Source organism: Psychrobacillus sp. NPDC096389 (genome assembly GCF_044762855.1).
GTDB lineage: Bacteria > Bacillota > Bacilli > Bacillales_A > Planococcaceae > Psychrobacillus.
This window is the reverse complement of record NZ_JBIWFB010000004.1, coordinates 173015-230427: the sequence shown is the minus strand read 5'-3', so window position 1 is coordinate 230427 and position 57413 is coordinate 173015. Positions and strand designations below refer to the sequence as shown.

The window sequence follows — 57413 nt, the reverse complement described above, 5'->3', positions numbered from 1 at the left end:
CAATGAAGTTTTTTAATTCTTCCGAACGGAGCATTAAATCTTCCATATCGAATACACCTTCAGCTAAGCGCTTGAAAAAACGGGGCATCCCATTTTCCAATACATTTCCGCGCACACTTAATATATTAGCCGCTCTGTCAATTTCTTTACCCAGTCCAACTAAATCATGCTCATTTCCACCTGTCCCGTGTAATAGCAATAAGGTTGGTTTGGACTGGTCATCGCCTTTATAAAAAACATGTTTCATGTTAAAACTCCCTTTCAAATATCTTGAATCTGAGATAATTATAACGTGAATCATTTTTTCGGTCAAATAAAGAGATTTCCATTCTTCGAAAGCAACTCTTTTAACTTTTCAGGCTCATCTACACGAATAGCAAATTCAGTCACACTTTTTTTCATTCCCATAAACATCACTGCTTCTACTGGTTCATGTAAGTGAATGATGGCTTGTGGCTCTACTTTTTCAAAGTCCTTGTATACAAATTGCAATGTATGCTTACTCGGCAAAGTGGCGCCCCACTCTACTTCCTTAATATTAGATAAAGATATAACCATTCGAGATGCCATTCCTTGTGTAATATATAGTTTCTCATTTCTTATTTCCATAGGATGAAGTCTTGTAATCTGAATATCAGCTACTATAAAAAATACAGAGTATATATTTAAGACCAGTAAAATTATCGACAGAACGAGTGATTTTTCATGTAGCCACCAGTGTAATCCAATTGTTTCAATTAAGATTGCATGGATAAGCATAATATTCATCGCAACTGCGCTCGTTTTTTTATGCATAGTCACTACACCTTCGTGACTAGGTGCATTCTTTTTCCATGTAAATAAAGCATAATAAAACATTAAAAATTCAGATATTATTATACGAATGAAAACATTTTTTGTTGCTACTTTTTCCACAGTTGGAAGCAAACTATAAATTGCATCCTCGCTCAATTCTTTCATTTCACTGCGAATCACCGAAGCTTTACGAATCACCATAAAAATGAGCGCAAGTTCTGCGAATACTAACAACGCTTCCAATCCAAGACCAACATACAGTATTCCTCTATACGGCGCATATAGCTCGGCAGGTATAAGAAACCTTGCTAATATAAGACCGAACACCATTAATCCAATTGTTTGTTTGAAAGATATTTTAAAAGCTACATAAACTAAAATAGGTGCCACAATCGCTAAATCAATAAGTGATCCTATAGCTACACCGCTTGTTAACGTAAGAGATAAAAAATCTGGAACCCCAGAGTGATACAGAAGAAAATTTGTCGTAACAAGTAGAAGAAGAAATGCTAGTGCTAGATTAGCATTACGGGTTTTGCGATACGCCATATAAATTCCTCCTTTTCTTTTATTATATCTTTCTTGCCGATAAAATCTTTCAGAAAAGCAGTACAATTTAATGACATTCCATAAGTAATTTCTAGTGAATGAATTACTTTGGTAGTAACCGGAAAACGGCTAAGAGCAACCAATACTTAAAATAGCACCTTTTAGAATTAGTTGCTTTCATCGGCAGTTTAGTTGCTCTCATGCTGATTTTAATTGCTTTCATACTTAAACTAGTTGCTTTCAATAGCTTTTTGATTGCCCTTAGCCATTCTTTGGAATTTTGCACAACGTTGTGAGAGCCTGCAAGAGCGTTAGCGACGTAGCGGCTCATCACTCACCCCACGGAAAGCGTCCGCCCTGCTGCGAAAATCCCTGCGGACACTTCATACAACTCACTAGGACGCACTTTCCCTAAACAGTGACATACCATCTACATATTAATCTCCTATAAAAAAGCTGCCCTGTAATTCACCATACAGGGCAGCTCTTCTTATGCTATATTCTTCGTTCCCTTCCACAAAATCGATCCTATCATAGTAAGAAGTAATACGATCAAGCCTAAAACAAAGGGATAAATAATATGCACATCATATAATAATCCTGCTAATAGTGGGCCAAGCACATTTCCGATACTCATATATGCATTGTTCATCCCCATTGCAAATCCTTGTTCCTGTCCCGCGAGCTTCGATATGAGCGTCGTAAGTACTGGACGTAAAATAGAAGTGGAAAGAAAAATAATCATTGTAATAACGAAGAAAAATGCATAATTGGACACGACAATCGAAAGGAAAAATCCTAAAGCAGCGATACCTAAAAACAACTTTAACACGTTCGCCTCTCCAAAACGACGAACAATCCAGTCAACGACTAATAACTGAACGATTACACTGACAATACCAGTAGCGGTTATCATCCATGCAATGTCTTGTGGGGAAGCTCCGAATTCATTGTCCACAAAGAGGCCTAAAACTGATTCGTATGCCATCAACCCAAAGCTCATCACGAGGGTAATAACAAGTGGGACGAAATATGGCTTCTTAACTGATTGTACGATTTCTTTCACCATAGGCTCAGGTTTCTGTTCAGGAACCGTACTGTCTTCCGGTTTACTCTCCTTTAATACGAACAAGGAAAAGACAACCGCTAAAACACCTACAATGGCAGAAACTAAAAGAGGCATTTTCAAACTAAAATCTGCTAGAAAACCACCTATCCCAGGTCCAATAACAATACCGAGCGACATTGCTGCAGAGATAAAACTATTCCCTTTCGCTCGCTGCTCCATAGTTGTAATATCTGCCACGTATGCAAAAATTGCCGGTACTAATAATGCTGCACCTATACCACCAATTACGCGCGACACATATAAAACACCTACAGAATCCGAAAAATAAAAGACGAACATAGATAATGCCAAGCCGCTTAAACCTGCAATAATCATAATTCGTCTACCATATTTGTCTGCCCATTTCCCAGCAATCGGCGACATGATTAGCTGTGCTCCGGCAAAAATCGCAATCATCAGTCCCGCCGCTGTTCCACCTTGTCCGATAGACTTCAAATACGCTGGCAAAATGGGAATAATAATACCAAAACTTCCTATTGCGATAAACATATTTATCATTAAAACTAATAATTTCTTTCGTTGATCTTTCGTCATTTGTTACCTACTTTCATTCAAAAATAATTGTACACCTGCAACAGAATACCATGGTATCGGGTACTATACAAGAAACTAATTTTTAACTTCATGTAAAATTTTACTCATAAAGAACTCACCTTTGCACAAAAAAAGCTACCCGGCTAACTCCGAGTAACTCTCTTCTATTTATTCATTCAATTTCTCAAGCGTTTTGGCTGTTCCTTGCATTGGATAAGACTCAGCTAAAGCATCATAACCAACTTTTACTTGGTCGTATAGTTCGAGCATATCACGTTGAGCCATTGTAATCGTAAACCATGTTGCATCTTTTCCGTTATCAATTGCTTCTTCCACAGATAGTTTTTCCGCTTCCTCAGCCGTCAAATCATCTACCACAAGAATACTTGTGTTGTTCATATCTACAATAATTCCGGTCATATATCCAGTAGGTTTAGATTGGGTTGGATTTTTTTCATAAAACTGCATGATGAAATAAAAGATTGCACCAATAGCTATGATCATTAGGACTAGCATAATTGCAACAGTAGATCTTCCTTTCACATGAAATCCCCCTTACTTAGAAGCCACTTTTCGGAAGCCTTCTTCTAATAAATATGCCTTGGCTTCTGCATAGGAACCGAAACTTTCTTCTAAGTTGTAACCATGATAAATATTCCACATTTCATCTTCTTGTAATAAGGTTAGCTTAGCGTTTTCTTTGTTTTTCCACTCTTCTTCTACTTCTTCCTCAGTAACCTCTTCTTCCTCTGTTGCTAAATAAGCAATCGAGTCTTTAATCGTTTGTCTTAATTCGTCTGCAGAAGCATCCCGTATATTCAAAAGTCCTTTGTCATTGGCTTCTTCATATTGTGGAAGATCTCCTACATAAACAAATCCATTGCCATTCGGATGGAGGTGATAAACGACCGTCGTCTTTTCATATAAGCTTTCTTCGTAATGGTAATTCACTCGTTTTAAAGATACTTCTTTTCGAGTGAGCTCGGGAAATTCTTGAATAATTGCTTCTTTTTCTTCAAATGTTAGCATGTGATTCCTCTTTCTTTTCTCTTTTCATTTGTCTAGTATAGCATACTCCTTAACCTCTACGCGTCCACCATTCCGCAATAATAATAAAACAAATCACTACTGCAATTGCGACTGCAAAAAACCAATCCGGTAAACTACCCAACTGCCTTATTCCTCCTTGCTAATCTGCCTAACAAATCGACCGAAGTTTTGTGATGTAAATCCTTGAACCTTTTCTGTTGTATAACTTTTCAATAAATAATCCACGAAACTTTGTGTTTTCGAAGCGTCTTCCAATCCATCTACAAATTCATTTATACCATCGAAGTCTGAGCCCAATCCTATTAGATGTTCTCCACCAAGTGATACAATATGATCCACATGATTTACCAAATTCGACATATCCACATTAATTTCAGAATTGTTAATAAATTGTGGATAATAGACAATATGAATAGGTGAATCCCTTTCGATTAACGCTTTTAGTTGCTGATCTGTTAAATTTCTATTAGAGTCACATATGGCCCGAGCATTAGAGTGGCTTGCCATAAGCCATTTTGCTTTTGGAAGTACATCCCAAAATGACTTTTCACTTAAATGAGACACGTCGATAATAATATTGTGCTCGTTTAATAAGGCTACAACTTCTTGCCCAAATGAGGTCACCCCTGTTCCAGATTCTTCAGCAGCACCATCTGCTACAGCGTTTGCACCATTCCATGTAAGACCAACTAATTTAACCCCATGAGACAATAGTAACTTTAGCTTTTCTATATCTCCACCAATCATATCCAATCCTTCTAGTGACAATACTGCTCCGATTTGTCCATCTTGTAGTGTTTCTAGTTGATCCCACTTATAAATCGCTACGACATTATCATGTTTTCCAACAATTTCGGTATGGAAAAATTCAATTTGTCGTATGGCCTCCATGAACTGTTTTTCTTTTGGAAATCCTTCCGAAACAAACACCGCAAATACTTGTAGAGCAACTTTACCTGCTTCTAATCGCTCTTTATTTGCTTGTAGTAAAGGTGAATCGGTAAAAGAAATCGGTGATTCTGCTTTGGCAAGTTTATATAGCACATCACAATGTAAATCGTATACTTTCATCTCTTTCCTCCTAAAAAAACCGGTACTCTTCTAAAAAGAGGTACCGGTCTAATTTTATAGTAATTCCGCACGAAGTTGTTCAGCAGATTTTGGTGAAAGCAGTCCGAATGGAATATCGAATGCCGTTTTTGCACCACTTTGACCCGTTTGTCCTAAACGATAAGCAGCTCTTGCATACGCAACTAACACACTTGATGTAAAATTAGGGTTGCTTTCTAGCTTCAATGAAAACTCCATTAATTGTTTTTCTTCTGCACCGCTTTCGCCACTTCGAATAACGAATCCACCATGTGGCATCCCACTGTGGTTTTGTTGTAATTCTTCTTCCGAGATAAAGTGCACCGTTGTATCATAATCAGCGAAGTAGTTTGGCATAGTGACAATTTGTTGCTCTACTTCTTCCTGATTTGCTCCCTCTTCTAATACAACATAACATTCTCTCGTATGTTTTTCACGTGTAGACAGTGTTGGATGTTCACCGCTACGAACGCGTTCTACCGCTTCTTTCACAGGCAGAGTGTATTGAACCCCATTTTTTACTCCTTCAATTCGGCGTACCGCATCGGAATGCCCTTGGCTCAATCCATCGCCCCAAAAAGTATATGTATTACCTACAGGAAGTACTACTTCTCCAAGCAATCTATTTAATGAAAATAAACCTGGATCCCATCCAACGGAAATAACACTTATTTTATTAGAAGCTTTCGCAACTTTATCCACTTTATCAAAGAATTCCGGGATTAATGCATGTGTATCAAAACTATCTACTGTGTGGAAAATTTGCGCTATTTCTGGTGATTGTTCAGGTAGATCCTTGGCAGAACCGCCACATAAAATCATAACATCGATTTTATCTTGAAAATTTACTGCTTCTTCTACTAAATATACACCTACAGAAGCATCATTTACTTGAACAGTCGATGGGTCCCGTCTAGTAAATACGCCAACTAACTCCATATCAGGATTTTGTTTTACCGCTAGTTGGACTCCTCTTCCTAAGTTTCCGTAACCGATAATACCAATTCTAATTTTGCTCATTTACTTTTCCCCCATAATCACGATTTTCTAATATTAAAAATACATGCATATTACTTAACAGTCAACGAATAATTATTCAGGTGCCTCATCAGAAAAGGCAAGCCATTCTTCTCTAGATGGACCGTACATTCCCGGTACAACCAATCCTGCTTGTCTCATTAACACCGTAATTTGACCTCTGTGATGTATTTGATGGGATATTAGCACTTGCAGTATAGTTGCAACAGTCCACGTTTCTCCGTACATGTCCTTCTCTTCTACAAGAGTACCATCTGACCATTGATCTTTAATCGCTTGTACCATTGCATCACTAGACTCTTTGTATGCTATTGCCATTTGTTTTGCCGTTCCTGGTTTAGGGGCATCGTGCGGAGTAGCTTTAAATTGTAATCCGGTTTTTCCAATCATTTCATCGATTGTCACGACGATATGCCAAGCAAGTGTTCCTAGCGTTCTGCCTTCATCATAAACTTTTTGGTTTAAAGATTCGTCTGATAAAGTATTGAATATTTTAAGTGTAGAATCAGATTCATGTTTCCAGGTTGTCAAGAAATCTTCTAAAGTTCTTATCATCTATATCCCTCCAAAACTGTCTATAAGCTATATTTCGATACACTAAAGGTAGATTCCTGCCTACTTGCCAATAGATATTACCGCTATGTTATGGTAGACTAAAGGACAGACAATAAGAGGACGTGAGCGAATTGATTAAAATAGAATTACCAAAACCAACCGTAACAATCACCCAGCGTGAACAAGTACGTAAAGAAGGCGAGCTTGAAATACCATCTATTTATGGATTTATCGACTTCCACCAACTTCCACGAGATAAAGGCGGCATTTTTATGTTTTATAACAAAAATGATGAGCTTCTATTCGTTGGAAAAGCACGTAAAATAAGACAACGTATTAAAAAGCATTTTGAAGACAATGTATCGCCTATGATTAAACACCGTGACGAAGTATATAAAATCAGCGTGTGTATAGTAGATGAAGCGATGGATCGTGAAATTTATGAAACATATGCTATTAACACGTTAAAATCGAAGTACAATATCGACAAAGCATTTTTTAGATAAGTGTTCTCAGATGAAACACAAAGACTAATCTAGTCTTTGTGTTTTTTTAGTTACTTCACAGTCTCAAAAATACTTGTGCTATGAAGTGGCTGAACACGTGATTTAGGATCGATATACGTTTTAATATGGCTAATTGCAATTGGTACTTCTCCAAATCCAACTGCGATTAGTTTTACTTTCCCGTCATGCGTGCATACATCACCTGCTGCATATATCCCCTCTATATTCGTCTCCATTTTTTCATTTACCACGACTGAATTTTTTTGCATATCTAGTCCCCAATTTTTTAATGGACCAAGTGATGCAACATTTCCATAATTTACAATAACGTGATCAACTGCAATTCGTTGTTCCGATTTATCTTTTCCAACGAGAACCACTTCCTGAATCGTTTGCCCGTCTCCCACTAATTCTTTAATAGTAAAGGGTGTTTTCACTTGAACCTTAGAATTTTGCAGTTGCTGAACAGTCATTTCATGTGCCGTGAATTGTTCTTTACGATGGCAGATCGTTACGTTCGAAGCAACATCCTCCAACATCAAAGACCAATCGAGTGCAGAGTCTCCTCCACCTAATACGAGTACATTTGAGTCTTTAAAATGATTGATATCTTTTACTTTGTAATGAAGGTTTTTTCCTTCATACCCCACCGCTTCTGGAACATTTAACTTCCGCGGTTGGAAAGAACCGATACCAGCAGTAAGCAATATTGTTTTCGAATAATGTACCGCTTTATCGGTTGTTAATGTAAAATAATCCGGTAATTTTTCAAGCGACATTGCCGTTTCTTCCAAACAAATTGTTGGATTACTATAGGCCGCCTGTTCTTCCAAATTGGCCACTAAATCTTTTGCTAAAATCTTAGGAAGTCCACCAATATCGTATATATATTTATCTGGATAAAGTTCCATCAACTGACCACCCAATTGCGGCAAGCTATCCACTATTTTCACTTTCAAATCGCGTAGTCCCGCATAAAATGATGCAAATAATCCTGTTGGACCACCACCAATAATAATTACATCGTACAATTCCTCGTCCATTCTTACATCCACCTCACCGTTTTTTCAAGAATGAAAATGATTCTCAACTAAAGCTTAACATAGATTGAAACGACATTACAGAAATCGGTTTCGTATATCTGGAGTTGGTATTGTACAGCTATCTTTCTTTCCAAACCATTTATATCTATTTTTCGCAATTATTTTGTATACACTATTTCTGAATGGCTTAGGAAGTACTCTCAGCAAATAGAATCCTTTCCATATTCCATTCAAATGTCTACAAATTGCAAGTGCTGCATCTGAGGAATCATATACTGTATTATTATCAATTACTATCACACTATCCATTTGGTCAACAATTAAATGCTTTTTCTTTAGATCCTCTCCAACATCACTTTGTAATGCTGCAAAGCGGAAATATCCATGAGGATCTCTTTTGATAATGAATTGAACGCTTGCATCACAGAAGTTACATTCTCCGTCAAACAAAATAATAGCAGTCATACGAAATCCCTCCTTTCTTACAGTATATCAGTTATAACAGAAAAAGCCCCAGTACATAGCTATACTGAGGCATTACATTTACTGTTTGTCAGAAGGTGTATCCGAAGAACCTACTTCTTCCAAAATTTCAAAGCTGTTTTCATAATCCCTTATTCGAGGATCTTCATCTTCTACCGGTTGATCAGTTGTAGAATTTAGTAGTGATTCCTCTAAAGGACGTATTTCCTCATTCACTTCCTGCTGTGCGTGCTCCACACAAGTAGTCGCCGTTGGAACAGCTTCTAGCCTTTCAAATGGAATTTCTATTCCACACTCCGTACATTTACCATAAGTACCTTCATCTATAGCTTCTAACGCTTCTTTTATATCGGCAATCTCATCTTCATAATGGTTCCGTAATGCTAGCCGTGTATGTTTATCTGTTAAATCTGTCGCATTATCAGCTGGATGATTATCGTAATTGGATAACTCCGTTGTTTCAAATTCTTCGTCATTATCTATACTATGCTCTAATTCGCCTAAACGCTTTTGTAACGTACTTTTTATCCCGTCATATTTTGCCATTTAAATTCCTCCTTCACTTCTTTTAAGGATTCCCATATTTCAGTGAAATAAAACAATTTCCTATCGTGATTGAAACATTACATTATTTTCAGCTAATGAAGTATGATAAATAGAAAGGAGTGATTTTTATGGGTATTCATAAGTTTTTTATGAGCATGAATGATTTAGAAAGAATTATTCGGGCTCCTGGACGATTTAAATTTGAAGAGCATAATGTTGCGGCACATTCATGGAAGGTTTCCCAATATGCAATGTTCTTTGCTACAATAGAAGAAAACAATGGGGCTAAGATCAATTGGAAATCCCTTTATGAGAAAACGATTAACCATGACTTCGCAGAAATTTTCATCGGCGACATAAAAACACCAGTCAAACACGCTTCACCAGAATTGAAACAAATGCTTTCTCACGTAGAAGAAAAAATGATGGAAAAGTTTATTTTAGATGAGATTCCACCTGAGTTTCAACCGGTGTTTTTCGACCGAATGAAAGAAGGTAAAGACGAAACAATCGAGGGACGATTATTAGAACTCGCAGACAAATTAGACCAAGTTTACGAAGCTTTTGCAGAGCTGCAACGCGGCAATACAGATGTTGAATTCCTAATAATGTACGAGACTGCTTTAGAAAAAATCCTTCATATTCCGTTGCCCCACAGTATCGCTTATTTTAAAGAAGTAATGCTTCAAGATATAATAGCAGAGAAATCTGTTATCGACATAAAAACGATGACTTTAAAAATACTGGGGAAATAAAAAATATTTCCCCAAAAATACAATATATCGTATAATATAGTGTATACTATTATTGAACTATTACGACAATTGGGAGGAGGGTGTTGAATGCCAATACCTGTAAATCACGCAAAACCTGTACGCACTACCGCTAAACTCCATGCTTTCAACCAATTACAGCAATGGATTATTGACGGAACGCTTCAACCACAAGAAAAATTAAATGATCTTGAACTTGCAAAAGCATTAGGTGTAAGTAGAACGCCAATCCGAGAATCATTGCAACTTTTAGAATCACAAGGTTTCGTATCCATGCAGCCGGGAAGAGCTACACAAGTTACGGCGGTGGAAACGGAGGATATAAATAATCTTCTACCACCACTGGCTGTCTTGCAAGCGCTTGCAGCGGAACTTGCTATCCCGAATATAGACGAAGCCACACTTCAACTATTGGAGGAAAAAAACAAGCAATTTGCAGAAGCACTCCATGCGAAAGAATTCACTACTGCCTTAAAAGTAGATGAAGAGTTTCACCAAATTATTGTAGATAGTGCGAATAATCCATACATACATTCTATGGTAGAAATGCTTCAAGCTCATGTGCGAAGACTATTCTATTATGAAAAGATTATTTTAAGAGAATATTCCATCGAACAACATGAAGAAATTATTAAACTTCTTCGAGAAAAAGATGCACAAAAATTAGCAGAAACAATGCGTTCAAATTGGATTTATACAATTGAAGAATTTTAAAAAAAGATTCATTCCCATTATTTAGTGGGAATGAATCTTTTATTTTTAAGCGGTTTCTGTTTGTTGGAATCTTGCAATGATTCCAGTAATAATCGTAACAACAATAACTGGAATCAGCCATCCTAAACCAACGTCATAAAACGGTAAACTATTCTCATAAAACGATACGATCGGCTTCAACCAACCGTAATATTCGATGTCCAAAGAGCCGCATAACGCTTTAAAACCATCAATAACACTTATTAAAAATGTAACAAACATAACTGTTCCATATACGATTCTTGCATGATTAAATAATGGAGATAGGAACGTCAACAAGATCAATACAATCGCTAAAGGATAAAGTAACATTAACACTGGAATAGAATACGTAATAATATTAGATAAACCAAAATTAGCAATAATACAAGTAAACACACTGAAGAAAATGACAAAAGCCTTATAACTAATTTTCGGTAATAACGTATGGAAGTACTCTCCACATGCAGTAGTTAAACCAATACTTGTAGTCAGACATGCTAAGAAGATTACTATAGATAAAAGAACCGCTCCAAAAGAACCGAAATAATGCTCTGCAGCACTATTTAACACTGGTCCCCCATTATCAAACAAGCCAAAAAGTTCTGTACTAGTCGCCCCTAAATAAGCAATTCCTGCATAAATAACACCTAAGAAGAAAATTGCAACACCACCAGCTTTCGCCGTTGCTCCAATAATTCCCTTCGTTGAAGTAACACCCATTGATCGAATGGCAGTGATTACAATAATACCAAATACTAACGATGCCAATGCATCCATTGTATTGTAGCCTTCTGTAAATCCAGTCATGAATGCTTTGTCCACATAACTTCCGTGAGGTTCTTCAAATCCACCCATCGGTTTAAAGACAACGAATAATAATAAAATTAATAAACCAATGATTATTCCCGGCGCTAAATACTTCCCTACATTGTCCACAATTTTAGATGGATTTAACGAAAATAACATCGTAATTCCAAAGAAAAATATCGTAAAGATCAGTAATCCAGTCTGCGCAAAATCTGCAGGGATAAAAGGTAAAATACCTATCTCATAGGAAACTGCCCCCGTTCTTGGAAGTGCAAAGAACGGTCCGATTGTTAAGTACAAGAGTGCAGTAAATATTACCGCAAATATTGGATGCACTCTGTTTGATAAATCTTGTAAATTTTTGCTTCCTGAAAAGCCCATTGCAAGTGTTCCTAAGAAAGGTAATCCTATTCCGGTTGCTAAAAAACCAAAAACTGCTGGCCATAGATTAGTACCAGCATTTTGTCCTAAACTTGCTGGAAATATTAAATTGCCTGCTCCGAAAAACAGTGCAAATAACATTACCCCGATAACAAGGTAATTGGAAAATGTTATTTTCTTGTCCATTCTTTCTTCCTCCTGTGATATAAGAAATAATCATTTCTTGTTGTTTGTAGAATGTTCTCTAAGATGAATGCTATACCAATGATTTTTCTACATCACTTCTGTATGCAATATATCAGATATGATAATACTATGGTTTAAGTCAGAATGCAATATATTAATCGAAATTAATAGAACATTTATTTTATTAGAATAACATTCTTTCTAAAAGCAATAATGGAATTTAAGTATGGCTTGTTTTCAGGTGATTCTAACTGGTGATAAACTTTGTAATATAGGGAAAGTGCGTCTGTGGCAATGGCTGCTAGTATTTCCCCTGAATGAGTGGGTAATCAATCATCAACACCACTTCACATACGAGGCATACCGTCTACTTTATAACCTCCCAAAGCAAAAAGAAGCGAACATCTTAAGATAAACTCTTAAAGTGCTCGCTTCTATTTTTATTACTATTTATCTTCCGGAAAGAGTACTTCCTTTAGTTCATCGTCGGAAGAGTTATCTGTGAGTTTCACTCTAGCCCGATAAGCTGCTCGTGTAATTAGATGCCCTGCAACAGGTGCTGTTAAAAACACAAAAACAATACCGAGAAGTAATCGTACACTGATAAAACCTTCATGTACCCAGAAGTAAACAAATGCACCCGATAGGGACAATAATACAGCTAATGTCGAACTTTTTGTTGCCGCATGGGATCTTGTGTATACATCAGGCAAGCGGATTATCCCAAGTGCACTAATTACACTCATAATACTACCAAGCAATATAAGCAAAGCTGCTCCCAACTCAATTGTCTGACTTGCGTTCAACGATAACCCCCCTCTCCACATATTTGGAAATAGCGATCGTACTGATGAAAGCAAGTATTCCTAAAATTAGAATCGCTTCTAAAAAAGCTTTCGTCTTTAACACAATAGAGATAACAGCAATCATAGAGATTAAATTCACACCAATCATATCTAGAGCAACTGCCCGGTCTGGCATAGATGGCCCTTTAAAAATTCGAATTAATGCGATTGCAATGGAAATAGCAAATAAAGTAAGTGCCACTAGAAGTATTTTCTCTACCATTAGCGCGTCACCTCCATAATTGCTTTTTCAAACTTAGTAATGGAACGCAGAACATCCGCTTTTGACTGCTCTATATCCATTGCATGAATATAAAACATATCTCCAGCCGGATTTACTTCCATGACGACGGATCCCGGTGTCAAAGTAAGTAACATCGCGAGGGTTGTTATTTCCCAATCCCCTTTAAGTTCCGTTTTATAAGTAAAAATCCCCGGTTTTATCTTTAACTGCGGACTTAGTATTTGCTTAATTATCAGTACACTAGACGCAGCCAATTCAGATATAAATATAAATATCAGTTTAATAATCGAGTACAATCTTCTTAAATAGAATTGCGTACCAAAAAAGCGGTGCATTAAGAAAAGAATAACGATACCAACGAGGAATCCAGCAAAAAAGGTTGTGATTTTTAGCTCGTCTTCATCCTGCAGGAGCATCCAGAGAAATGCTATAAATAAATTAAATAAAAACTGTGCTGGCACTTGTCGTCACCTCTCCCATTATTTATTTCCACCAAATACTGCTTCAATATAAACAGAAGGGTTGGCTAATGTATGTGCTGCATCACTTACATATCCCGATATAAATTCTGCTCCAAGACCAAGGGAAATCGTACCGATGGCAAGCAACACAATAGGGATAATCATTCCTTTTTTCAAAGGCACCTCATCTTCAAGACTAATTATTGTTTCTCCAAATATGGAATTCAAGAAAATTCGAAGAAGTGAATATAACACCACAATACTTGATAGAAACGCAAGTGCTAGTAAAATATAAGAACCCGACTCAATTGCGCCTTGTCCAACTAATATTTTCCCGACAAACCCACTAAGCGGCGGTATTCCAGCAAGCGAACAAGTAACAACAAACACCATCCAACCGAACAGAGGATAGTTTCTAATCAACCCACTTATTTCATTAATTTTCGTTTTTCCAGTTAAGGCAATCATCGTACCAGCTATTAAAAACAGCATCGCTTTTGCAATCATATCGTGCATGACATAATAGATGGAGCCTTCAAATGATACTTGCGTAGCAACTGCTAGCCCGATTAATATAAATCCAACTGCAATCACTACATTATAAGAGGCGATTAAACGAACATCCTTGTAGGCAATCGCACCTATACATCCTAAAATTAACGTCACTCCAGCCATAATTCCGATCAATGTATGTGTAATTGAAGGTTCATGGTAGAAAATGAGCGTGAAAGTACGAAATAGAGCATAAATACCGACCTTTGTTAATAATGCACCGAACAATGCTGCAATCGCTGTTGGAGGTGCGCTATATGAACCAGGTAACCAGAAGAACAATAACAATCCTGCTTTTAAACTAAAAACGATTAAAAATAGAATACTAATTGTTGTGAGCAATGGCCCCTGCCCGGCCTCTGCCACTCTTTCCGACAAATGAGCCATATTTAATGTACCTAGTGTGCCGTACAAATAAGCAAGTGCAACTAAGAAAAACCAAGAAGAAAGAATATTAATAACTACATACTTAATGGATTCTCTAAGCTGCGCTTTCTTCCCTCCTAAAGTGACTAACACGTAAGAAGCAAGAAGCATCACTTCGAAACAGACAAATAAGTTGAACAAATCACCAGTTAGAAAAGAGCCATTTACACCAGCGATCAAAAATAAAACAAATGGATAAAAGAACATTTTCTCATGACTTTCTCCAATGGAAGAAAAAGCATAGATCAGACAAATCGCCGTTACAATATTCGCCGTTAAGACAAACAACATGGCAAACGAGTCTGCTACAAAGAGAATACCAAACGGAGGCTCCCAGCCGCCAAAGTCTCCTCGGAGAATTCCCCCCGTTTGTATTTTGTTCAGTATATAGAGACTAATCCCGACCAAACCTAGCATCGTCACTAAACTAATTACACGCTGCGTTTTAACATATGGTCGCAGGAATACGAGTATAACCCCAATAATGATTGGGATTATTAAAGGTAGTACAATTATATTATTCATCATTTGTCCCTCTCAATGCATCTAGATCATCCGTCCCAATATCTTGATATGCGCGATACGCCAATACAAGTATGAATGCCGTTACTGCAAAACTAATAACAATTGCCGTTAATATTAATGCTTGTGGCAAAGCATCTGTATATGGAGGATCTGCTTCCGTTAATAATGGAACGTTTCCTGTTTTCAAACCACCCAACGTTAAAATGAGCATATGAACAGCATGAGAAAGCACTGCAGTGCCTAGAATTACCCGAATAATATTTCGAGAGAGGATTAAATACGTTGCAACGGCAACTAATATACCGATTAGTAATATTATCAACGTTTCCATAGTCTATTCCTCCTCACTAATACTTAAAATTATTGTTACAACTACACCAACTACTGCAAGTGCCACGCCAGCTTCAAAAATCGTTACAGTCGTTAGCTCCGTTTTACCGAATACAGGCAAGTCAAAATAAGCAAATGTTTGGGACATGAAAGGAACACCTAATAGCAAAGAACCAAATCCAGTACCAGTCGCCAGTAACACACCAAACGCTGCAACAAGTTTAAAATCGAGCGGCAGACTTTTTTGAACCGTTTCGATATCATGCGATAGATATAAAAGAACAATAGCAGACGCCAATACTAATCCACCGATAAATCCACCACCAGGGGTATTATGACCAGAGAGGAACAAATACACACCGAATGTTAAAATGATAAATACGACAATTTTTGTAACTGTGCGTAAGATAACATCATTTATTTTCAATATTTTCATCCCCCTTTTTCGCTCTTAGCTTAATCATGGTATAAACACCTAAGCCAGCTATAAAGAGAACGACTACTTCAAGCATCGTATCAAAACCACGGAAATCTCCTAAAATAGCATTAACGATATTTGCACCGCCTGCCAATTCATAAGCATCCTCGAAAAACGAGGAAATCGAATCAAATCGATCATAATTTAATACAGCTAAAGCCACTAATACAACAACCGCTCCAGTTCCCACTGAAATCATTGCATTTGTTGTCTTCGTTTTGGAAGAAACTTTTTCCATTTTCCAATCAGGCAAATGAGAGAAAGCTAAAAGGAACAATACAGTCGTAATCGATTCCACTACTAACTGCGTTAACGCTAAATCTGGTGCTCGGAAAACAACGAAAAAGATGGAAATCGAATATCCTAAAACCCCATTTAACAAGGTTGCCGTCATACGCGACTTGGCAAATAACATCGCCACTGCAGCCACTGCCATCACCCCAACCAAAACAACTTCATAAGATCTTATTCTTACATCCATTGAAAAGCTAGGTGAAAATGCTCCAGAATAAAAGAAGAACCCTCCTACCGTTAATATAAAGAATAGATAAATATAAACTAAATAGTCTCTTAATAAGCCTGTCATATACTTGTTCGTCAGAGCGGTGGATGTACTTTCTCCAAATGCTAAAAAGTTATTATAAAATGCATTAAACGTAAATCTAGAAGATAATAATCCATATACTGGCTTCCACTTTTTAAGCAATCGATATAGTAACACCCCAACTAAAATAACACCAATTGTCATGAGCAATTCAGGCTTAATCCCATGCCATGCAGAAATATGGGGTGTAAGATTTGCCGTATCCCCAAATGTCGGATAAATACTAGCCATTGCCGGCTTTAGTATATATGCTCCCAAAAGATTCGGGAAAAAGAAAATGCCTACAACGAACACACTTAAAATTATCGGAGACACAAGCATTCCCATTGGAGCTTCATGAATAGGCTTATCCAATTTCTCTGGTTGAACTGGTCCAAGAAATGTTTTAAAGATAATAATCATACAGTAGATGAATGTAAATACACTTGCTATCCATGCAATAACGGGGAAAATAATTCCTAATGATTGTAACGAAAATACATCTGCATTCATTATTTGAATAGTTGCTGCAAAAAACATTTCCTTACTCAAAAATCCATTAAACAACGGCAACCCAGCCATTGATAGACTTCCAATAACCCCTACAGTAAAAGTAAATGGCATATAAGTCATCAATCCACCTAATCGACGGATATCTCGAGTACCTAGCTCATGGTCGACAATCCCGACAACCATAAATAGAGCCCCTTTAAACGTAGAGTGATTAATAAGATGAAACAAAGCTGCGAATGTAGCCTGTGTATAAATAATAGAATCCTTCGAATAACCGTACTGCAAGGCAATAGAACCCAATCCAAGTAAACTCATAATAAGACCAAGCTGACTAACAGTAGAATACGCTAATAGCGCTTTTAAATCGGTTTGACGAACGGCATTAAACGATCCCCAAAATAATGTAACCATGCCGATACCACTTACAGTCCAAAACCAAATCTGATCCCCACCAAAAACTGGTGTAAAACGAGCGACCAAATAAATCCCCGCCTTCACCATCGTAGCGGAGTGTAAGTATGCGCTAACTGGGGTTGGTGCTTCCATTGCATCTGGCAACCAAATATGAAAAGGAAACTGTGCAGATTTAGTAAATGCCCCGAGCAATACTAAAATCATCGCTGGAATGAATAATGCATGATCTGTAAAGTCCCCTATGGTTGCAATAATTTCACGTATACTAAAGGAACCAGTCATTGTATGGAGCATGATGAACCCAACGAGCATCGCAATCCCACCACTTACCGTAATAAGCATTGCCTTCTGCGCGCCAAGTCTCGATGCCTTACGATGGTTCCAAAATGCAATTAATAGGAAAGAAGAAACACTCGTTAATTCCCAAAACACATATAATACCATTAAGTTATCGGAAAACACGACACCAAGCATGGCACCCATGAATAATAGAAGATAGCAATAAAAATGTTGGAGTGATTCTTTCGTTGAAAGATAAAAAATAGAATAGAGAATGACTAAACTTCCTACACCGGTAATAAGTAATCCTAATATCATACTTAGACCATCTAAATAAGTTGTGAAATTAATATTTAACGAGGGTATCCAATTGTAAGTGTGGATTAATGTTTCACCGCTCGCTACTGAGGGAATCAACCTAGCGAGCATAATAAATAGCGTTATAGGCACTAACATGACTAACCATCCGATATGTAATAGTTGGAAACGCCTATAGATGAATGGCACGAGTGCAGCTATTATAAATGGAATAATAATAGCGAAAGTAACTGAAAACAAATTGTAGCCTCCTATTTCCAAAACGTATTGTATGAATTTTTAGTTTTGAAAGATTTATTTCATTTGAAAGGGATACTTGACTATCCCAGAAACTAGTAGCATAATAGGAATCCATATGAGGTCCTTATAGTACTTCAGAAGAATTTGGGGTGTTTAACATTGCCTGTTTAAGCGAAAAGCAATAATAATGCTTTTCATATAAAAGATGAATACATGAATATACACTGTAGAATATATCAAGTTAAATTATACACGAAAGAACTACTCACTGCACTTGATGTGAATGTAGGCAGAACATTTTGAATAAAACATGCATGTAGATAGATGAAAACTAATTAATAAAAACGAGGTGTAGACAACCGTGAAACACAGAAAAGGTCGAATGGATGAAAGTATACTTGTCTGCGTATACTACGGCCCAAATGGAGAACGACTGATAAGAAGAGGACATAAGATGGCAAGCATGCTAGATTGCCCGCTTTACATTCTAACTGTTGACCCACTTCCATATGATGCGTTCGACGCTGAAAGATCTGGATATATTGAAGATTGGAAAAACCTGTCGGAGGAATTAGAAGTAGAAGAATTTATCATTCGTGATAATGAAAGACGTCCTTCTTCGAAAGTTATTAAAGAAGTTGCTCATCAACTAAATATTACACAAATTGTTATTGGACAAACTGCTCAAAGTAGATGGGAAGAAATCACAAAAGGTTCTTTTATGAACGTGCTATTAAGAGAAATCCCTTTTGTCGACTTCCATGTCGTTTCAGTCGAACGTTCTATTAAAGAGGAAGAAGAAGGCATATTTGAAAAAGGAGTCCGCGCCTATTTAGTTACTGACGGAGACTCCTACAAAGTTTCTTTTACTTGCGCCAAAAACATGTGCCAAGAAGGAATTTTCTTTAAAGAAATAGGAACAGATTTCGACAATGGAATTTTCAAGTTTATGCATAATAACAAAATGCATCAAGTCCATATACAAGATAATTTAGTTACAGATTCATCTCAAGTACCAGATGGCTGTAGTGTAAAATTATAAAAGGGAGACTCAAATGAGTTTCCCTTTTTTATTTTTGTGCTAGTGAAATTTTCCGATCTCTTGGTAGGGCAAATGCTACGAGTCCTATGATTGGCAATATAGAAACAATAATCATCGTTGTATAAACTCCCACATGGTCCATTAGAATACCAATGACTACAGCTCCTAGAGCTCCCATCCCAAACGCAAGTCCAACAGTCAGTCCTGCCATCGTCCCGATTTTACTCGGCACAAGCTCTTGCGCATACACAACAGTGACCGAAAAACTTAACATGATGAAGAAACCGATCAAAACCAATAAAATTACAACCATCAAAATCGGAACATACGGCAATACTAACGAAAGCGGAATTGGCACAAGTACCGAAAGCAAAATAACATTTTTTCTTCCTAGTCGATCTGCCCAAGGTCCTCCGAAAAACGTCCCTACTGCTCCAAGCGCTAGGAAGATAAATATAAACAACTGACCTTTCTGTATCGAAAAACCGTAGTTCTCCATTAAATGAAATATGTAGAAATTTGTCATATTCGTCACATAAAAAGATCGTGCAAAAATAATAATCATTAAAAGGCTTAATGCAATTCCTACTTGTTTTTTAGATAGTGCTGGTAGTGATGAAAGAAGTGTCTTTTTCTTCTTAGCTAAACTTTCTTCCTCCAGTTGCTTTTTATACCATGCTGAAATTTTTGATAAAATGAAAATCCCAACAGCTGCCACTACTAAAAAAAGTGCGGCTCCTTTTTGACCAAGTGGTACAAGGATAAATGCACTAATTAATGGAGCTAGTGCTTGTCCAGAGTTTCCCCCTACTTGATAAATCGACTGAGAAAGTCCTCTTTTAGAACCTGCTGCCATAAAAGAAACTCTAGACCCTTCTGGATGAAACACTGCAGAACCAAGCCCTAAAAAAATAACAGAAACTAAAATTAACCAATATTCAGGTGCAAACGCAAGTCCTGCCATTCCTATAAAGGAACTGGTCATACCTAATGGAAGTGCATAAGGCATAGGTTTTTTATCGCTTATAAAGCCTACAACGGGTTGTAAAATAGAGGCAACGATATTTAACATAAAAGAAATTAACCCCAACTGAGTAAAAGTTAAGCCAATTTCCTTTGCTAGCACTGGGAACATTGCCGGAATAACAGCTTGAAGCGAATCATTAAATAAGTGGCAAAGACCAATCGCAAACATAATTGGATAAACTGGTGTTCCTAATCTACTTGAAACAGTTCCGCTCGTCATTTTATATATCACACTCTTTCTACACTCGAAATATTAACTGTAAATTCATTATAGCGCAAACCTTTATAATATGATTGCATTTTTACATAATACGGATAGTTGCAAGCTTCACGGCAATACTAAAAAAAAGTTATCTTATAGAGGGGTTTGAATAGAAATATGGACACGTTTTTCGAATTGAACTTTTGGGAAATGATTTTAAGGACGACTATTTCCTTTTTTGCGTTATTAGTATTAGCAAGAGTTCTTGGTAAAAAACAACTTAGCCAGCTTACATTTTTTCACTACATTACTGGAATTTCATTTGGCTCCATTGCTGCAGAAATTGCTTCGCAAAAAGAAACTCCTTTTCTCGATGGCATGGTTTCATTAGTATGGTGGACTGTTCTTACATTGTTCATGAGCTACATTTCATTAAAATCTACAAAATTACGTGTGCTAGTTGACGATGAGCCAACAATTATTATTAAGGATGGGGAGATTTCCGTAAAATCTTTGAAGTCTTCACGCCTGCATATGGACGATGTGTTAATGATGTTAAGAGAACAATCCATCTTCTCCATTCAAGATGTACATTATGCCGTACTCGAAACAAATGGAGAGTTAAGTGTTTTTAAGAAAATGGCGCAACATGAAGCAACAAAATTAGACGTCAAAGCAGATGTATCGCTTCCTGCATTTATGCCTTCTGAAATTATTTCGGATGGGAAAATTGTTCAAAAAAACTTGAAGGAGCTCGATCTAACAGAGGATTGGGTAATGAAGAAACTTCGGAAACATGGAATTGATTCAGTCGCTGACGTTTTTTATGCCCAGCTTCAAACGAATGGCTCGTTGTATATCAGCTTAAAAGAGAATGGTATTTGAAAATTACTATAGTATTTACTTATTTAACGGACGAGCAACGAGCTCGCCCGTTTTATCTCACATAAATGCGATTACTTCTTCTACTAGCTGTTTTGGTGCTTCGTACATGCTCATATGACCTGCATCATGTAATAGTACTTGTTTTATATGGTTTCCGTTCGTTGTAAAGACCTTTTCAGAAGGTATTAGTTGATCTGCTTCCCCCGCAATTAATAATACTGGTAGATTTGTGGTTTCTATGATTTTTCGACGATCTATTCGATTCTTCATGGCAATCAGTGCATGTTTGGCACCTTCGGGAGAAGTGGAATAGCCGATTTTTTTCACTTTTTCTATTTCCTTTGAGTGACTTTCCAAATGCTTAGGTGAAAATAGTTTTGGAACTAATCCATTTATAAATACTTCCATTCCCTCTGTATCTATTTTATTCAAAGAAGCGTCCCTTCCTTCTTTTGCTTCCTGTGAATCTGGGTAACCAGTAGAATGGATTAATGAAAACCCCTTTAAACGATCACTATACTTTTCTGCAAAGGCAAGTGTAATATAACCTCCTAATGAATGACCAAACATCGTGACTTGATCAATTTTCAGTACGTCTATAAAATCTTTTATAAATGTAGCATATTGATCTATTTCTTTTATATTTCCCTGCACCGCTGACTCCCCATGACCAGGCAAATCTAATGCAATCACTCGGTTCGTTTGTGAGAGTTCTTCGAAAACATTATCCCAATAACCCGAACTCCCACAAAATCCATGAATGAGTAGGATGGGTTCCCCATTTCCTTCTTCTCTGTATGCTACATTTACTTGATTGACTTGAATGTTCATTTCGCTCATCTCCTTATTTAGTCGATAGTTGTTGCACAACTTCATTAAGCTGCTGGATGTTAACGGTTGTTACTTCTTTATTTGATAACTCATATTTTTCTTTTAGTGCAATAATGCGGCGCACGCTTTCGTTTATTCTTTCCTCTGTAATTTCTCCGTCATTTACCGATTTTTCAATTGCCTCTATCGCCATTAGAACATTGTCATAATCATGGGCGATTAACACAATATCATTTCCTGCTTTTACTGCTTGGACAGCCGCTTGACCAATTTCATAATGGTCGATGATTGCATTCATCGTCATATCATCCGTCATCACAACGCCGTCAAACTGAAACTGCTCTTTTAGTATTCGAGTAATAATTTCATGCGACATAGAAGATGGAAACGTATCATCAATCTTAGGCAATAAAATATGTGCAACCATCACAACATCGGCACCTTCTTCCATCGCACGTTGAAACGGAATCAATTCAAGCTTCTGCAAATCCTTTAAGCTTTTTTCGATAATCGGCAATTCCAAATGTGAATCCACTGCTGTATCACCATGCCCCGGAAAGTGCTTTACAACAGAAATAATGTTTTGACTTTGAATACCTTTCATCGTTTGAATACCAAGTTTACTAACGATATCCACATCATTTCCAAACGAACGGTCCCCAATCACCGGATTTTTTGGATTACTATTCACATCCAGCACTGGAGCAAAATCGAGATTAAATCCGAATGCTTTCATTTCTTCTCCTAAGTGGGTGCCTATTTTGTAAGAATAGGAAGGATCATTCAGTTTTCCGATTTCCTTATTAGTCGGTAACTTGTTCAGTCCCGGTAATCTTGAAATTCTGCCGCCTTCTTGATCGACTCCCAGAAAAGGTGGGAACTTTTCATTTTCACTTTCTTTTTTTATCGCATTTAATAATGTGGTTGTTTCGTTTACATCTTTTAAATTATTTGCATAAAAAATGAGACCACCTACTTTGTCAGTTGAAACTAATCGCTTTGTCTCTTGAGAGATGGTAGTTCCTTTCACTCCCGCAAAAATCATTTGACCAATCTTCTCTTTTAAAGTCATCTCATTTATTATCGGATTTTCTTGATCAACTGCTTCTGTAACAACAGATATATGATCGACTAATGGGTTTGGTTCACTTTCAGTTGGTTTCGGAATAATCCACTTTAGTTGATAACTCGGCTCTACTTCATAGACAAGTATTAGTAGTCCTGCCGTATCATATTTAATTTCATCTTCTTCTCCTTTTACCTTTTCAATATCTTTTAAACGTATTTGCTGGATAGCCTCAGAGTCCGTTCTAATATCGAAAACAACTTCAGACTGATGACCAATCGTCGCTTTTTTGGTTGGGTAATCTTCATATATAGCTGTGGCCAAATTACTTTTTTTTGCTGATTCTCCCCATAAATCATACACTTCCTGTATACCCGTTTTTCCAGCAACAAACGGTACATCTAATACTTGACCTCTTGAGGCAAGCTCAAAGACAAGTTCAACAAGTGATTCTGTCTCTGGCACTTCAACATTAGATTGTTTTTCTTGATCAATCGTTTCGTTCGTTTTATCTTTATCTTCCATCACCATCACAATAACCGAGATAATAATAAATAATAAGAAAATGAGTCCAACTTTTTTTGTCATTCAAGAACCCTCCTTCTTATTGGTTTTCCCTTCTTTCCCATTCTATAACCGTCGCCTTTATACCTTTATTTCTATAAGTATAGTTTTTATACTTGATATATTTTTTATACCATTTTATAATGAAATAGAAAAGAGGGATAAATCCGATGAAAATTTGTCCATATTTAGAATCATCTTTTGAAATACTTGGACGACGATGGAATGGTTTAATCGTTCATTACTTATTTAATTGTCCCAATTATTGCGCCCATTTCTCGGATATGAAAAAGGATTTAAACGACATCACGCCTCGTGCATTGTCACTTAAGTTAACGGAACTAGCGGAACACGGGCTAGTCGAGAAAAAAACGACAGTAGAGCCATCTGTCCAAATTTCTTACCATTTATCAGTTGCCGGACAAGAACTTGCAGAAGCACTTAAACCGGTACATGCATGGGCAAAACAACATATTACATTACAAAAGGGGAAATAACATGACGAATAATAATTCGATGATGTGTGATTTAGAAACAGGTATTTGTGGACCAGCAGGAGAAGGAAATTCTGAAATGGAGCTAATCGATTTAACTGCTCCAACTAAAAAAATCGATCTATATTATGTAACTGATCCAATTTGCTCGCATTGCTGGGCACTAGAACCGACATTACGTAAGTTTATGGAAGAGTACGGTCAGTATGTCAATCTGCATACATTAATGGGTGGATTACTTGAAAAATGGGACGGATTCGCCGATGTATCTAACGGAATTTCCGGACCTGGTGACGTAGCAGGGCACTGGCGAGAAGTAGGAGACCATACACGTATGCCAATCGACGGTAGCTTCTGGTTCGAGGATCCGGTTACTTCATCTTATATCCCATCCCGTGTATATAAAGTAGTGCAACAAAAAGATGCTAGCTTAGCTCCTGTGTTTTTGAGAAAAGCAAGAGAAGCCGTATTCCCGTTCAATAAAAATATTAGTAACGACCAATTACTAATCGAAATTGTTAACAGCATCGGGCTAAACGGAGAAGAGATTGTTAAAGAATCTCATCTTCCAGCTGCACAAGAACGTCTACAAGAAGATTTCATCATGGCAAGTAGACTAGGCGTACGCGGCTTCCCAACAATCATTTTCTTAAATGAAGAACAAAAAGGGGTAAAAGTTGTAGGAGCTCGCCCTTATGACAATTACGTGCAAGCATTAAAACAAGTATTGCCTGAAGAAAATATCCAACCAAAAACGGTCCATACATTACAAAAAGTATTGCAAAAAGAAGGGCTATTATTCTCTCGTGAAATCGAAGATCTTTATAATTTAGCTCAACAAGATGTCGCTGCTTTCGTGGAAAAAGAATTAGCTGCTAATAGCTATGTAGTAGAAGAAGTACTTGGTGAAAAATATATTAAACTGAATTAGTAGACGCAAAATGCCATTGGGGTACTGTTGTACTCCAATGGCATTTTAGAATTGAGTATTTATGCTAGTAGATAATTGCTTTTACAAGCATTTCTGTCCTATTATAAGTTCTCATAAGCCATCTTCCGAATAATTTGTTCATGATCCGGATATTTCTCTAATAATTCACTTTGCGTGAAGAGCTCAAAGTCTTCAAAATCAAAACCAGGGGATACCATACATCCTACAAGCGAAAATGCTCCATTATCCACAACCGATGAGCCAAAAATTGAATTTCGAGGAACAAGCACTTGGGGAGATTCCCCATTTGCGATATCTAGTCCTAGTTTATGCTCTACATAATTTCCTTCTTCATCAATCACATGTACGATTAGCGAACTTCCACCATGGAAGTACCATAATTCATCCGATTTCAGTCGGTGAAAATGCGATACATCGCCTTCTCCTAACAAAAAATAAATACTTGTGTACTGTTTTCGTGTCTTTCCAAAAGCATCGTATGTCTCTTTAGAAGCGTATGTGCTTTTATAATATCCACCTTCTGGATGTGCTTCTAAACCTAGATGTTGTATATAATAATCTGCGTCTTTATACATTACACTTCTTTCCTTTCTAAGTGCTTTATACAGTTAAATAGATGACATAAGTTTTTACCATCTTGAAGCTCTACTACAGTAACCGAGGTGTTGCCTATATCATTTTCAAAATCTCCATGGGGAATTAATACTTTCAGAAGCCTTCCGATAAACCCACCATGACTTACGACTAAAACTCGTTTACCAGGATGTGCTTCTTTCATATCTTCAATAAAGGACATCCCTCTAGAAATAATCGTTTCCTCTGGTTCAAAACCAATGTCTTGCTTCCTCCATTCTAGACCCCACTTCGCTACTCGTTCTGCTTCGGTAGTGCCCTCAATGATTCCCCCACCGATTTCACCTAAACGCTTATCTATATGAAATGGAAGTGTTGGCTGCTTTTCAGCAATAATTTCTGCCGTTCTTTTGGCACGAATTAAAGGACTTGTATAAATAACATCCCACTCTTCATGTACCATTCTATTAGCAATACGCTCAGCCATTTGGATGCCCTCTTCATCAAGCGGCACATCCGTATATCCTTGAGCTCGTCCTTCTTTATTCCACGCTGTTACACCATGCCTTATAAAACCGATTGTTGTCATATTCTAATCCCCTTTGCTTTTTCTTTAACTCTTTACTGAAATTTACTACGAAAACACACTTTCGGCAACATATTAAATAGATTGATTAAATCGTTCTTATTTTTAATTTCGACTTGACCTTCACGCAGCGTCAAGGTTTAGACTGTAGATATTAGGAGGTGAGGAAGTGGAATATACCGTACAAAAACTTGGTCAACTGGCTGGAATAAGCACACGCACGCTTCGCTACTATGATGAAATCGGCTTACTAAAACCTGCACGTATTAATTCATCAGGTTATCGTATTTATGGTTCTACGGAAGTAGATCGACTGCAGCAAATTTTGTTTTACCGGGAGCTGGGGGTGAATTTAGATAGCATAAAAGAAATAATGACTTCAGAAGACTTCGACGGGACAACTGCTTTAAAGGAACATCGGGAAAAATTGCTTGAAAAAAGAGCACAATTAGATTTATTAATCGAAAATGTGGATAAATCCATTCAATTAACAGAAAGGAAGATAATCATGACAGACAAAGAAAAATTTGAAGGCTTTAAACAAAAGCTTGTGGATGATAACGAACAAAAATACGGCAAAGAAATTCGCGAAAAATATGGCGAAGATGCTGTGAATAAATCGAATTCGAAAGTTAAAGGAATGACGCAAGCACAATATGAAGAAGTGACGAAGTTAGAAGAACAACTAGCTTTAAGTCTAAAAGCAGCTATGGCAACAGGTGATCCAGCTGGAGAACTTGCACAAAAGACAGCCGGCTTGCACCGACAATGGCTGAGCTTTTATTGGGATCAGTATACGAAAGAAGCTCATGCAGGTGTCGCACAAATGTATGTGGATGATGAACGCTTTACCGCTTATTACGATAAGATTCAGCCTGGTGCTGCAGTGTTTTTGAGAGATGCTGTGCATATTTACACAAAAAACTAAAAGGCGAGTTATGCCTTTTAGTTTTTTTGGTGTGTAACATTTTTCTCGATTAATCTTAGTTTATTAGAATCTGCAATCTGTTCAATGATTTCTTCCCATTCTCTCTTTTCCACAAAATTTTCTGCTAGTGCATTCGCCTTTTCTGTAATACTTTGTGGATAACCAAGTACTTCTAGAAGTTTAATGGCATTCCTTGTGTTGGAAGGACCGGGATGAATGGTGTAGTCAAATCGAACCTCACCGTTTTCGATGGATTCTCTAAAATGATAATTTGCATACACAGGACTGGCAATTTCCGTTAGTTCTATATCATGGGATGCAATAATATTCATTCCTTTATTGGACGAAAGCCATTCCATCATAGCTGCCGATGCTGCGATTCGTTCCACTGTATTCGTTCCTTTTAGTATTTCATCCACGAAGGATATACACGGTTTACCTTCCTCTATTAATCGCACAATTCGTTTAAGTGATTTAATTTCTGCGATAAAATAACTATCCCCATCTAACACATTGTCTTGAATGGCCATGGATGTCGCGATATAACTTGGTTTCATGATCCACATTTCTGCTAGTACCGTGTTAATGGTTTGTGCAAGAATGGCATTAATCGCGATTGCTTTAATGTAAGTGGATTTACCAGAAGCATTTGATCCAGTCACAAGCGTACTTTTACCAAGTGCCGATGTGTTTGTCACCGGCTTGTTGATAAGTGGATGTGCCATGTTCTTGAATAATAATTCTTCTTTGTCTACGAATTTAGGCGTGCAATATGTACCTACCGACTTCCGGTAAAATGCAACCGCTATTGCCGCATCTAGTTTACCGATAAGTTGCCATACTTCTCGATATTGCTTTTGATAGTCTGAAATTGTTTTGACAATTTTGTTGTAGGAAATAAAGTCGAGCAAAAATAATATTCGAATATACTCGAAAATAACATCAAACTCCCCTCCTCCTTTGTTACCAAGGGAAGAAATATTACTGAGAAACAAAATCTTTTTTAACGGTTTCATATTTTCTTTAAACCTATCTTCATATAAGTTAAACTCTGGCTGATTAACAGAAGAAAAACGTTTTCCTGTGTTAATGATGGAAGCAATATAGGTGACTGATAATAAATCATACTCCAACATACTTTTATTTCGGTAGTAAATGATTGTATTGATTAAAAAGGAGGCAAGCAAACAAAAAAGTCCCCATTTCAAGCTGAAAAACAACAAGACAATAGAAGCTATCGGCAAAAAAGCGAGGATATAATAAACAGTTGCATTCCTTACCTTCTTACTATTTGTGTCATAAAAAAAGGAGGTAGAATTAGTATAATCTCGTTTTCCAAGTCCAGAAAGTAGAAGAAGGATTTTTTCCCTTAATAATTGGTTGCTAGCAACTAAGGTGTAGAGTTGCTCATCTTCCTCTTTCTGCTCAAGTGTTGGATTAATTTCACGCAGCTGGTTAAATAAATATTCTGAGCCCACAGTCGTTTGTGTGTAATTGAGATTTTGAAAAACCTTATCCATCGATAAATCATTCCATGTTAATGCATCTACCCCATCGTAGCTTGCTTTGCTATTCTTTTTGTTTAACCAGTAGGATGAAATGGATTCTGTTGCTTCATTTTGTCTAATAAACGTCCCTGTTTCCCACTCTTCCCGAAACCTTTTTAGTCTTTTCTTATCTCTCGTTAGGAAATAATTAACCATAAAGAAAAACGCTAATACTAGAAAAATTATTAATAGATTTGACATTGAATCACCTCTTTACACTATACGGTTATAAGTAACTACTGGTTTCTTTTTTCGGGGGGCTGTGTTAAATATAATGGTTGATTTTGTATAGACAAAAGAGCATTTAGTGGAATTACATCTTTTCACATTACATCTAAATCCTATTTAACTTTAGAAATGTAAATAAGCCAATACTATGCAACTCTGTATAAAAAGCTACTTAATATCGGCTCTAAGGATTTTAAACGTTTTGGAAGATTGACTTTTCGTTACATTAACAGAACCTTTTTAATTAAAAATTATAGGAAAAGTAAATATAACGAGAGCTGCCCAAATTCCGTAGACCGGCAAATACTTAGTAACTGCATCTTGGATAGTTGCAGGTCCGGATTTGTTTTGTAGAAAGCTTATATAGGAGAACATAATCCAAATAAGATTTGCCCAGATAAGTATGTTTACTCCTAAAACAGCAAGTCTATTAGGCGTAATCCCATAAGAAGAAAGCCTGAACACGATGGCTGACAAAGCCACACTGTCAATGATAAGCGCAAGAACAATTAAGGCAAAACTTATATAATCTGAAATGTTCTTTTTCTCATCTGAATCGCTCTCGGTAATGGAAAAAATGGTAACGACCAATACACCAAGGAGTATTCCGTTGAAGGCTATCAGGAAATTGCGGTCCAAGAATGGATTTTTTCCGACCCATATAACCGTTATAAGATAGACTAACAATGTGACCAAGACAAGAGGACTAAAAATTTTAGCTATATATGGTGTAATATTCTTAGCAAGTTTAAGATTCATTGATACTAGGTATGCAGCCACAATAGCGAGAGCCGCAGCACCAAATAAAACGACATTGCTAAAATAAAATTCTTCTATATCCAAGCCAACAAAGCTAAATAACCTCATTGTTAATGCTGCTAGTACCATTCCACTAACTGCCATGCTGGCGTAGAGAATACAATATTCCAAATTAAATTTAATATAGGCTAATCTTGTATTGCTTTTTGAATATTCATTTCCTGTAAATGCAAGCCCTACCAATACCCATAAGAATATGGGTAGATGTAAATAAGCCAGGATAATACTGTCTTTATCATTTAATGGCAACATATTAAGATAAATCCCAGAAATCAGGAACAACACTACAAGGGAATAAATAACACTTTTTTTGGGAGTATTATTGTAAATAAAATAGGCTGCAATAAAGGGAATTATACCAAAGGCCAAGTTAATTGGAGCAATTGCTTCCTGCTCGATAAAATGGAAAATAATCCTGGTACTTATCCCGGCTAGAATGGCTAAAATGCCCATAAATAAGAAACCTTTTTGAAGCAAAGAAGATTTTTCTGTATTTGCCGTCTCCTTGAAATGCAATCTTTCATGCCAAATACCAAGAACCTGAGAATCAGGATTTTGTTCCCATGCGTGTGAGAATAACTTTTTAAAAGCTTTCGGGTCTTTTCTATACATTCTCTCCAGCTCATGAGGTTTGTCAATGTTTTCAATAATCAAATTGTTAACGTCCATAGTTATACCTCCCCTAATGATTGTTATATTAAGTTTCCTTCACATTGTTTAACTGCCCTCGTCACTTTTGTATTCTAAAATATCTCTAGCCTGCTATTCTAAAGCCTTACAAATTGCCTTTAAAGTAGATCAACGTTGTTACCTTTTCCATAAAAAACATCTAACTTATTTATTCTCATTTTGATTTTAATGTATATTTTATCGAATTACAATAAATTTTTATTAATATAAAAAACATTTTTATTGTATTCTTTGTTTTAAACAAAAATAAAAAGCATTCCTCAGTCAAAGAAATGCTCTATAACAATAAACCATTAAATTTTTAACTTGTATAGCTAACCTGTAGCGTAAGTTTAAGGGAAAACCTTCAATCTTGTATTTATTTTAACGTAAATATCTAGTGCCAAATTATATAGGAATCCTATTCTCCACAATCATTAACGATTAATCAACTTCTTTCTTTAACAGGGCTTTTTTAAAACTTGCTCAAGTATGTGGATATCTTCTGGATAAGCTAACGGAAGCATTGCAATTTCTTCTAACGACTTCCAAGCAATTTCATGAATAAACTCATCTGGATCTTGAAGCGATATTTCCCCGCTTACTATATCTACCCCAAAATATTCTACATGATAAGAAATTCCGTGTTCTCTAATGACACCACTTTTAGTATGTACTTTTTCAGTAGTCCGCACTGTAAAACCTGTTTCTTCCGAGAACTCTCGTATGCAGCATTGTTCAAATGTTTCCCCTTCTTCTAATGTCCCGGATGGAACGGTCCACTTTTTTTCTTCGTCTGGAGCTGCTTGAAGAACCATTAATATTTCCTTATTTTCATTTATACAAATACCTGCTGCACCTTGCCATTTGAACATTTTCTCTTCCTCTTTTCTTTCATCAGATTAAATCTACATCATTAATTTCAGGTACATATCTTGATTTTTTAAGATCCACAAGTCCATTGGAACGAAAGCAAACACCTTCTGCTTCTAGCATTGCACGCTGTGAGTAGGCTGATTCTTCATCTGGAATGGCGATTTCTCCTTTTATATTGATTACTCGATGCCATGGTAGGTTATGTTTTGCGCTCATCGTGTGGAGTATTCTAACGACCTGTCTTGCACCTCTAGGACTGCCAGCTTCTTTTGAAATTTGTCCATATGTCATGACTTTTCCTTGTGGTATCGCTTTTATTATTTCAATAACTCTTTCCGTAAAAGGGTTCATCACTTTTCATCCTTTCATTACTTCGATTATAACTGAAAAAGAATATTTTATACAGTACCTTGCATAGAATAATACTGTGTGATATATTGTTCTCAAAGGTACTATTCATTGAACAGTAGTGAAAGGAGTGAACTAGAAGTGAATATTCAATTTAAAAAAGGCGTACTGAATCTTTGTGTGCTTGTATTATTGGATAAACAGGATCGATATGGTTATGAGCTTGTCCAAAAAATATCGGACCAGATTTCCATTTCGGAAGGTTCCGTTTATCCGCTATTAAGACGCCTAACGAAGGAAGGATATTTTACCACTTATTTGCAGGAATCATCAGAAGGTCCGCCGCGTAAATATTACAAGTTGACGGAACTTGGTAGAACATATTTACATGAGCAGTTGAACGAATGGAAAAGCTTCACAAACGGAGTAAATAATCTAATCGAAGAGGGTGCAAAAAATGACTGAACAACAGTTTTTGAATGAATTAGAACTTGCATTAGCCGGACTTTCAGCAGAAGAACGAAACGATATCCTTTCTGATATAAAAGAGTATTTTATAAACGGTCGCGAGGATGGAAAAACGGATAGCGATATTGCCGCATCGCTCGGTTCTCCAAAAGAAATCGCACAAGAATTAGTGGAGTTTCCGATTCAAGAAAAAATAACGACTGAAAATAAAGTCATTAGAATTCCACAGTCCAACTTTTCCAATGTCATGATGAAAATTGACTATGGCTCTCTAAATGTGTTCCCTTCCGAAACAGACGAAACGATTATTGAGTTAATAGGAGAAAACGAAAAGCTTAAACTCACTGCAGAAGTCGTAAATGATACTTTATCCATTCAATTAAAATCGAAGAAATTCCAGTTTTTTAGCTTTATGTTCCTTATTAAAGAAATGAAAGTAAATGTAGCATTACCTAAAAAACTGTACACAACTATCATCATGAAAACAGATAATGGTCGTATCCGTGCGGAAAAACTGCTTGGTAAGGCGATTAAAGCAACTTCCGATAATGGCAGCATTGGCTTAAAAGAATTTGCCGCTACCGTTTTAGAAGTAGAAACTGATAATGGACGTATTGAAATTGATAAAGTCCAAGTCGATAAGCTTTCTACGCAAACAGATAATGGTCGCATTGAATTGCGAAATGTCGATGCTGAAAAAGTTATTACCGAAACAGATAATGGTCGAATCATCATGGATTATGTAAATGGGGATATCAGTGGGAAAACCGATAATGGTAGAATTACGCTTCTCACGTCAAGTCTCGATCGCATGATTCAATTAGAAACAGATAATGGCAGTATTTTAGTGGAAACAGAAACTGATCCAACGAACGTATCCATTTATACTAAAACGGATCACGGCAGAGTCAGTGTGTTTGGGGATAAAAATTCCCGTACAACATATGGTAATGGTTCTAATACTGTTCGCCTTTCCTCTGATAACGGGAAAATTACAGTTATGAAAAAAGGTGTAAGTTAAATTAGAGCCCTTTGCATTGGCAAAGGGCTCTAAATATTACTTCTAACTGATTTTTAAAAAACACCGCTTTTATTAAGAAATGACGCTTAACATTTTTTCTGATAAATACATCCAGTATTAACTAAACCATGGGTATCACCCTACTTTATGCAAGACCTCTTCCAATAAGGTTTGCGGATACTGGCTTTCTACCAAGTTCCCTTGCCCATATCGATAATTGGCCAATATGATGAATTTCGTGTGCAATTACATGGCGCATAACCTCACCCCATGTATCAGTATCAACCCTTCCATCGGGCATCGTTTCTTGAAACAAGCGATTTTCCATACTTTCATCCCATTCACGAACAAATTGCTCTACTTCTATTCGGAATTTAGCGTCTAAATCTCTAACCTTTTGTAAGCTTTGATAATCTCTGAAATTCTCTTGGAAATCTGGCTTTCCCTGAAGAATTTGTAACCAGCTCCATTCTACATCGATAATGTGGAAAAGTGTATGCAATATCCCACCTACTCCACCTGTTCTCTCGGCTAGGAGGTCTTCGTCGTCTAACTCTTCACACCATCGATACCAATCTTCCCTTACCATCCAGTTGTATCGAAACAACATTTGCAACATCATCGCCCCTTTGTTATTTGCTTTTTACTGTTCGAATCCCAAATGTACAGAATCTATCAATTTTTGATAGCCGATCTCTTGATAGATTTTGTTCGAAGTTGAGTTCAACATATCTGTGTAGAGAACGCAAAATTGAAATTCTTTTAGCAATTCCTTACTTCCGGCTGCTACCATTGTGCGAGCATATCCTTTTTTCCGCTCTTCTTTCGGCGTGAATACGAGTGAAACAGTGACGCCATTTGCTGTGGGTCTTGATTTTTTCATCATAGATACAATTTGACCTTGGTTTTCCCATAAGAATACTTCCTTTGCATCAAGCATCACTTTTACCCGTTTTTTAATTTCTGCTGGTGCAGTGTTTAGAAGTCCAGTGTCCTTCTCGAATTGGCTATACCATTTTTCAATAAGCGGTGCGTCGCCATGTGTAGCATACCGCCAAGATCCCGGGCTCTTTTCTAATGATTCGTCTACTTTGTCTAAACGATATAGTCCTTGATCCATTAAAACGGAAAAGCTTTGTCCCGTTTTTTCTTGCCACCTATGTGCAAATGCGTATGCCCACTCTTTTACACTAATAATGGAGTTGATAGAAATAGATTGCTGGATTAGTTCATTAATACTAAGTTCAATGCACTCTTCCATCCGATTTTCATTTACGAAAATGATATTGAGTGGATGTGGTGGGGTCATTTGAAACAGGGCTAGCAATTCACCCTCTTCTTCAATTGTCGCCATGTATGGATCTTCGTATTTCCCATCATTTATTGCTTGCAGTACCCCTAGGAACAAACTAAACTTATCTTCGTTTTTCTCTAAAAAAGGGGTGGCTATTGTTGCAAAATCTTTTGCATTTTTGTATCTCTGAAATTTCAACTTATTCTCCTCCTCTTTACCTTTGTATGTTAATATAACGTAAAATACGATTGAAGGGGAGTCAATTTTATGAAAATTGTTTCTATTCGAGATATTCATATTGGAGAAGGTGTTCCGAAAATTATTATTCCTCTTATGGGGAAAAACGTAGAGCAGCTTCTTGAAGAAATTAAAACAATTAAGCAAGCAGCCCCGGATATTGTGGAATGGCGTGCAGATGTACTAAAAGGAATTGAAAACTTAGAAATAGTAAAAGAGGCACTTTCCACCATTCGCGATGCCTTATTCCCTATCCCACTTCTTTTCACTTTTAGAAGTCACCGGGAAGGTGGAAATAAAATTATAGAAGATACTTATTATAAAGAACTTCTTGAAAATGTTATCGGGACAAAAGCAATCGACCTAGTGGATGTGGAACTATTTTCTGCAAATGTAAGCGAAATCGTGGAAACGGCCTCTGCTCATGGCGTATATGTAGTAATGTCCAATCATGATTTTGAAAAGACACCTGTCAAAGAAGAAATTGTATGGCGCCTACGAAGAATGCAAGAACTTGGAGCGCATATTCCGAAAATCGCCGTAATGCCTAAAATTCCAACCGATGTACTGATTTTACTTGATGCGACCTACACAATGAGCAATCTTTACGCGGATCGACCAATTATTACGATGTCCATGGCTGCTACTGGAGCAATTAGCCGAATTACTGGACAAGTTTTTGGATCTGCTGCCACATTTGGTTCTGGAGTAGAAGCATCTGCTCCGGGGCAAATACCTGCTGAAGAGTTAAGAAAAACATTAAATCTTTTACGTACGATTTAAAAAGCAAAATAACGAAACTCTTTATATTTATAATGGAGAAATAAGGAGTTGTGGAAAGTTGATATGTGATATGGAAAGCAATCAAATTATTTTACCCATCCCACCAGATTTTAGTTTCATCCAAAATCTAGGTTATTTGCAAAGATCGACGAATGAATGTATGTTCCAAATTCAAGACAATAAAGTGAGAAAAGCGATTGCTACGGATGAATTAATAGTACTAGTAGAGATTAGGGAACGAGATGAACACTCATTAACGATTGAGTTTTTAGGAAATACAAAACCAACTACTAACCAAGCGATGAAACAAGTAACAGCATACATTACGGAATGGTTTGATTTCCAAACAGATATACAACCTTTTTATGCTTTAGCCAACAGTGATACGCTTCTTCAACAAGCGATCGATGCATTTAGTGGACTGCGAATTATCGGTATTCCGGATTTATTCGAAGCAATGGCCTGGGGTATTCTTGGACAACAAATAAATCTACCATTTGCCTATACATTGAAGAGACGTCTAGTCGAGAAATTTGGAACTTCGCTGACTTACGAAGGTGAGCAGTATTGGGTTTTTCCAACGCCAAGTGATATTGCAAAGCTAACAGTAGAAGATTTAGTAGGATTAAAAATGACCGTCAAGAAATGTGAGTATTTAATAGATGTAGCCAATCAAATAAATACGGGGCAGCTTACGAAAGAAATGCTTCTAGAAACAAAGGATGTCAAAAAAGCGGAAAAGATACTGACGAACATTCGTGGAATTGGACCATGGACTGCAAACTATGTATTGATGCGCTGTTTGAGATTCCCTTCTGCTTTCCCAATAGATGATGTTGGATTACATAATGCGATTAAACATGTAATGGGTTCTGAACAAAAGCCAACAAAGGATGAACTATTAAGACTTTCTGTGCCTTGGAAAGGCTGGGAAGCTTATGCGACATTCTATTTGTGGAGATTTTTATATTGAAGAAAACGCCCCTTTTCATTGAAAAAGGGCGTTTATAATATCTATTTACGGGAGAAGCACTTCTAAAATATCTTCTGATACATAAGTTTTATTATTTTTTAATACAGGATTTTCTGCAAATTGTCGTAAACTTCGGTTATAGCTATATGTTTTATCTCCCACTGTAATAATTAGTGAGCTATTCCCTCTTTTTAAGTAAGTACCAAATCGTTTTGAATAAGTTAGCACTTGATAGTCAAGTTGCTCTGCAACTTTAACCAGTGGAATCATTTTTGTTCCATTTTGTACAAAGTGATCTTCTTCAATAATATGTTGAACTTCTGTCATTTCTGGTGACAGATTACTAAGTGCAACTATCTTGCTTGGCGGTGTTTGTGCCGGTATGCTCATAGTTGTGATTGTATAAAATACAGCTAACTCTTTTCCTTTTAAATCAGCTTGTTCAATCTTCTCGCCTTTTTCATTTACTAAAATTGTTTCTTCTCCAATGTTTAGCTTTAGTTCTTTATCTAAACTTAAAAACTCATCGTCAAACTTAGATACTTTAACAGAACCCATCTTCTCTTCGTCATGAACGATTACTAGTTCTGGCGATATTCGTGCTGGATAAATCAAAATCATTGGCTTGTTTTTGTCATAGTAAGCGTCTATACGTTGCCCTTTTTGAAATGATTCTTTTTGAATTGTTTTTGTTGTTCCGCTATTAAATGCAAGTGTATCATTATCGATTGTGAAGATGGTCGTAATTGGCTCTTTTTCTTCTGTTTCCACTGTAAGCGTTACTTTCCCATCCTTTGAAGCTACATCTTTAATCTTCCCCGAAGATTTCATGTAATCCGATGTGTCCTGTGTTAAAGGCTCGCCAATTGTGATGATTTTACTTGGCGTTGTTTGAGCCGGAATACTTCTAGTTGATGCTGTATAAAATACAACTAGCTCTTTTCCAGATAAATCGGCTTGTGTTAGTTCTTCGCCTTGTTCATTTACTAAAATGGTTTCTTCCCCAATGTTTAGCTTTAGTTCATTATCTAAACTTAGAAATTCTTCGTCAAACTTAGATACTTTAACAGAACCCATCTTCTTTTCATCGTGGACAATTACTAGTTCTGGCGATATTTGTGCCGGATAAATCATAATCATAGGCTTGTTTTTGTCATAGTATGCGTCTATGCGTTGCCCTTTTTGTAATGCTTCTTTTTCTACTGATTTTGTCGTCCCGCTATTGAACAAGAGCGTATCATCGTTCAATTTGAATATCGTAGTTTGCGGTTCTTTTTCTTCTGATTCCACTGTTAATGTCACGATGCCATCTTTCTTCTCAATGTCTTTAATTACTCCGGAAGACTTCATAAAATTGCTTGTGTCTGTTTGTTCCACCGTCGTTTCGTCCTCACTTTGCGCATTCGCCACTGGTTGATGGAAAACAAGTCCAGCCGCAAGGATAGTTACTGCAAAAATGCTTAGTTTTTTCATTTTATCGCTCCTCCATTCATAGAATTTGACGATTAACCTAGGAATACGTTACATAAAAAAGTGAAACATTTTCCATTCCATTCCGTATAACGTAACTAGAAAAGAAAAAATAGATGGGAGCTTAGTTATGACATTATCTATTAATCAAGTAACAAAAAGGTACCAAGACTTTGTAGCCGTTGATAACTTGACCTTTACAATTGAAAAGGGAGAGATTTTTGGATTAATAGGACAAAATGGCGCCGGTAAAACGACGACATTCCGTATGATTTTAGACCTTCAAGAAACAACAGAAGGTACTATTATGTGGAATGGCACACCTATCAATTCGATAAATCGAGACCTTTTAGGATATTTACCCGAGGAACGAGGCATTTTCCCTTCCATGACGGTAGAAGATCAGCTATATTTCTTTGGTGAATTAAGAGGAAAACTTCGAAAAGAACTAAAGAAAGAAGTGGATTATTGGATTGAACGTTTCGAATTAGAGGATAAACGAAAAGCGAAAGCAGAAACCTTATCCAAAGGAAATCAACAAAAAGTACAGTTAATAGCAAGCTTCATCCATCAACCAGAGTTTCTTATTTTAGATGAACCATTTAGTGGGTTAGACCCAGTAAATAAAGATTTATTGAAAAATGCTATTTTAGAATTAAAGGAAAAAGGAACGACTATCTTGTTCTCCAGTCACCAAATGGATAACGTAGAGGAGCTTTGTGATCATTTATGCTTGTTAAAACGAGGGGTCTCTTTATTTTCCGGTAGTTTATTAGACTTGAAGAAGCAATACGGGAAAACAAAATTGACAATTCGAACGGATGTCGGAAAAGACGTGCTTGGAAAGTTGAATGGCGTGAAGGATATACAACTCGGAAAAGATCAGTATATTTTAACGTTAGAAGATGAATCGTATGCCCAATCTATATTCGACTTTGTATCGAATGGGAAATATATAGAGAAATTTAGTTTAGATTATTTAACATTAGACGAAATTTTCAAAGATAAGGTTGGTGGCCCGAATGTCTAAGTTTTGGTTGCTTGTAAAGCAATTATATACACAAAAAGTGAAAGCCAAATCTTTTATTTTTTCAATCGTCCTTTATGTCGCTGTCATCAGTGGAGTAATGTTTTGGTCAGATATTAAAGAAGCCTTATTCCAAAGCGAACCTTTACAAGTCGCTATTTTGAATGAAACAGATGCGGATATTGAAAGTTTCTTTGAATCGACGAGTGATATAGAGTTTTCGTTTCCGAAAGAAGAGATAGCAGAAATAGAGCAGCAAGTGATCGATGGTGAATACGAAGCGGCTGTTTTTGTCCGAGATCAAGACAATTCTTTAGCAGCAGAAATCGCAACGTTCGAACCGCTTAAGTTTAATGATCAATTAAGTATTTCTTCTACATTGCAATACGCCGGGAAAATATATGAAGTGCAACAATTAAATTTAACCGCGCAACAAGCAGAAAAAATCCTTCAATCAGAAACGATTATTTCTGGGAAAAATTTAAATGTCGACTCAGCATCTGGGAAAAGTGAAGATGAAAAAGCTGCCGGTATTGGTGCATCTTTCTTAGTAGGTTTCCTGATCTACTCGTTCGTGATGACATTTTTATCGATGATTACAACAGATGTTGCCTCTGAAAAAGGTTCACGTGTTTTAGAAGTACTGCTTGCGAGTGTTAAACCTTCTACTCACTTTATGGCCAAACTAACGGGGACTTTTTTACTTGCTTTAACGCAAATTGGAGCACTTTTAGTTGTCCAAGGTTTGTTATTTATGTTCATCGACGGTGGTTCGAAATGGGATATGGTCGTGGACATTGCAAATGAATTATCCTTTAGTTATATCGGATATGCCGTGTCGTTTTTATTGTTAACGATTATTCTATACTTAATATTAGGAGCACTCCTAGGTTCACTAGTTTCCAAAGTGGAAGAGTCAGGCCAAGCAATGATGCCTGCCATGATGGTTGGGATTATTGGTTTTTACGTGTTAATCTCGGGAATGGCTAGTCCTGATACGATGCTTATCAAAGTTTTCTCATACATCCCTTTCACAGCAGGAATGGTAATGCCCCTTCGAATTGGTGCAACCGATATTGCTTCAGTTGAACCAATTATAGCAATGCTCGTGTTAATCGGAACCGTTATACTAATGTTCCTAGTAAGCCTATCATTCTACAAACGAAGCGTACTAACATACAGCTCAGGTGGCATTATCCAAAAAATTAAAACTGTTCTTAAAGTGACAACATAAAATTACTTGGCATTTTACGCTAGTTCCCGGTGCCACCCCCTCCTGAAAGCTTAAACTTTCAGGAGGGCTTTTTTTGTTTGTTACAAGATTGTTACTGGTGCCAGGCACCAGTAACAATCTTGTCATATTTCTAGGGCTCAATTAATCTGCAGGCACAAATTTGGTAGTTTCTTGCATAAAATAGTTCATGAAAGAAAGGATGCGGATATATGTGCGGAATTACAGGGTGGATTCATTTTAAGAAGGATTTGCGCAATGAGAAAACAATTGTGGAAAAAATGACCGGGACGCTTGGCAAACGAGGGCCTGATGATCATAATATTTGGGCTGCAACTCATGTATTGCTTGGGCATCGACGATTAACGGTAGTTGATCCTATCGGTGGAAAGCAACCAATGATTAAAACGTATCAATCTAACCAATATACGCTTTGTTATAACGGTGAATTGTATAATACAGAAGACCTTCGCAAGGAATTATTAAAACGAGGACATTCTTTTTCGGGCCATTCGGATACGGAAGTGTTATTGACCTCTTATATTGAATGGAAAGAAAATTGTATAGATCATTTCAATGGAATTTTCGCTTTTGCTATTTGGGATGAGCAGGAGCAAAAGCTTTTTATCGCAAGAGATCGTCTGGGGGTAAAACCACTTTTTTACACAGAAAAAGCTGGCGGCATACTTTTCGGTTCCGAACTAAAAGCACTTCTTGCACATCCAGAAGTATCTCCAACAATTAATCGAGAAGGGTTAGCAGAAATAATTGGATTAGGGCCCTCTCGCACTCCCGGTTCAGGCGTTTATGAAGGAATTCATGAATTGCGCCCTGCACATGCACTTACTTTTTCTAATAATGGACTTCGTATTTGGCGATACTGGAATGTACAAAGTGTGGAACATACCGATTCTTTAGATGAAACTGCGGAGAAGGTACGATATTTAGTAACAGACGCAGTGGAGCGCCAACTCGTATCAGATGTTCCCCTTTGTACATTTCTTTCTGGTGGCCTTGATTCAAGTATCATCACTGCAATTGCCTCTCAAGCTTTCACTCGTGATGCAAAAGGCAAACTCCACACATACTCCATAGATTACGAAAACAATAATAAACACTTCAAAGGAAACGCATTTCAACCATCAGATGATCAACCGTGGATTCGAAAAGTTTCTAGTAAATTGAATACAATGCATCATCATGCCGTTATCAGCCAGAAGGAATTAGCAGAATACTTAACAGAGGCTATGCATGTGCGTGATCTTCCCGGGATGGCGGATATCGACTCCTCATTACTCTGGTTTTGTCGGGAAATAAAACAAGACTTCACAGTAGGATTGTCCGGAGAATGTGCCGATGAGATTTTCGGGGGGTATCCTTGGTTCCATCAAGTCGCGAATGCTGAGAAAGGGTTCCCTTGGATTCGCTCTACAAATGAAAGATACTCTTTGCTAAACGACAGCTGGAAGAAAAAGCTAGCTATACATGAATATGTCCAACATGCACACGATACGACGATTGCGGAAACTCCCCTTTTAGACGGAGAATCTTCTATTGAATCAAAACGACGTGAACTATTCTATTTAAATATGACTTGGTTTATGACCACTTTATTGGATCGAAAAGATCGTATGAGCATGGGAGCTAGTTTAGAAGTTAGGGTACCTTTTGCGGATCATCGATTAGTCGAATATGCATGGAATATTCCGTGGGACTTCAAAATGGTTGGCAATCAGGAAAAAGGCATTTTAAGAAAAGCATTTCAAGAAGATCTCCCGTATGACGTACTTTACAGAAAAAAAAGTCCTTATCCGAAGACGCATAATCCTGTTTACACCGAGCTCGTCAGCAACATTTTGAAAGAACAATTACAGGATAAAAGTTCAATTCTGCATGAACTTTTCCATCCAAAACGCCTCTCTGATTTAATCGAATCCAATGGGGATGCTTTTAAAGTACCATGGTTTGGCCAATTAATGTCTGGGCCGCAACTATTAGCTTATTTAGCGCAACTGCATATTTGGTTTAAAGATTACAAGGTGCAGCTTGTGGATTAACAAAAAGAACCTACTCTTCATTTTAAGCAGAGTAGGTTCTTCTTTTATTTAGTTGCAATTTCACGGAAATAAGCATCCAGAAATGGTACAAGGTAATCCAAAACGGCTTCGCTTGGATTTAATTTTGCATGATGAAGTCCAAATGGTGAGTCTACTCCTGCCCAAAATAAAACACCTGGAATTTCTTGTAAAAAGTAGCCAAAATCCTCCCCTGTCATAGCAGCATCACAAACGATTGCGGTAGTCGATGGATGTTGCTTGGCAAATGTTATGAATTCATTTGCTAAAGTATCATCGTTTTTTACTTGATAATAAGATGAACCATAATCGATTCGAATATCGCAATCAAATGCTATTTCAGTGGCCTGGCAGAAAGATTCTATTTTTTGTTTAATAGACATCATTGTTGCTGCATCCATCGTTCGAATCGTTCCTTCTAATCGTGCTTGACCAGAGATGATATTCTGAACAGTGCCTGAAGACATTTTCCCGATTGTTAAAACTGCAGGATCCATTGGGTTAACGGATCTACTGACAATCGTTTGAAGTTGCAATAACAATGTGGCAGCTGCAATAGACATGTCTTTTGCTTGATGTGGAAAAGCTGCATGCCCTTCCTTCCCTACTAAATCGATAAACAGTTCGGAAGTATTCGCAAATAACATACCTGGGCGGGTTGCAACTGTCCCTACTGGATATTCAGGTGCAATATGAAATGCATAGATTTGGTCCGGAACTAGTTCTGGATGCTCTTTTTTCAACCACTCTCTCATTGGCAAGGCGCCACCAGGACCTTCTTCAGCCGGTTGAAAAATAATTACTGTATGATCGTTTATTGGTTTATCCACAAGTTTTCTGAGCAAACCTAAAGCCACCGTCATATGCACATCATGTCCACAGGCGTGCATCTTTCCCGCGTGCTCCGATTGAAATGGAAGACCTGTTGCCTCCGCTATTGGCAATCCATCAATGTCTGTACGCCAGCCAATTGTTTTTTTTCCCTCGGTTCCTTTAATTTTCACAACAATACCTGTTTTCCACTGAATGATTGTTAATCTTTCCTGTGGAAGTGCATAAATTTGGTCCAATAAATACGCTTGCGTTTTTACTTCTTGAAAGCCTAGCTCCGGAATGCGGTGCAAATCACACCGAATTTCAATTAATGATTTCATACGCCACCTCTTATAATTGGCGTAGTTCTTGCATAATTTCCGTTTTAGAACGTGTTTGATCATCGATTTCTTTTATTACTCTTGCAGGTGTTCCAGCAACTACTGAATACGGTGGAACATCTTTCGTAACAACTGCTCCGGCGGCAACTACCGCTCCTATACCGACTCTGCAACCTTCTAACACAACTGCATTGGCACCGATTAATACGTCATCCTCAATGATAACTGGCGTAGCAGAAGGTGGTTCAATTACACCTGCAAGTACAGCCCCAGCTCCTATGTGACAATTCTTCCCGACCGTCGCACGGCCACCAAGAATGGCACCCATATCGATCATCGAACCTTCCCCAATAACAGCGCCTATATTAATAACCGCTCCGAGCATAATAATCGCATTATCCCCAATACTCACTTGATCCCGAATAATTGCTCCTGGCTCGATACGTGCATTAATTCCTTTTATATCTAATAGTGGAATAGCAGAATTTCTACTATCGTTTTCTATTACTAAATCTTCAATTTGATTGGCATGTTCAGTAAGCGCTACTTCAATCTCAGCCCACTCCCCAAACAATATAAGTGAATTACCTTCCCCAAATACCTTAGTATTTTCTCCAAAAGAAAGCTTGTCGATTTCTTTCCCTTTTACATATACCTTCACCTGTGTCGACTTTTTTGCATGTTGAATATACGAAATAATTTCATATGCATCTAATTGCTTCATTCTCCATACCTCCCTTAAAAACATGTAGTAATTGTACAGGAATTTTTATTAGAAATCACGCACTTAAATACATTTTTTGTGATTTAATTCAAGAAAAAGTTATTTCTTTTACGCAAATATCGTGATGTCTTGTCTATTTATTAGATAATTCAAAGAAAGCGTTATAAATAAAATTAGTAAAAGTATAATAATGTTAGTCCTCTGTTTGAAATGCCAACAATATTAAATGTTTTTTTCACGAAATGAAAGCGCTGTCAAACAGAACAAAACAATAACTTAATTGGGGGGAAAAAGTTGAGAAAAAGTCTGTTCGGATTTATGACTATACTTCTAGGTATGATGCTATTGACGGTAGCATGTAGTAAAGGCGATACGAATATTGCAATAGGGCCTCCTGCAAGCGAGACAAATTCGGTTTCCAAAATCATCTTGGGTGCCTATGGTCTTGAGAAGGGGGATTACAAAGAATACCAAGAAGGATTTGGAGATGCTGCAGACGGTGTACAAGATGGAAATATCGACATTTCGATTGGAATTTTAGGACTTCCGGCTGCAAGTATTGAAAGTTTGCAAGCATCAGTTGGAGATGTTGTCATGATAAGCTTGTCTGATGATGCCATCGCCAAAATAGAAGAAACCAGTGGATACAGACGCCACACAATTCCAAAGGACACATACGATTTCCTTGAATCCGATGTCGAAACGGTTACAGCGTATGCCATCCTCATGGGTAGTACGGATACAATCGATGATGAACTTGGGTATGAACTTGCAAAGACTATGATTGAGAAAGCAAGCGAAAATACACATGCTCAAGCTAAACAAATGATTTTAGAAAATGCGCTTCGAGGTGCGGAGGGGCTTCCAATACATCCAGGTGCTAAGCGTTACTATGAAGAACAAGGTTTGACGGTGGATAATCCCGTCGCTGAACTTATTGCGGACGAAAGTAGCCGTAAAAATGAATTCATACTAGGTACGGGTAGCCAAGGGGGTACTTATTATCCTCTCGGAGGTGAAATGGCAAGCATTTGGAATAAATACATCGACGGTATCAACGTTACAAACACGGAAACTGGAGCATCAGTAGAAAACTTATCCAGCATCCGAGATGGTCATATGGACCTTGGGATGACCGTACATGTTCCAGCATTACAAGCTGTGAACGGTGAAGCTGCATTTGAAGGAAATGAAGTTCCAAACGCAGCTTTTATCGGACATATTTATCCTGAAGTTATCCAAATTGTTACACGGGAAAGTGCTGGAATTAAAAGCTTCGAAGATTTGAAGTAGTGTTTAGTCCTTTAAATGTCTGAGTTCAAAAGAGAGGTGGGCAAATGCGTGATCAGCATACAGTCGATGCTCAAGAAATTTTAGAGAAATACGACAAAGAAAATCAATTTCGTACAAGGATTGGTAAGTGGGCGTGGGTTGTCACATTTTTAGGTGTTTCTCTCACTATATTTCATCTATATACAGCGTACTTCGGTACGCTTCCTTCCCAAAAGCAAGGGGCCGTTCATTTAGGTACTGCCCTTGGGGTTATCTTTCTTTTGTATCCTATAAAAAAAGGAATGCAAAAGATACAGAAAACTGTTCCATGGTATGATATTTTACTTGCCTTTACATCGATGTATGTAACGTACCATAAAATTATATTTTTTGATTCAATTCTGCAGAGTAGGATTTCCGGATATAGTCTTCCTGATGTACTCATTTCGGTAATAGGAATACTTCTAGTGCTAGAAGCTACTAGGAGAACAGTCGGTTTACCAATAGTCATTGTGGCATTTGCGGCTATGCTATATGCAATTTTCGGTAATTTTGTTCCAACGCAAATCCTATCCCATCCCGGTTTTTCAGTGGATCGAACGGCAACAACTCTTTGGTATAAAGAAAGTGGTGTATTCGGAACACCAGTTCAAATCTCAGCGAAGTTTATTTTCCTTTTCTTATTTTTTGGTGTAATGCTCGTTCAAACAAACATCGGAAAATTCTTTAATGACCTTGCATTTGCCTTGACTGGCCGCTATACAGGCGGAACAGCAAAAACGGCCGTAGTGGCAAGTGCATTACAAGGAACCGTTTCGGGCAGTTCAGTTGGCAACACTGTTGCAACTGGATCATTTACGATCCCAATGATGAAGAAAGCTGGATTCAAGCCTGAATTTGCCGGGGCAACGGAAGCTGCTGCCTCAACCGGAGGACAAATAATGCCGCCCATGATGGGGGCAGCAGCATTCATCATGATGGAATATTTGGGGGTTTCATATGGAGTCATCATGTTGGCGGCTGTTATTCCTGCCATCCTCTATTTCACAGGGATTTTTATCGGAACGCATTTTGAGGCAAAAAAATTAAAGATATTTGGATTACCGAAATCTCAATTACCTTCTTTCAGAAAACTTTTGAAAAGAAACTGGTTTATGCTTCTTCCATTACTCGTTATCATCGCGACGATTATGTATGGTTTTACACCTCAACGGGCAGCCCTTTTTGGAATCATCGCTGCATTTTTGGTTAGCCTTATTCGTAAAGAAACAAGGATGTCATTTAAACAAACAGTAAACGTCCTTGAACAAGGTACAAGAGTCGCACTCCCTGTTATAGCAGCAGTAGCAACCGCTGGTGTCATTGCAGGTGTCGTGAGTATGACTGGTCTTGGCTCAAAATTTGCTTCTGGAGTTATCGCTTTATCAAACGGTTACTTGTTTCTTGCGCTAATTTTCACCATGATTGCTTGCCTTGTCTTAGGAATGGGACTACCAACAACGGCAAACTATGTCGTTACAGCAACGATTGCGGCACCAGTACTTATCAATGAATTTGGAGTAGCACCAATTGCTGCGCATATGTTCGTCTTTTATTTTGGAATTGCTGCCGATATTACCCCTCCAGTATGCCTTGCAGCGTATGCAGGAGCCGGTATTGCAGGAGCTAATCCATTTAAGACAGGTATGAATGCAGTAAAGTTAGCCATAGCAGCGTTTATCGTTCCTTATATTTTCATTTACAATCCGATTTTAGTAATGGTAGATGTCGAACCATTTTTATTAGTATTCTCAGTTGTTGCTGCTCTAGTCGGTATGATTGCTGTTAGTAGCTCCATGATTGGTCACTTTATTCGAAATTCGAGAATTTGGGAAAGGTTTGCCCTATTCATTGCGGGGATTATGCTCATTGTACCCGAGCTTGTTAGCACCCTAATCGGGGCAGTCTTAATCATAGCAATTTGGTTTGTCCAAAAAAAGAGAGCAGACGATGACTATGAATTGGAAAGCTCGTCAGCGGGACAGCCCACATCGTAAAAACGATATCTAAATTTTTCACAATGCCAAGGGATATTTACTTTCTCTTGGCATTTTCCAAATATGTTATTTGTTTTCCACACCAAAATATGACAAAATAATCTTAAAACAGGTTGTGACTAAATGGGAAAGACCGTTTTGGAGACGTCAAATTTAAGTAAAGACATAGAAAATCGTACTATTTTACAAAATGTTTCCTTTCGTTTTAAGGAAAAATCGGCTGTTGCTATTCGTGGATCCAATGGCTCCGGAAAAAGCACCTTATTGAAGTTGCTTGCAGGAATTTATGAACCAACTAACGGAAAGTTAATAAGAAATACAAATAGGATTGCATATGTCCCGGAGCATTTTCCAGAGAACCTTCGATTTAAACTGAAAGAGTATTTAATATTAATCGCTTCCTTTCAAGGTATATCTGAATTGGATATGAAATCAGAGCTATCTGAATATAGTAGTTTGTTTGGAATAGAACCCTATATGAACACACCTCTAAAAAAATGTTCAAAAGGGACAAAACAAAAAGTAGGAATCCTTCAAGCCCTTCTAACCAAACCAGACATCCTTTTATTAGATGAACCTTTAACAGGGTTAGATACGAATTCCCAACAAAATTTAATGACTATTTTAGAAAAGCTGAAAACTAAAATGACGATTATTTTTACAACTCATGAAGACCTGTTAGTGGACAACATTGCAAATCAAATATTATACGTGAAAGATGGAAGTGTATTAATTCAAACAGAAACTAAAAGCTCCTATCGAATAATTAAAACAAGATTTCCAAACAAAAACTCTTTGGCTGAACTTGCATTTGAGGAAATTCACATGGAAGAAGATATAGCGATAATAACCGTACCTATAGATAAAAGCGATTTCCTGTTAAAGGAACTTTTGAATAGAAAGTGTTCTGTACTTGAAGTCAGGGAAAGGATATAACTGTGCAAGGATATATAAAATACCAATTTAAAAGCTATATACGCTCTTTCAAAATAATACCGCCAGCAGCAACCTTCTTCATATGGATCTTTGTTTTATATCATTATAGCGGCGTGGAAATATTAAGTAGTTACGCCGTCACAAGCATTGTCTTGTATCTAGTGACAACATGGATATCCATGAACTTATTTTCAATGGAAGAGGAATCCGAAAAAAATCTTTTATTTGTTCAAGTCGGGAAAGTTAGATATTTACTTGGCAAATGGATTATCATTCTACTTGTTACGTTTGTATTAATGCTATTTGCAATTTTTTATCCAATACTATTGGATAGTTTTAAAGAAACATTACAACCAATACATTTAGGACTTTCTATATTAATACACCTTTTATTAGCCATTTTCGGTATTTTAGTTGGTTCTTTTTCATCCATCACTTCACTTATTCCAAAGAGGTACGCATGGCTTTCCGCCGTTCTTATTATTGCCATCAGTCTTTCATACGATGGCATAGTGGAAAAGCTGTCATTGTTAAAGTGGCTATTATTAATATTTCCTCCAGTAGTAAATGTTATTAACTTCTTTGAACCGGATGACTTAAATTATTTTGGGAAAGAATTTTGGACTATCTCCTCGTTCGGGGCCATATACTGCATTATTATCTTTTTTTCATTAGTGAAGTTGTTTTTAAAAAAAGAAAGTTAAAATATGCTATAATGAATGCAACTAATTTTGAGAGGATGATGGGTGGACAATGGATATTTAATCTTATTTCTTAAGTAGAGGTTTAACAAAATAAACACTACAAAATCGGAAATAGGATTAGTCTGCCCATTTTTCAATCAAATACGAATGATTCTCTACAATACTCTAGTTTGTAGTGGTTTTTTGCGTATTTTTTAAAGGCAACCAGTCCTTCCGATTCATATTCGGAGGGATTTTTTTATTCCTCCAAAAAGGAGCGGATCATATGACATTACAGGGTAAATTATTAGATATAAATATCACATTTAGAGATAAGGTCATCTTGGAAAATCTAACAGCGGACATTCAAACAGGGGCTGTTATTGGCATAGTAGGAAGAAATGGTGAAGGAAAGTCTTCCCTTCTTTCTGTACTAGCCAGCGAAACACTTCCTACTAATGGATATATGGACTGGTTTGGACCAGCACCTACTATCAGTTATTTTAAACAAGAGGATGAACAATTTAAGAACAATGATTTTGCGGATGATGAACGGGCATATCTCAGTAAATGGTCTGTTCCTGGGAATAGAGAGTATGATGATTTAAGTGGCGGAGAAAAAATGAAGAGACGTCTTTCCCGCGCATTTGCGGAAAAATCACAACTTCTTTTATTGGATGAACCAACCAATCATTTAGACCAAGAAAGTTTATCTTTCTTAAAAGAACAGATATTGGCCTATCATGGAACAATTATTTTAGTATCGCATGATCGTTATTTTTTAGATGAGGTAACTAATTGGATTTGGGAAGTGGAAAATAAAAAGTTAACAGTTTACGCGGGTAACTATACATCTTTTCGACAAAAGAAAGAAGAATCTAGACTTTCACAACAAAGACTGTATGATGCACAACAAACTAAAATCAAACAAGTGGAAAAACAAATGTCAGCACTAAAAAACTGGTCAGCTAAAGCACATGCAGATTCAACTAAACATGAATTTAATAAAGAATATTACCGAGTGAAAGCAAAGAAAATGGATATCCAAATACGTTCTAAAAAGAAACGCTTAGAGCTCGAGCTTTCTAAAAATACAATTGATCAACCTGAAGCAGAAAAAGAAGTGACCTTCTCTATTGAAGGAAACAAGAAAAAAGGAAAGCGAGTAATAGAAGCCAAACGCTTGAGTAAAACATTTGAAGACAAACTGCTGTTCCAAAATGCCACTTTTACCGTCCAGTCTCAAGAACGAATTGGCATTTTAGGATCCAATGGGAGTGGAAAATCGACATTTTTCCGCATGTTATTAGGAGAAGAAAGTGTCCAAGGAGAACTTTGGAAGTCAGAAGCAATGAATATCGGCTACCTACGTCAAACTGTATTTGACTTACCGGAAGAAAAAACGCCATTTGAGTTATTTGGTCCCACTGATTTTGAAACAAGAGGGCAAATTCAAACCCTTATGATGAATTTAGGATTTTCAAAAGATCACTGGTCCCGCCCGATTCGCACCATGAGTATGGGAGAGCGAGTAAAGTTAAAGCTAATGGAATTCATATTAGATCAAAAAGACGTTTTACTATTAGATGAACCAACAAATCATTTGGATCTTCCTTCTCGAGAACAACTGGAGAGAACCCTGTCGACTTATCCTGGAACAATTTTATTAGTCACGCACGACCGTTATTTTTTAGAAAAGCTAACAAACAAACTACTCATCTTTGAAAATAAAGCGATTCGAAAAGTAGAAATGGGCTACAACGAGTGGATGCATAAAACAAATGAATCCTCCCGTGAAAAAGAGCTACTAAAACTAGAAACCGAACGCCAAGCAGTATTAGGAGAACTCAGTTACTTGCAGAAAAAAGACGCCAAATACAACGAACTAGACCAACAATTTATAGCATTAACCAAACAAATCAACGAACTAAAGAAAAAATAATTACAAATATGTTACTGGTGCCAGGCACCAGTAACATATCTGTAACAAAACATCGACTTTTGTCAATTTCCCGGGAAATATATCAATGAAACCTTTGGTATGCCTTTTAAACTAATACGCTCTATTTTTATATAGACAAAACATTTCTGTGATCCATTCGCCTTCCCATAAAAAAACTGTATACCAACCCGTTTAAACGGTTGGTATACAGCCTAAAATTTCTACAAATAGTAACCTACATTAAAAAAGTTCTAAATAAATAGATGTAAAGGTTATTTGGATATATTAAATAAATTGAACAATTTCACTTAATGGTAGACGGGATGAACCGTATGCTGGTGCGGCTGCTTTACCAATGGCAATGAGTACGATCGGAAAAATATGCTCAGGTAATTGGAATCTTTCTGCAAACTTCACTTTATCGAATCCACCCATTGTTACCGTATCTAATCCTTTTTCTTTTGCAACTAACATCAATTGCATTGCAATGAGGCCAGCATCAAAAGTAGCAATATTTTTTCTCGTTTCCAATGAAGCAAAAGGATAAGTGCGATTTGTATTGTTAATCATTAAATCCTTTGTAGCCTCATCCATATAGCCTTCATCTACATTTTGTCTATATATTTGTTCGACATTTTTATACATTTCAGCATTTCCTAATACTGCAATAACTGCCGAAGAAGTTTCTACTTGTTCTTGGTTATTCGCTATGGCGCGAAGTTCTACTTTTGTTTTGTCATCTTGAATGACAAGGAATTTCCAAGCTTGAAGATTACTCGAAGATGGTGCAGATGTTGCTTCTTCAATGATTTCCTCTAACGCATGTTGTGAAATTTTAAAATTGGGATCGTAAACTCTAACTGATTTTCTAGCATGCATAATTGTATATAGATTTGAATCTTTTTCTGTCGACATATTATTTCCTCCTGAAACTTACTATTAGTAAGTTTCTGTACTAAAAGAGCTTACCATTAGTAAGTTTATTCGTCAATAAAAAAGTTCTATATGCTACAATAAGTGAAAACGAATGATTTAATGGAGGTTTTGTTAGTGGATAAACCGAATGATACCAATATAAATAATAGCTATTGCAGTAACTATCATCAGGCCATTGAATTTATCGGTAAACGTTGGATGGGGATGATTATTTACACATTGCTATCCGGATCAAAACGTTATAACGAAATTCTTTCAAGCATCCCCGGTATTTCTGACCGATTACTTTCTGAAAGACTAAATGACTTAGTTGATGCCAAATTAGTCAATAAAAAACTACTTGAATCCTCTACCAAAAAAGTAGAATATGAGCTTACTGCAAAAGGTTTTGCCTTCAAGGAAGTGATTGTTTCTTTACAAAAATGGATTGATATTTGTGAATTTGAAAAAAAATCTTGAGATCGCAGCAATCGTTCTCAAGAAGTGTAGATTGAAATATATGGATTGATATATTTGTAAGTCAAAGAATTCTCTCCCCTCACTTTTTTCATATACATTTGACTAATTTGTCTACAGTAATAAGCCTCACTCTTAGTTGAGTAAGGCTTATTACTGTTTATGAATACCTACTTCTCTTATTGCCGCACCTTAACCATCATGCACTTTCAAGCTAATCGGCTATACCCCTTCGATTTTTCTACTACCTGTAATTAATTTCTTTGTATTTACATTTAACTAAACCAAACATATAATATAATAAATCCAATACGGAAAGTAGGCTTTAATATGAGAACAATTCCAAAACCTCTAGTCCTGGCTAATCAATGGACAATTGTTTTGTCTGTAATTATTGCGCTTTTTACCCAATCGGCATGGATTTTACTCGTTCCACTTATGGCAAATCTTTCGAGCTTATTAACTGGTTTTCATCCGATATTAGTTATCATAAAACAGTTTTTACCTAAACCTGCACATGTCTATCTTCAAGAAGATTATGCCCAACTAAGATTTAACCAGTGGCTAGCAGTAGGCTTCTTATTCATTGCAACTATCAGTTTTTTATTCAATTGGTCTATATTATTTAATGTAGCTACAATCATGGTTGGTTTAGCTGCACTCATTGCAATTTTTGGTTTTTGTATTGGCTGCTTTGTGCGTTTCCAATACCAACAATGGAATTATCGTAGAAAAAAATCCGCAACATAACAACTAAAAAACAGCCTACTGATTTTCAGTTTGGCTGTTTTCTTTTACTCAAATTTTAAATTTTTCTTTAATACACTTGCACTTTCTTCACCTAGTTTCCCAAGGGAGCTTTCATTCCTATTAATAATAGTAGCCGTTCCATTCTCTTCAAACCAAATAAAGTATTCAACTAGACTCTCAGGCATATTCTTATCTACTTCCATGAACAAAACAACTTTAACATCTTCTTTTCTCGACATTTCTGCTTTTACATTCTGTTCCCATTCAATTTGTTCAAAGGCCTGATTTAACACATCTATAGTCTCTTGATCGGGGATAATCATTTCCTCATCATTCATTTTAAAGACATCTACTCTTGTTAGTTTACCTACATCTTCCCTTTCATTTCCACTACAGCCCATTAAAACAAAAATGCTGACAAGAGGTACAAACCATTTTTTCATGATTAAACCCTCCCTATTATTTATTCACGCCGAAAGTCATATTTATCTTTAGAAACATCCAATTCATGACCATTGATGACAACAGTACCGTTATCTATCCAAGATACATCTGTTGTTTCTTCAGGATAGTTCCAGTAAATATTTTTCTTCTTTTTATTTCCATCGTTAAACACAAGTTCTCCACGGATAGCATAGCTAGTCGTAGCTCCTCCATCGGAAATATATGCTTTTAATGTGTACTTTCCATCAGGAGAGGATTCTTCCGTCAGAAAATTACCAGTAGGCAATCTGTTCATATCAAAGAAAGCCCAATAAACAACAAAGCTTATTAATCCACCAATCAATAAAATGGGAGCTGCCAATACGAGCGAAATTATCTTTATTTTTCTCTTGAACAATTTATCTACTCCTCTATTTCCCTACCTTCATTGCTGTTTCGCTAATAACTAAACTCAGCTTTAAACGACTAAACCATTTATCGGATTCACTAACATGACGATTCAAACCGTTTATTTCTTCTTGATACGCTAATCCTTCCACAGAAAGATAATCCACTTGGCGTTTGGCGATTCTGGATATAATCATTGGCCATTCCGCATCCGTCATCTTTTCTTTTGAATATTTACTAATGAATTCGGCATTGATTTGCGAAAATGCACATGATCCAGCAGTTACATCTACTTCTTTACCCAATTCAATTGAAAAAATTCGATTCGTAATTCTTTCTGTCTCAATCCATTCCACTGGATGAGTATTCATCGCTTTGTCTGTCCGACCAATGATTAAATAATCATAATTTGGTATATGTGCAACAACTTTTTTTAATTCAGTTAAATGTTGTTTTCCCCATGTTAAAATTCGATCCAAGTCACAATAATGATAGTGTCGACTATTTCCAGTAAGCGCAAACTTTAGCGCTTCCCTTCGAGCATATGCTGCTCCATTTTTAGGAATAAGCTTACAATTAAACGTACTCTTTTGAACCTCTTTTATTAATTCCGAAGAAGATTCCTCACTAATCGTTATAAATAACTCAGCGTATACTTCTTCCAAACTTTTTTGTAATTCTTTAAAGAGTTTAATATTTTTCCCATCTGGATCATGCGTTACAGTGACAAGCGCCGTAGCTCGCAAGTTTTTCATCCTCACTTTCTAAATCCCATAAATTAAATACTAAATTTTCAATTAATATTTCCATTTAGAATACTAGACGCTTTACACTCAGTTCTGTTCCTCATTTAGTCACACTCATTGGCCTAGCTAACATTTTCTCCTTGAATATTATTTTTCCAACTAAACTCGAAAATCCAACTGTTCCTATCCCGATAAGAAAAAAAGGCTACCCCAAAAGCAGAAAAACTACTTAAGTGGCAACCTTTTCATCCTATTATTCTCCCAAGTCTACGTTATGGAATACTTGTTGAACGTCTTCTAAATCTTCTAATGCATCAATCATTTTCTCGAATTGTGCTTGTGCATCAGCTTCTAATGAAATGTCGTTTTGAGCAAGCATCGATAACTCCGCTACTGTAAATTCTTCAACACCAGCAGCTCTTAACGCTTCCTGTACAGCATGGAATTGATCTGGTTCAGCGTAAACAATCACTGAATCCTCTTCTTCTATAATATCACGAGCATCTACGTCTGCTTCCATTAATAGTTCTAGAACTTCATCAGCTGTTTTTCCTTCTAGACCAATAACTGCAGTTGCGTCAAACATATATGCAACCGAACCGCTGACACCCATGTTACCACCATTTTTACCAAATGCTGCACGCACATCAGATGCTGTACGGTTTACGTTATTTGTCAACGCATCGACGATTACCATCGAGCCATTTGGACCGAAACCTTCATAACGAAGCTCGTCATAGCTTTCTTCCGATCCACCTTTAGCTTTTTCAATTGCTTTATCAATAATATGCTTTGGCACACTGTACGTTTTCGCACGTTCTAATACTACTTTTAATGCTTGGTTAGAAACAGGATCTGGTTCGCCTTGTCTTGCAGCTACATATATTTCACGTCCAAACTTCGCGTAAATACGGCTAGTATTTGCATCTTTGGAAGCTTTCTTTTCTTTAATATTATTCCATTTACGACCCATAAAGTCCCACTCTCTTTCGATTCATTTTCTACTTTTAGTATTATACATTAATTAGTTAGTCGTTAGCAAAAAATAAATACATTAACTTCCATATGTTTCTTGTGTCAATCTTATACATCTATTTATTAATTCTTTTAACACTTCCACATCAATATCAGCAACTTTATTAATATACACACATGCTTTTCCAGAAGTATGCTTGCCGAACCTTTGCAATATGGCGTCACATTCCGCATCACCAGTAGCTATATACAAACTAATTTTCGCTTTACGCGGGGAGAATCCTACTAGCGGCGCATCTCCTTCATGCCCACTTGCGTATTTATAATGATAGGACCCGAACCCAATAATACTTGGTCCCCACATTTTCGCCTCATAGCCAGATACTTCACTGAAAATTTCTAGCAACTTATAAGCATCTTCCCTCTTTTTAGGACTGTCCACATTTTCAATAAATTCAATGACACTATTATCCGTTTCTTTCATCTTTGGTTCGTACTTCGCCAAGTTAACATCCCCCTTAAAATATGAATGAAATATAATATTCATTTTACAGGTAATTGTTATTTTTGACGAATTACTTCTAGTTAAATAATGGTATTATGAAAAACGAGCCTCTCTCGATTACTCGAAAAATAGCTCGTCCCTTATCTATCTAGATGGTCTGATTAAGAAACCACCATTAAATCTAGTTGGTTCGTATGAAATGATAAAAGCCTTAGGCGATAAAGAAAGAATATAGTCTCTTAGTTTTAGTTCGTTTTTTCGTTTTGCCAGTACTTTCATACAAAGTCGTTTTCCATCTTTTCCGTCCGCAACCCACGACGTGACACCGTATCCTTTTGCACGAACTTGTATCGGAATTTCGATCTCTAATGAATCAACAATCACATCAAATACCACATAGCCCAGTGCCAATCGATTTTCAATAATACTTCCACAATATACGCCAAGACCCCATCCAACACAATAAGCGACAATATTTAAAGGTTCATCCAGATTATCCAGCACCATAGTTAAACCCATTAAATAGACAAAAACTTCTGCCATAGACAAAAACGATGCGACTACTCTGTAACCTTTAATCACCAAGATTAAACGTAGTGTAGTGAACGTCATGTATGCAACGTTAATAACAATAATAAGCAATATGATATTCATATTCACTTCCACCTTTCCTTCGTAATACCGTGGCTTTCGATCAAGTATTCAAATCATTATACAGGATTTCTTTCAAAATGGTATTAAAACTCTTTTCATTTTTTGTAAATAAAAACAAGGGCATCCCGTCTTTGTCAGAATGTCCCCTCTTTAGTTATAATTCTTTCTCCAACACAATCTTATGTGTCCCT

The 57413-nt window shown here is 36.9% G+C and carries 63 protein-coding genes (2 of these 63 running past the window's edge); 22 read left to right on the top strand and 41 right to left on the bottom strand.

What is annotated here, in order from left to right:
* The 8 genes from ACIQ38_RS12725 to ACIQ38_RS12690 all read right to left on the bottom strand — a co-directional run.
* Positions 1 to 247: the 5' portion of an alpha/beta hydrolase gene (locus tag ACIQ38_RS12725; protein WP_402823230.1), read on the bottom strand. 359 nt of this gene lie to the left of the window's left edge; the window shows 247 of its 606 coding nt (coding positions 1-247); the start codon lies at positions 245 to 247; the stop codon falls past the left edge of the window.
* Positions 248 to 309: 62 nt separating this feature from the next.
* Complete coding sequence (locus tag ACIQ38_RS12720) at positions 310 to 1344, bottom strand: beta-carotene 15,15'-monooxygenase (protein ID WP_402823227.1); 1035 nt, start codon at positions 1342 to 1344, stop codon at positions 310 to 312.
* A gap of 490 nt (positions 1345 to 1834) precedes the next feature.
* Positions 1835 to 3007 (bottom strand): MFS transporter, encoded by a 1173-nt coding sequence (locus ACIQ38_RS12715; protein WP_402823225.1) that lies wholly within the window; start codon positions 3005 to 3007, stop codon positions 1835 to 1837.
* Positions 3008 to 3175: 168 nt separating this feature from the next.
* Positions 3176 to 3550, bottom strand: coding sequence for a DUF3221 domain-containing protein (locus ACIQ38_RS12710; protein ID WP_402823222.1), 375 nt, complete (start codon positions 3548 to 3550; stop codon positions 3176 to 3178).
* Between the two features lie 12 nt (positions 3551 to 3562).
* Positions 3563 to 4036, bottom strand: a complete 474-nt coding sequence (locus tag ACIQ38_RS12705) for a hypothetical protein (protein ID WP_402823219.1) — start codon at positions 4034 to 4036, stop codon at positions 3563 to 3565.
* A gap of 147 nt (positions 4037 to 4183) precedes the next feature.
* Positions 4184 to 5128, bottom strand: coding sequence for a dipeptidase (locus ACIQ38_RS12700; RefSeq protein ID WP_402823216.1), 945 nt, complete (start codon positions 5126 to 5128; stop codon positions 4184 to 4186).
* Between the two features lie 54 nt (positions 5129 to 5182).
* Complete coding sequence (locus ACIQ38_RS12695; RefSeq protein WP_402823213.1) at positions 5183 to 6166, bottom strand: diaminopimelate dehydrogenase; 984 nt, start codon at positions 6164 to 6166, stop codon at positions 5183 to 5185.
* Positions 6167 to 6238: 72 nt separating this feature from the next.
* Positions 6239 to 6739, bottom strand: a complete 501-nt coding sequence (locus ACIQ38_RS12690; RefSeq protein WP_402823210.1) for a DinB family protein — start codon at positions 6737 to 6739, stop codon at positions 6239 to 6241.
* A 131-nt stretch (positions 6740 to 6870) separates the two neighbouring features.
* Here ACIQ38_RS12690 and ACIQ38_RS12685 point away from each other — a divergent pair, with 131 nt between their 5' ends.
* The gene (locus ACIQ38_RS12685) at positions 6871 to 7245 is read left to right on the top strand and encodes a nucleotide excision repair endonuclease (RefSeq protein WP_402823207.1); all 375 of its coding nucleotides are present in this window, start codon (positions 6871 to 6873) and stop codon (positions 7243 to 7245) included.
* A gap of 50 nt (positions 7246 to 7295) precedes the next feature.
* Here the strand turns inward: ACIQ38_RS12685 and ACIQ38_RS12680 are convergent, their stop codons facing one another.
* From ACIQ38_RS12680 to ACIQ38_RS12670, 3 genes are all read right to left on the bottom strand, one after another.
* Entirely contained in the window at positions 7296 to 8300 is a 1005-nt protein-coding gene (locus ACIQ38_RS12680) for an NAD(P)/FAD-dependent oxidoreductase (RefSeq protein WP_402823204.1), read from the bottom strand.
* A gap of 63 nt (positions 8301 to 8363) precedes the next feature.
* Positions 8364 to 8753 (bottom strand): thiol-disulfide oxidoreductase DCC family protein, encoded by a 390-nt coding sequence (locus ACIQ38_RS12675; RefSeq protein WP_402823201.1) that lies wholly within the window; start codon positions 8751 to 8753, stop codon positions 8364 to 8366.
* Between the two features lie 78 nt (positions 8754 to 8831).
* Complete coding sequence (locus ACIQ38_RS12670) at positions 8832 to 9317, bottom strand: TraR/DksA C4-type zinc finger protein (protein WP_402823198.1); 486 nt, start codon at positions 9315 to 9317, stop codon at positions 8832 to 8834.
* Positions 9318 to 9445: 128 nt separating this feature from the next.
* Between ACIQ38_RS12670 and ACIQ38_RS12665 the strand changes: the two genes are divergently transcribed.
* Both ACIQ38_RS12665 and ACIQ38_RS12660 read left to right on the top strand, forming a co-directional pair.
* On the top strand, positions 9446 to 10072 hold the full coding sequence (locus ACIQ38_RS12665; protein ID WP_402823196.1) for a YfbR-like 5'-deoxynucleotidase: 627 nt from the start codon (positions 9446 to 9448) through the stop codon (positions 10070 to 10072).
* Between the two features lie 87 nt (positions 10073 to 10159).
* Complete coding sequence (locus ACIQ38_RS12660) at positions 10160 to 10804, top strand: GntR family transcriptional regulator (RefSeq protein WP_402823193.1); 645 nt, start codon at positions 10160 to 10162, stop codon at positions 10802 to 10804.
* A gap of 45 nt (positions 10805 to 10849) precedes the next feature.
* Here the strand turns inward: ACIQ38_RS12660 and brnQ are convergent, their stop codons facing one another.
* The 8 genes from brnQ to ACIQ38_RS12620 all read right to left on the bottom strand — a co-directional run bounded on the left by brnQ (position 10850) and on the right by ACIQ38_RS12620 (position 18407).
* Positions 10850 to 12199 (bottom strand): branched-chain amino acid transport system II carrier protein, encoded by a 1350-nt coding sequence (gene brnQ, locus ACIQ38_RS12655; protein WP_402823190.1) that lies wholly within the window; start codon positions 12197 to 12199, stop codon positions 10850 to 10852.
* Between the two features lie 446 nt (positions 12200 to 12645).
* Positions 12646 to 13005 (bottom strand): Na+/H+ antiporter subunit G, encoded by a 360-nt coding sequence (locus tag ACIQ38_RS12650; RefSeq protein WP_402823187.1) that lies wholly within the window; start codon positions 13003 to 13005, stop codon positions 12646 to 12648.
* On the bottom strand, positions 12983 to 13267 hold the full coding sequence (locus tag ACIQ38_RS12645) for a Na(+)/H(+) antiporter subunit F1 (protein WP_402823184.1): 285 nt from the start codon (positions 13265 to 13267) through the stop codon (positions 12983 to 12985). Before ACIQ38_RS12645 ends, ACIQ38_RS12650 begins: the two co-directional genes overlap by 23 nt.
* Positions 13267 to 13749: a Na+/H+ antiporter subunit E gene (locus tag ACIQ38_RS12640; protein WP_402823181.1), complete on the bottom strand. Its 483-nt coding sequence runs from the start codon at positions 13747 to 13749 to the stop codon at positions 13267 to 13269. The genes ACIQ38_RS12645 and ACIQ38_RS12640 overlap by 1 nt, the downstream gene beginning before the upstream one ends.
* Before the next feature lie 18 nt (positions 13750 to 13767).
* The gene (locus ACIQ38_RS12635) at positions 13768 to 15252 is read right to left on the bottom strand and encodes a Na+/H+ antiporter subunit D (protein ID WP_402823178.1); all 1485 of its coding nucleotides are present in this window, start codon (positions 15250 to 15252) and stop codon (positions 13768 to 13770) included.
* Positions 15245 to 15583: a Na(+)/H(+) antiporter subunit C gene (locus tag ACIQ38_RS12630; protein ID WP_402823174.1), complete on the bottom strand. Its 339-nt coding sequence runs from the start codon at positions 15581 to 15583 to the stop codon at positions 15245 to 15247. The genes ACIQ38_RS12635 and ACIQ38_RS12630 overlap by 8 nt, the downstream gene beginning before the upstream one ends.
* Before the next feature lie 3 nt (positions 15584 to 15586).
* Positions 15587 to 16009, bottom strand: a complete 423-nt coding sequence (locus tag ACIQ38_RS12625) for a Na(+)/H(+) antiporter subunit B (protein WP_402823171.1) — start codon at positions 16007 to 16009, stop codon at positions 15587 to 15589.
* Positions 15996 to 18407 carry a Na+/H+ antiporter subunit A gene (locus ACIQ38_RS12620; protein WP_402823168.1) on the bottom strand — a complete coding sequence of 804 codons (2412 nt, stop codon included), beginning with the start codon at positions 18405 to 18407 and terminating at the stop codon, positions 15996 to 15998. Before ACIQ38_RS12620 ends, ACIQ38_RS12625 begins: the two co-directional genes overlap by 14 nt.
* Positions 18408 to 18768: 361 nt before the next feature.
* Here ACIQ38_RS12620 and ACIQ38_RS12615 point away from each other — a divergent pair, with 361 nt between their 5' ends.
* Positions 18769 to 19449: a universal stress protein gene (locus ACIQ38_RS12615; protein WP_402823165.1), complete on the top strand. Its 681-nt coding sequence runs from the start codon at positions 18769 to 18771 to the stop codon at positions 19447 to 19449.
* Between the two features lie 28 nt (positions 19450 to 19477).
* Here ACIQ38_RS12615 and ACIQ38_RS12610 read toward each other — a convergent pair whose 3' ends face one another.
* The gene (locus ACIQ38_RS12610; protein WP_402823162.1) at positions 19478 to 20695 is read right to left on the bottom strand and encodes an MFS transporter; all 1218 of its coding nucleotides are present in this window, start codon (positions 20693 to 20695) and stop codon (positions 19478 to 19480) included.
* A 159-nt stretch (positions 20696 to 20854) separates the two neighbouring features.
* Here ACIQ38_RS12610 and ACIQ38_RS12605 point away from each other — a divergent pair, with 159 nt between their 5' ends.
* Positions 20855 to 21562, top strand: coding sequence for a YetF domain-containing protein (locus tag ACIQ38_RS12605; RefSeq protein ID WP_402823159.1), 708 nt, complete (start codon positions 20855 to 20857; stop codon positions 21560 to 21562).
* 57 nt (positions 21563 to 21619) lie between these two features.
* On the opposite strand, the gene ACIQ38_RS12600 is transcribed toward ACIQ38_RS12605, so the two are convergent.
* On the bottom strand, positions 21620 to 22393 hold the full coding sequence (locus ACIQ38_RS12600; RefSeq protein WP_402823156.1) for an alpha/beta fold hydrolase: 774 nt from the start codon (positions 22391 to 22393) through the stop codon (positions 21620 to 21622).
* Between the two features lie 13 nt (positions 22394 to 22406).
* Positions 22407 to 24047 carry a beta-N-acetylhexosaminidase gene (gene nagZ, locus ACIQ38_RS12595; RefSeq protein WP_402823154.1) on the bottom strand — a complete coding sequence of 547 codons (1641 nt, stop codon included), beginning with the start codon at positions 24045 to 24047 and terminating at the stop codon, positions 22407 to 22409.
* A gap of 146 nt (positions 24048 to 24193) precedes the next feature.
* Here nagZ and ACIQ38_RS12590 point away from each other — a divergent pair, with 146 nt between their 5' ends.
* Positions 24194 to 24520 (top strand): winged helix-turn-helix transcriptional regulator, encoded by a 327-nt coding sequence (locus tag ACIQ38_RS12590; RefSeq protein ID WP_402823152.1) that lies wholly within the window; start codon positions 24194 to 24196, stop codon positions 24518 to 24520.
* 1 nt (position 24521) lies between these two features.
* Entirely contained in the window at positions 24522 to 25448 is a 927-nt protein-coding gene (locus ACIQ38_RS12585; RefSeq protein WP_402823149.1) for a DsbA family protein, read from the top strand.
* 101 nt (positions 25449 to 25549) lie between these two features.
* Here the strand turns inward: ACIQ38_RS12585 and ACIQ38_RS12580 are convergent, their stop codons facing one another.
* Together ACIQ38_RS12580 and ACIQ38_RS12575 are read right to left on the bottom strand one after the other, a co-directional pair.
* The gene (locus ACIQ38_RS12580) at positions 25550 to 26044 is read right to left on the bottom strand and encodes a cupin domain-containing protein (RefSeq protein ID WP_402823146.1); all 495 of its coding nucleotides are present in this window, start codon (positions 26042 to 26044) and stop codon (positions 25550 to 25552) included.
* On the bottom strand, positions 26044 to 26631 hold the full coding sequence (locus tag ACIQ38_RS12575; protein WP_402823143.1) for a histidine phosphatase family protein: 588 nt from the start codon (positions 26629 to 26631) through the stop codon (positions 26044 to 26046). Before ACIQ38_RS12575 ends, ACIQ38_RS12580 begins: the two co-directional genes overlap by 1 nt.
* Positions 26632 to 26797: 166 nt before the next feature.
* Between ACIQ38_RS12575 and ACIQ38_RS12570 the strand changes: the two genes are divergently transcribed.
* On the top strand, positions 26798 to 27556 hold the full coding sequence (locus tag ACIQ38_RS12570) for a MerR family transcriptional regulator (protein WP_402823140.1): 759 nt from the start codon (positions 26798 to 26800) through the stop codon (positions 27554 to 27556).
* Positions 27557 to 27573: 17 nt separating this feature from the next.
* On the opposite strand, the gene ACIQ38_RS12565 is transcribed toward ACIQ38_RS12570, so the two are convergent.
* The 4 genes from ACIQ38_RS12565 to ACIQ38_RS12550 all read right to left on the bottom strand — a co-directional run bounded on the left by ACIQ38_RS12565 (position 27574) and on the right by ACIQ38_RS12550 (position 32046).
* Positions 27574 to 29304: a MutS-related protein gene (locus ACIQ38_RS12565; protein ID WP_402823137.1), complete on the bottom strand. Its 1731-nt coding sequence runs from the start codon at positions 29302 to 29304 to the stop codon at positions 27574 to 27576.
* Between the two features lie 267 nt (positions 29305 to 29571).
* Positions 29572 to 30819 carry a DUF4153 domain-containing protein gene (locus ACIQ38_RS12560; protein WP_402823135.1) on the bottom strand — a complete coding sequence of 416 codons (1248 nt, stop codon included), beginning with the start codon at positions 30817 to 30819 and terminating at the stop codon, positions 29572 to 29574.
* A 461-nt stretch (positions 30820 to 31280) separates the two neighbouring features.
* The gene (locus tag ACIQ38_RS12555) at positions 31281 to 31694 is read right to left on the bottom strand and encodes an NUDIX hydrolase (RefSeq protein ID WP_402823132.1); all 414 of its coding nucleotides are present in this window, start codon (positions 31692 to 31694) and stop codon (positions 31281 to 31283) included.
* Positions 31695 to 31716: 22 nt separating this feature from the next.
* On the bottom strand, positions 31717 to 32046 hold the full coding sequence (locus tag ACIQ38_RS12550; protein WP_402823129.1) for an MGMT family protein: 330 nt from the start codon (positions 32044 to 32046) through the stop codon (positions 31717 to 31719).
* Between the two features lie 138 nt (positions 32047 to 32184).
* On the opposite strand from ACIQ38_RS12550, the gene ACIQ38_RS12545 reads away from it, so the two are divergent.
* Positions 32185 to 32508, top strand: a complete 324-nt coding sequence (locus ACIQ38_RS12545) for a PadR family transcriptional regulator (protein ID WP_402823126.1) — start codon at positions 32185 to 32187, stop codon at positions 32506 to 32508.
* Positions 32501 to 33532 (top strand): DUF4097 family beta strand repeat-containing protein, encoded by a 1032-nt coding sequence (locus ACIQ38_RS12540; protein WP_402823123.1) that lies wholly within the window; start codon positions 32501 to 32503, stop codon positions 33530 to 33532. Before ACIQ38_RS12545 ends, ACIQ38_RS12540 begins: the two co-directional genes overlap by 8 nt.
* 145 nt (positions 33533 to 33677) lie before the next feature.
* Here the strand turns inward: ACIQ38_RS12540 and ACIQ38_RS12535 are convergent, their stop codons facing one another.
* Together ACIQ38_RS12535 and ACIQ38_RS12530 are read right to left on the bottom strand one after the other, a co-directional pair.
* Positions 33678 to 34148, bottom strand: coding sequence for a DinB family protein (locus ACIQ38_RS12535; RefSeq protein WP_402823120.1), 471 nt, complete (start codon positions 34146 to 34148; stop codon positions 33678 to 33680).
* Between the two features lie 27 nt (positions 34149 to 34175).
* Positions 34176 to 35024, bottom strand: a complete 849-nt coding sequence (locus ACIQ38_RS12530; protein WP_402823117.1) for a GNAT family N-acetyltransferase — start codon at positions 35022 to 35024, stop codon at positions 34176 to 34178.
* A gap of 69 nt (positions 35025 to 35093) precedes the next feature.
* On the opposite strand from ACIQ38_RS12530, the gene aroD reads away from it, so the two are divergent.
* Together aroD and ACIQ38_RS12520 are read left to right on the top strand one after the other, a co-directional pair.
* Positions 35094 to 35846, top strand: coding sequence for a type I 3-dehydroquinate dehydratase (gene aroD, locus ACIQ38_RS12525; RefSeq protein ID WP_402823114.1), 753 nt, complete (start codon positions 35094 to 35096; stop codon positions 35844 to 35846).
* 70 nt (positions 35847 to 35916) lie between these two features.
* A complete protein-coding gene (locus ACIQ38_RS12520) occupies positions 35917 to 36819 on the top strand; it encodes a DNA-3-methyladenine glycosylase 2 (RefSeq protein WP_402823564.1) in 903 nt (300 codons plus the stop codon).
* 45 nt (positions 36820 to 36864) lie between these two features.
* Here ACIQ38_RS12520 and ACIQ38_RS12515 read toward each other — a convergent pair whose 3' ends face one another.
* On the bottom strand, positions 36865 to 38292 hold the full coding sequence (locus tag ACIQ38_RS12515; RefSeq protein ID WP_402823111.1) for a stalk domain-containing protein: 1428 nt from the start codon (positions 38290 to 38292) through the stop codon (positions 36865 to 36867).
* Positions 38293 to 38419: 127 nt separating this feature from the next.
* Here ACIQ38_RS12515 and ACIQ38_RS12510 point away from each other — a divergent pair, with 127 nt between their 5' ends.
* The 3 genes from ACIQ38_RS12510 to asnB all read left to right on the top strand — a co-directional run bounded on the left by ACIQ38_RS12510 (position 38420) and on the right by asnB (position 42604).
* On the top strand, positions 38420 to 39319 hold the full coding sequence (locus tag ACIQ38_RS12510; RefSeq protein ID WP_402823108.1) for an ABC transporter ATP-binding protein: 900 nt from the start codon (positions 38420 to 38422) through the stop codon (positions 39317 to 39319).
* On the top strand, positions 39312 to 40550 hold the full coding sequence (locus ACIQ38_RS12505) for an ABC transporter permease (protein ID WP_402823105.1): 1239 nt from the start codon (positions 39312 to 39314) through the stop codon (positions 40548 to 40550). Before ACIQ38_RS12510 ends, ACIQ38_RS12505 begins: the two co-directional genes overlap by 8 nt.
* Positions 40551 to 40759: 209 nt before the next feature.
* Positions 40760 to 42604, top strand: coding sequence for an asparagine synthase (glutamine-hydrolyzing) (asnB, locus tag ACIQ38_RS12500; RefSeq protein ID WP_402823102.1), 1845 nt, complete (start codon positions 40760 to 40762; stop codon positions 42602 to 42604).
* A 44-nt stretch (positions 42605 to 42648) separates the two neighbouring features.
* Here the strand turns inward: asnB and ACIQ38_RS12495 are convergent, their stop codons facing one another.
* Together ACIQ38_RS12495 and dapD are read right to left on the bottom strand one after the other, a co-directional pair.
* Positions 42649 to 43776, bottom strand: coding sequence for an N-acetyldiaminopimelate deacetylase (locus ACIQ38_RS12495; protein ID WP_402823099.1), 1128 nt, complete (start codon positions 43774 to 43776; stop codon positions 42649 to 42651).
* Positions 43777 to 43786: 10 nt separating this feature from the next.
* Positions 43787 to 44500: a 2,3,4,5-tetrahydropyridine-2,6-dicarboxylate N-acetyltransferase gene (dapD, locus tag ACIQ38_RS12490; RefSeq protein ID WP_402823096.1), complete on the bottom strand. Its 714-nt coding sequence runs from the start codon at positions 44498 to 44500 to the stop codon at positions 43787 to 43789.
* Between the two features lie 294 nt (positions 44501 to 44794).
* On the opposite strand from dapD, the gene ACIQ38_RS12485 reads away from it, so the two are divergent.
* The 5 genes from ACIQ38_RS12485 (at position 44795) to abc-f (ending at position 51369) form a co-directional block, all read left to right on the top strand.
* On the top strand, positions 44795 to 45793 hold the full coding sequence (locus ACIQ38_RS12485) for a TAXI family TRAP transporter solute-binding subunit (RefSeq protein WP_402823093.1): 999 nt from the start codon (positions 44795 to 44797) through the stop codon (positions 45791 to 45793).
* Positions 45794 to 45837: 44 nt separating this feature from the next.
* The gene (locus ACIQ38_RS12480; protein ID WP_402823090.1) at positions 45838 to 47808 is read left to right on the top strand and encodes a TRAP transporter permease; all 1971 of its coding nucleotides are present in this window, start codon (positions 45838 to 45840) and stop codon (positions 47806 to 47808) included.
* Positions 47809 to 47931: 123 nt separating this feature from the next.
* Positions 47932 to 48744, top strand: a complete 813-nt coding sequence (locus ACIQ38_RS12475; protein ID WP_402823087.1) for an ATP-binding cassette domain-containing protein — start codon at positions 47932 to 47934, stop codon at positions 48742 to 48744.
* 179 nt (positions 48745 to 48923) lie between these two features.
* Positions 48924 to 49448: a hypothetical protein gene (locus ACIQ38_RS12470; RefSeq protein WP_402823084.1), complete on the top strand. Its 525-nt coding sequence runs from the start codon at positions 48924 to 48926 to the stop codon at positions 49446 to 49448.
* Between the two features lie 265 nt (positions 49449 to 49713).
* A complete protein-coding gene (gene abc-f, locus ACIQ38_RS12465; protein ID WP_402823081.1) occupies positions 49714 to 51369 on the top strand; it encodes a ribosomal protection-like ABC-F family protein in 1656 nt (551 codons plus the stop codon).
* 285 nt (positions 51370 to 51654) lie between these two features.
* On the opposite strand, the gene ACIQ38_RS12460 is transcribed toward abc-f, so the two are convergent.
* Complete coding sequence (locus ACIQ38_RS12460; protein ID WP_402823078.1) at positions 51655 to 52284, bottom strand: nitroreductase family protein; 630 nt, start codon at positions 52282 to 52284, stop codon at positions 51655 to 51657.
* Positions 52285 to 52419: 135 nt separating this feature from the next.
* Between ACIQ38_RS12460 and ACIQ38_RS12455 the strand changes: the two genes are divergently transcribed.
* Both ACIQ38_RS12455 and ACIQ38_RS12450 read left to right on the top strand, forming a co-directional pair.
* Positions 52420 to 52764, top strand: a complete 345-nt coding sequence (locus ACIQ38_RS12455; RefSeq protein ID WP_402823075.1) for a winged helix-turn-helix transcriptional regulator — start codon at positions 52420 to 52422, stop codon at positions 52762 to 52764.
* 327 nt (positions 52765 to 53091) lie between these two features.
* The gene (locus ACIQ38_RS12450; RefSeq protein WP_402823072.1) at positions 53092 to 53511 is read left to right on the top strand and encodes a DUF4395 domain-containing protein; all 420 of its coding nucleotides are present in this window, start codon (positions 53092 to 53094) and stop codon (positions 53509 to 53511) included.
* 44 nt (positions 53512 to 53555) lie between these two features.
* Here the strand turns inward: ACIQ38_RS12450 and ACIQ38_RS12445 are convergent, their stop codons facing one another.
* The 7 genes from ACIQ38_RS12445 to ACIQ38_RS12415 form a co-directional block, all read right to left on the bottom strand.
* The gene (locus tag ACIQ38_RS12445; RefSeq protein WP_402823069.1) at positions 53556 to 53954 is read right to left on the bottom strand and encodes a hypothetical protein; all 399 of its coding nucleotides are present in this window, start codon (positions 53952 to 53954) and stop codon (positions 53556 to 53558) included.
* Between the two features lie 20 nt (positions 53955 to 53974).
* Complete coding sequence (locus ACIQ38_RS12440) at positions 53975 to 54352, bottom strand: DUF5412 domain-containing protein (RefSeq protein ID WP_402823066.1); 378 nt, start codon at positions 54350 to 54352, stop codon at positions 53975 to 53977.
* Positions 54353 to 54365: 13 nt separating this feature from the next.
* Positions 54366 to 55097, bottom strand: a complete 732-nt coding sequence (locus ACIQ38_RS12435) for a hypothetical protein (protein WP_402823063.1) — start codon at positions 55095 to 55097, stop codon at positions 54366 to 54368.
* Positions 55098 to 55341: 244 nt separating this feature from the next.
* A complete protein-coding gene (locus ACIQ38_RS12430; protein ID WP_402823060.1) occupies positions 55342 to 56061 on the bottom strand; it encodes a YebC/PmpR family DNA-binding transcriptional regulator in 720 nt (239 codons plus the stop codon).
* 81 nt (positions 56062 to 56142) lie between these two features.
* Complete coding sequence (locus ACIQ38_RS12425) at positions 56143 to 56547, bottom strand: DUF1801 domain-containing protein (RefSeq protein ID WP_402823561.1); 405 nt, start codon at positions 56545 to 56547, stop codon at positions 56143 to 56145.
* Positions 56548 to 56712: 165 nt separating this feature from the next.
* A complete protein-coding gene (locus ACIQ38_RS12420) occupies positions 56713 to 57222 on the bottom strand; it encodes a DUF2179 domain-containing protein (RefSeq protein ID WP_402823057.1) in 510 nt (169 codons plus the stop codon).
* A gap of 154 nt (positions 57223 to 57376) precedes the next feature.
* Positions 57377 to 57413, bottom strand: partial view of a GNAT family N-acetyltransferase gene (locus ACIQ38_RS12415; protein WP_402823054.1) — the end only. It continues 398 nt past the right edge of the window; only the last 37 of its 435 coding nucleotides appear in the window; its start codon lies beyond the right edge, outside the window; its stop codon occupies positions 57377 to 57379.

What these genes read in the sequence shown, in the direction of transcription:
- ACIQ38_RS12720 (WP_402823227.1), bottom strand. Translation starts at nt 1,344, where the DNA reads ATGGCGTATCGCAAAACCCGTAATGCTAATCTAGCACTAGCATTTCTT.
- ACIQ38_RS12715 (WP_402823225.1), bottom strand. Translation starts at nt 3,007, where the DNA reads ATGACGAAAGATCAACGAAAGAAATTATTAGTTTTAATGATAAATATG.
- ACIQ38_RS12705 (WP_402823219.1), bottom strand. Translation starts at nt 4,036, where the DNA reads ATGCTAACATTTGAAGAAAAAGAAGCAATTATTCAAGAATTTCCCGAG.
- ACIQ38_RS12700 (WP_402823216.1), bottom strand. Translation starts at nt 5,128, where the DNA reads ATGAAAGTATACGATTTACATTGTGATGTGCTATATAAACTTGCCAAA.
- ACIQ38_RS12695 (WP_402823213.1), bottom strand. Translation starts at nt 6,166, where the DNA reads ATGAGCAAAATTAGAATTGGTATTATCGGTTACGGAAACTTAGGAAGA.
- ACIQ38_RS12690 (WP_402823210.1), bottom strand. Translation starts at nt 6,739, where the DNA reads ATGATAAGAACTTTAGAAGATTTCTTGACAACCTGGAAACATGAATCT.
- ACIQ38_RS12675 (WP_402823201.1), bottom strand. Translation starts at nt 8,753, where the DNA reads ATGACTGCTATTATTTTGTTTGACGGAGAATGTAACTTCTGTGATGCA.
- ACIQ38_RS12670 (WP_402823198.1), bottom strand. Translation starts at nt 9,317, where the DNA reads ATGGCAAAATATGACGGGATAAAAAGTACGTTACAAAAGCGTTTAGGC.
- ACIQ38_RS12665 (WP_402823196.1), top strand. Translation starts at nt 9,446, where the DNA reads ATGGGTATTCATAAGTTTTTTATGAGCATGAATGATTTAGAAAGAATT.
- ACIQ38_RS12660 (WP_402823193.1), top strand. Translation starts at nt 10,160, where the DNA reads ATGCCAATACCTGTAAATCACGCAAAACCTGTACGCACTACCGCTAAA.
- brnQ (WP_402823190.1), bottom strand. Translation starts at nt 12,199, where the DNA reads ATGGACAAGAAAATAACATTTTCCAATTACCTTGTTATCGGGGTAATG.
- ACIQ38_RS12645 (WP_402823184.1), bottom strand. Translation starts at nt 13,267, where the DNA reads ATGGTAGAGAAAATACTTCTAGTGGCACTTACTTTATTTGCTATTTCC.
- ACIQ38_RS12635 (WP_402823178.1), bottom strand. Translation starts at nt 15,252, where the DNA reads ATGAATAATATAATTGTACTACCTTTAATAATCCCAATCATTATTGGG.
- ACIQ38_RS12630 (WP_402823174.1), bottom strand. Translation starts at nt 15,583, where the DNA reads ATGGAAACGTTGATAATATTACTAATCGGTATATTAGTTGCCGTTGCA.
- ACIQ38_RS12610 (WP_402823162.1), bottom strand. Translation starts at nt 20,695, where the DNA reads ATGACGAGCGGAACTGTTTCAAGTAGATTAGGAACACCAGTTTATCCA.
- ACIQ38_RS12605 (WP_402823159.1), top strand. Translation starts at nt 20,855, where the DNA reads ATGGACACGTTTTTCGAATTGAACTTTTGGGAAATGATTTTAAGGACG.
- ACIQ38_RS12600 (WP_402823156.1), bottom strand. Translation starts at nt 22,393, where the DNA reads ATGAACATTCAAGTCAATCAAGTAAATGTAGCATACAGAGAAGAAGGA.
- nagZ (WP_402823154.1), bottom strand. Translation starts at nt 24,047, where the DNA reads ATGACAAAAAAAGTTGGACTCATTTTCTTATTATTTATTATTATCTCG.
- ACIQ38_RS12590 (WP_402823152.1), top strand. Translation starts at nt 24,194, where the DNA reads ATGAAAATTTGTCCATATTTAGAATCATCTTTTGAAATACTTGGACGA.
- ACIQ38_RS12585 (WP_402823149.1), top strand. Translation starts at nt 24,522, where the DNA reads ATGACGAATAATAATTCGATGATGTGTGATTTAGAAACAGGTATTTGT.
- ACIQ38_RS12580 (WP_402823146.1), bottom strand. Translation starts at nt 26,044, where the DNA reads ATGTATAAAGACGCAGATTATTATATACAACATCTAGGTTTAGAAGCA.
- ACIQ38_RS12575 (WP_402823143.1), bottom strand. Translation starts at nt 26,631, where the DNA reads ATGACAACAATCGGTTTTATAAGGCATGGTGTAACAGCGTGGAATAAA.
- ACIQ38_RS12565 (WP_402823137.1), bottom strand. Translation starts at nt 29,304, where the DNA reads ATGTCAAATCTATTAATAATTTTTCTAGTATTAGCGTTTTTCTTTATG.
- ACIQ38_RS12560 (WP_402823135.1), bottom strand. Translation starts at nt 30,819, where the DNA reads ATGGACGTTAACAATTTGATTATTGAAAACATTGACAAACCTCATGAG.
- ACIQ38_RS12555 (WP_402823132.1), bottom strand. Translation starts at nt 31,694, where the DNA reads ATGTTCAAATGGCAAGGTGCAGCAGGTATTTGTATAAATGAAAATAAG.
- ACIQ38_RS12550 (WP_402823129.1), bottom strand. Translation starts at nt 32,046, where the DNA reads ATGAACCCTTTTACGGAAAGAGTTATTGAAATAATAAAAGCGATACCA.
- ACIQ38_RS12540 (WP_402823123.1), top strand. Translation starts at nt 32,501, where the DNA reads ATGACTGAACAACAGTTTTTGAATGAATTAGAACTTGCATTAGCCGGA.
- aroD (WP_402823114.1), top strand. Translation starts at nt 35,094, where the DNA reads ATGAAAATTGTTTCTATTCGAGATATTCATATTGGAGAAGGTGTTCCG.
- ACIQ38_RS12520 (WP_402823564.1), top strand. Translation starts at nt 35,917, where the DNA reads ATGGAAAGCAATCAAATTATTTTACCCATCCCACCAGATTTTAGTTTC.
- ACIQ38_RS12515 (WP_402823111.1), bottom strand. Translation starts at nt 38,292, where the DNA reads ATGAAAAAACTAAGCATTTTTGCAGTAACTATCCTTGCGGCTGGACTT.
- ACIQ38_RS12510 (WP_402823108.1), top strand. Translation starts at nt 38,420, where the DNA reads ATGACATTATCTATTAATCAAGTAACAAAAAGGTACCAAGACTTTGTA.
- ACIQ38_RS12505 (WP_402823105.1), top strand. Translation starts at nt 39,312, where the DNA reads ATGTCTAAGTTTTGGTTGCTTGTAAAGCAATTATATACACAAAAAGTG.
- asnB (WP_402823102.1), top strand. Translation starts at nt 40,760, where the DNA reads ATGTGCGGAATTACAGGGTGGATTCATTTTAAGAAGGATTTGCGCAAT.
- ACIQ38_RS12495 (WP_402823099.1), bottom strand. Translation starts at nt 43,776, where the DNA reads ATGAAATCATTAATTGAAATTCGGTGTGATTTGCACCGCATTCCGGAG.
- dapD (WP_402823096.1), bottom strand. Translation starts at nt 44,500, where the DNA reads ATGAAGCAATTAGATGCATATGAAATTATTTCGTATATTCAACATGCA.
- ACIQ38_RS12480 (WP_402823090.1), top strand. Translation starts at nt 45,838, where the DNA reads ATGCGTGATCAGCATACAGTCGATGCTCAAGAAATTTTAGAGAAATAC.
- ACIQ38_RS12475 (WP_402823087.1), top strand. Translation starts at nt 47,932, where the DNA reads ATGGGAAAGACCGTTTTGGAGACGTCAAATTTAAGTAAAGACATAGAA.
- ACIQ38_RS12470 (WP_402823084.1), top strand. Translation starts at nt 48,924, where the DNA reads ATGAACTTATTTTCAATGGAAGAGGAATCCGAAAAAAATCTTTTATTT.
- abc-f (WP_402823081.1), top strand. Translation starts at nt 49,714, where the DNA reads ATGACATTACAGGGTAAATTATTAGATATAAATATCACATTTAGAGAT.
- ACIQ38_RS12460 (WP_402823078.1), bottom strand. Translation starts at nt 52,284, where the DNA reads ATGTCGACAGAAAAAGATTCAAATCTATATACAATTATGCATGCTAGA.
- ACIQ38_RS12450 (WP_402823072.1), top strand. Translation starts at nt 53,092, where the DNA reads ATGAGAACAATTCCAAAACCTCTAGTCCTGGCTAATCAATGGACAATT.
- ACIQ38_RS12445 (WP_402823069.1), bottom strand. Translation starts at nt 53,954, where the DNA reads ATGAAAAAATGGTTTGTACCTCTTGTCAGCATTTTTGTTTTAATGGGC.
- ACIQ38_RS12435 (WP_402823063.1), bottom strand. Translation starts at nt 55,097, where the DNA reads ATGAAAAACTTGCGAGCTACGGCGCTTGTCACTGTAACGCATGATCCA.
- ACIQ38_RS12430 (WP_402823060.1), bottom strand. Translation starts at nt 56,061, where the DNA reads ATGGGTCGTAAATGGAATAATATTAAAGAAAAGAAAGCTTCCAAAGAT.
- ACIQ38_RS12425 (WP_402823561.1), bottom strand. Translation starts at nt 56,547, where the DNA reads ATGAAAGAAACGGATAATAGTGTCATTGAATTTATTGAAAATGTGGAC.
- ACIQ38_RS12420 (WP_402823057.1), bottom strand. Translation starts at nt 57,222, where the DNA reads ATGAATATCATATTGCTTATTATTGTTATTAACGTTGCATACATGACG.